This is a genomic window from Bradyrhizobium sp. LA2.1, from assembly GCF_040547725.1.
In the GTDB taxonomy this organism is placed as follows: Bacteria; Pseudomonadota; Alphaproteobacteria; order Rhizobiales; family Xanthobacteraceae; genus Bradyrhizobium; species Bradyrhizobium barranii.
This window is the reverse complement of sequence record NZ_JBEPQI010000016.1, coordinates 1-57,671: the sequence shown is the minus strand read 5'-3', so window position 1 is coordinate 57,671 and position 57,671 is coordinate 1. Positions and strand designations below refer to the sequence as shown.

Annotated in this window: 46 protein-coding genes and 7 pseudogenes (1 of these 53 running past the window's edge); 30 read left to right on the top strand and 23 right to left on the bottom strand. The window is 60.1% G+C overall.

Features of this window, described 5'->3' with window-relative positions:
* The 4 genes and pseudogenes from hemA (ABIB95_RS28155) to ABIB95_RS28140 form a co-directional block, all read right to left on the bottom strand.
* A protein-coding gene (gene hemA / locus ABIB95_RS28155; RefSeq protein WP_354244081.1) for a 5-aminolevulinate synthase crosses the window boundary here: on the bottom strand, positions 1–1,110 show its 5' portion. It extends 249 nt beyond the left edge of the window; 1,110 of the gene's 1,359 nt are visible here — the first part of the coding sequence; its start codon is at positions 1,108–1,110; the stop codon falls past the left edge of the window.
* Between the two features lie 414 nt (positions 1,111–1,524).
* Positions 1,525–2,085, bottom strand: a pseudogene (locus ABIB95_RS28150) (HAD family hydrolase); the annotation flags it as partial.
* Entirely contained in the window at positions 2,076–2,963 is an 888-nt protein-coding gene (gene hemF / locus ABIB95_RS28145; RefSeq protein ID WP_354244249.1) for an oxygen-dependent coproporphyrinogen oxidase, read from the bottom strand. The gene hemF and the pseudogene ABIB95_RS28150, both read right to left, overlap by 10 nt.
* A 25-nt stretch (positions 2,964–2,988) precedes the next feature.
* Complete coding sequence (locus tag ABIB95_RS28140; RefSeq protein WP_376707200.1) at positions 2,989–3,222, bottom strand: 6-carboxytetrahydropterin synthase; 234 nt, start codon at positions 3,220–3,222, stop codon at positions 2,989–2,991.
* 564 nt (positions 3,223–3,786) lie between these two features.
* On the opposite strand from ABIB95_RS28140, the gene ABIB95_RS28135 reads away from it, so the two are divergent.
* From ABIB95_RS28135 to ABIB95_RS28125, 3 genes are all read left to right on the top strand, one after another.
* Positions 3,787–4,425, top strand: coding sequence for a cytochrome P460 family protein (locus tag ABIB95_RS28135; protein WP_212102326.1), 639 nt, complete (start codon positions 3,787–3,789; stop codon positions 4,423–4,425).
* An 11-nt stretch (positions 4,426–4,436) separates the two neighbouring features.
* Positions 4,437–5,006: a cytochrome P460 family protein gene (locus ABIB95_RS28130; RefSeq protein WP_354244077.1), complete on the top strand. Its 570-nt coding sequence runs from the start codon at positions 4,437–4,439 to the stop codon at positions 5,004–5,006.
* A 124-nt stretch (positions 5,007–5,130) separates the two neighbouring features.
* Entirely contained in the window at positions 5,131–6,225 is a 1,095-nt protein-coding gene (locus ABIB95_RS28125) for a DUF7482 domain-containing protein (protein ID WP_354244074.1), read from the top strand.
* Between the two features lie 630 nt (positions 6,226–6,855).
* Here ABIB95_RS28125 and bfr read toward each other — a convergent pair.
* The 5 genes and pseudogenes from bfr to ABIB95_RS28100 form a co-directional block, all read right to left on the bottom strand.
* Positions 6,856–7,291, bottom strand: a pseudogene (gene bfr / locus ABIB95_RS28120) (bacterioferritin); the annotation flags it as partial.
* 54 nt (positions 7,292–7,345) lie between these two features.
* Entirely contained in the window at positions 7,346–7,609 is a 264-nt protein-coding gene (locus ABIB95_RS28115; protein ID WP_212102324.1) for a (2Fe-2S)-binding protein, read from the bottom strand.
* A gap of 138 nt (positions 7,610–7,747) precedes the next feature.
* Positions 7,748–8,635 (bottom strand): caspase family protein, encoded by an 888-nt coding sequence (locus tag ABIB95_RS28110; protein WP_354244070.1) that lies wholly within the window; start codon positions 8,633–8,635, stop codon positions 7,748–7,750.
* Between the two features lie 626 nt (positions 8,636–9,261).
* A complete protein-coding gene (locus ABIB95_RS28105; protein WP_354244067.1) occupies positions 9,262–9,573 on the bottom strand; it encodes a hypothetical protein in 312 nt (103 codons plus the stop codon).
* A 415-nt stretch (positions 9,574–9,988) separates the two neighbouring features.
* Positions 9,989–10,519 (bottom strand): DoxX family protein, encoded by a 531-nt coding sequence (locus ABIB95_RS28100; protein ID WP_354244064.1) that lies wholly within the window; start codon positions 10,517–10,519, stop codon positions 9,989–9,991.
* 378 nt (positions 10,520–10,897) lie between these two features.
* On the opposite strand from ABIB95_RS28100, the gene ABIB95_RS28095 reads away from it, so the two are divergent.
* The 8 genes and pseudogenes from ABIB95_RS28095 to ABIB95_RS28060 all read left to right on the top strand — a co-directional run bounded on the left by ABIB95_RS28095 (position 10,898) and on the right by ABIB95_RS28060 (position 16,204).
* A complete protein-coding gene (locus tag ABIB95_RS28095; protein WP_354244061.1) occupies positions 10,898–11,152 on the top strand; it encodes a hypothetical protein in 255 nt (84 codons plus the stop codon).
* A 25-nt stretch (positions 11,153–11,177) separates the two neighbouring features.
* Positions 11,178–11,407: pseudogene (locus tag ABIB95_RS28090) on the top strand (hypothetical protein).
* Positions 11,408–11,480: 73 nt separating this feature from the next.
* The gene (locus ABIB95_RS28085; RefSeq protein ID WP_354244058.1) at positions 11,481–11,663 is read left to right on the top strand and encodes a hypothetical protein; all 183 of its coding nucleotides are present in this window, start codon (positions 11,481–11,483) and stop codon (positions 11,661–11,663) included.
* 408 nt (positions 11,664–12,071) lie between these two features.
* Complete coding sequence (locus ABIB95_RS28080) at positions 12,072–12,932, top strand: SDR family oxidoreductase (RefSeq protein WP_354244055.1); 861 nt, start codon at positions 12,072–12,074, stop codon at positions 12,930–12,932.
* Between the two features lie 365 nt (positions 12,933–13,297).
* A complete protein-coding gene (locus ABIB95_RS28075) occupies positions 13,298–13,684 on the top strand; it encodes a cupin domain-containing protein (protein ID WP_354244246.1) in 387 nt (128 codons plus the stop codon).
* A 137-nt stretch (positions 13,685–13,821) separates the two neighbouring features.
* On the top strand, positions 13,822–15,102 hold the full coding sequence (locus ABIB95_RS28070; protein ID WP_354244052.1) for a lactonase family protein: 1,281 nt from the start codon (positions 13,822–13,824) through the stop codon (positions 15,100–15,102).
* Between the two features lie 329 nt (positions 15,103–15,431).
* Positions 15,432–16,026: pseudogene (locus ABIB95_RS28065) on the top strand (hypothetical protein).
* Between the two features lie 49 nt (positions 16,027–16,075).
* Positions 16,076–16,204: a hypothetical protein gene (locus ABIB95_RS28060; protein ID WP_502917879.1), complete on the top strand. Its 129-nt coding sequence runs from the start codon at positions 16,076–16,078 to the stop codon at positions 16,202–16,204.
* 118 nt (positions 16,205–16,322) lie between these two features.
* Here the strand turns inward: ABIB95_RS28060 and ccoS are convergent, their stop codons facing one another.
* From ccoS to ABIB95_RS28015, 9 genes are all read right to left on the bottom strand, one after another.
* Positions 16,323–16,478, bottom strand: a complete 156-nt coding sequence (ccoS, locus tag ABIB95_RS28055; RefSeq protein ID WP_354244049.1) for a cbb3-type cytochrome oxidase assembly protein CcoS — start codon at positions 16,476–16,478, stop codon at positions 16,323–16,325.
* A complete protein-coding gene (locus tag ABIB95_RS28050) occupies positions 16,475–18,754 on the bottom strand; it encodes a cation-translocating P-type ATPase (protein ID WP_354244243.1) in 2,280 nt (759 codons plus the stop codon). The genes ccoS and ABIB95_RS28050 overlap by 4 nt, the downstream gene beginning before the upstream one ends.
* A 48-nt stretch (positions 18,755–18,802) precedes the next feature.
* Positions 18,803–19,600: a DUF2189 domain-containing protein gene (locus ABIB95_RS28045; protein WP_354244046.1), complete on the bottom strand. Its 798-nt coding sequence runs from the start codon at positions 19,598–19,600 to the stop codon at positions 18,803–18,805.
* Between the two features lie 10 nt (positions 19,601–19,610).
* Positions 19,611–19,850, bottom strand: coding sequence for a hypothetical protein (locus ABIB95_RS28040; protein WP_354244044.1), 240 nt, complete (start codon positions 19,848–19,850; stop codon positions 19,611–19,613).
* Entirely contained in the window at positions 19,847–20,728 is an 882-nt protein-coding gene (ccoP, locus tag ABIB95_RS28035; RefSeq protein ID WP_354244041.1) for a cytochrome-c oxidase, cbb3-type subunit III, read from the bottom strand. The genes ABIB95_RS28040 and ccoP overlap by 4 nt, the downstream gene beginning before the upstream one ends.
* Positions 20,725–20,889, bottom strand: a complete 165-nt coding sequence (locus ABIB95_RS28030) for a cbb3-type cytochrome oxidase subunit 3 (protein WP_354244039.1) — start codon at positions 20,887–20,889, stop codon at positions 20,725–20,727. The genes ccoP and ABIB95_RS28030 overlap by 4 nt, the downstream gene beginning before the upstream one ends.
* Positions 20,890–20,891: 2 nt before the next feature.
* Entirely contained in the window at positions 20,892–21,623 is a 732-nt protein-coding gene (gene ccoO / locus ABIB95_RS28025; protein ID WP_354244036.1) for a cytochrome-c oxidase, cbb3-type subunit II, read from the bottom strand.
* Between the two features lie 5 nt (positions 21,624–21,628).
* Positions 21,629–23,287 carry a cytochrome-c oxidase, cbb3-type subunit I gene (gene ccoN / locus ABIB95_RS28020; protein WP_354244034.1) on the bottom strand — a complete coding sequence of 553 codons (1,659 nt, stop codon included), beginning with the start codon at positions 23,285–23,287 and terminating at the stop codon, positions 21,629–21,631.
* A gap of 371 nt (positions 23,288–23,658) precedes the next feature.
* Positions 23,659–24,036, bottom strand: coding sequence for a c-type cytochrome (locus ABIB95_RS28015; protein WP_354244031.1), 378 nt, complete (start codon positions 24,034–24,036; stop codon positions 23,659–23,661).
* 988 nt (positions 24,037–25,024) lie between these two features.
* On the opposite strand from ABIB95_RS28015, the gene ABIB95_RS28010 reads away from it, so the two are divergent.
* The 6 genes and pseudogenes from ABIB95_RS28010 (at position 25,025) to hemA (ABIB95_RS27985) (ending at position 31,540) form a co-directional block, all read left to right on the top strand.
* Entirely contained in the window at positions 25,025–26,092 is a 1,068-nt protein-coding gene (locus tag ABIB95_RS28010) for an ATP-binding protein (RefSeq protein ID WP_354244028.1), read from the top strand.
* A 31-nt stretch (positions 26,093–26,123) separates the two neighbouring features.
* Positions 26,124–27,992 carry a Na+/H+ antiporter NhaA gene (gene nhaA, locus ABIB95_RS28005; protein WP_354244026.1) on the top strand — a complete coding sequence of 623 codons (1,869 nt, stop codon included), beginning with the start codon at positions 26,124–26,126 and terminating at the stop codon, positions 27,990–27,992.
* Positions 27,993–28,480: 488 nt separating this feature from the next.
* Entirely contained in the window at positions 28,481–28,723 is a 243-nt protein-coding gene (locus ABIB95_RS28000; protein ID WP_354244023.1) for a redoxin domain-containing protein, read from the top strand.
* Between the two features lie 334 nt (positions 28,724–29,057).
* Entirely contained in the window at positions 29,058–29,291 is a 234-nt protein-coding gene (locus ABIB95_RS27995) for a DUF6894 family protein (protein ID WP_354244021.1), read from the top strand.
* Positions 29,292–29,298: 7 nt separating this feature from the next.
* Entirely contained in the window at positions 29,299–29,769 is a 471-nt protein-coding gene (locus ABIB95_RS47415) for a hypothetical protein (protein ID WP_502917878.1), read from the top strand.
* Between the two features lie 540 nt (positions 29,770–30,309).
* Positions 30,310–31,540, top strand: a pseudogene (gene hemA / locus ABIB95_RS27985) (5-aminolevulinate synthase).
* Positions 31,541–32,805: 1,265 nt separating this feature from the next.
* Here hemA (ABIB95_RS27985) and hemC read toward each other — a convergent pair.
* The gene (hemC, locus tag ABIB95_RS27980; protein ID WP_354244238.1) at positions 32,806–33,741 is read right to left on the bottom strand and encodes a hydroxymethylbilane synthase; all 936 of its coding nucleotides are present in this window, start codon (positions 33,739–33,741) and stop codon (positions 32,806–32,808) included.
* Positions 33,742–35,779: 2,038 nt separating this feature from the next.
* Here hemC and ABIB95_RS27975 point away from each other — a divergent pair.
* Together ABIB95_RS27975 and ABIB95_RS27970 are read left to right on the top strand one after the other, a co-directional pair.
* Positions 35,780–35,893: pseudogene (locus tag ABIB95_RS27975) on the top strand (IS110 family transposase); the annotation flags it as partial.
* Positions 35,894–37,467: 1,574 nt separating this feature from the next.
* Entirely contained in the window at positions 37,468–37,824 is a 357-nt protein-coding gene (locus ABIB95_RS27970; protein ID WP_502917877.1) for a hypothetical protein, read from the top strand.
* A 299-nt stretch (positions 37,825–38,123) separates the two neighbouring features.
* On the opposite strand, the gene ABIB95_RS27965 is transcribed toward ABIB95_RS27970, so the two are convergent.
* Both ABIB95_RS27965 and ABIB95_RS27960 read right to left on the bottom strand, forming a co-directional pair.
* On the bottom strand, positions 38,124–38,366 hold the full coding sequence (locus ABIB95_RS27965; protein WP_354244018.1) for a hypothetical protein: 243 nt from the start codon (positions 38,364–38,366) through the stop codon (positions 38,124–38,126).
* 110 nt (positions 38,367–38,476) lie between these two features.
* The gene (locus tag ABIB95_RS27960) at positions 38,477–38,770 is read right to left on the bottom strand and encodes a hypothetical protein (RefSeq protein WP_354244015.1); all 294 of its coding nucleotides are present in this window, start codon (positions 38,768–38,770) and stop codon (positions 38,477–38,479) included.
* A gap of 649 nt (positions 38,771–39,419) precedes the next feature.
* On the opposite strand from ABIB95_RS27960, the gene dinB reads away from it, so the two are divergent.
* The 3 genes from dinB to ABIB95_RS27945 all read left to right on the top strand — a co-directional run bounded on the left by dinB (position 39,420) and on the right by ABIB95_RS27945 (position 45,886).
* Entirely contained in the window at positions 39,420–40,667 is a 1,248-nt protein-coding gene (gene dinB / locus ABIB95_RS27955; RefSeq protein ID WP_354244232.1) for a DNA polymerase IV, read from the top strand.
* A 793-nt stretch (positions 40,668–41,460) separates the two neighbouring features.
* Positions 41,461–42,075 (top strand): tetratricopeptide repeat protein, encoded by a 615-nt coding sequence (locus ABIB95_RS27950; RefSeq protein WP_354244012.1) that lies wholly within the window; start codon positions 41,461–41,463, stop codon positions 42,073–42,075.
* A 595-nt stretch (positions 42,076–42,670) separates the two neighbouring features.
* Positions 42,671–45,886 carry an ATP-binding protein gene (locus ABIB95_RS27945; RefSeq protein ID WP_354244009.1) on the top strand — a complete coding sequence of 1,072 codons (3,216 nt, stop codon included), beginning with the start codon at positions 42,671–42,673 and terminating at the stop codon, positions 45,884–45,886.
* A 411-nt stretch (positions 45,887–46,297) separates the two neighbouring features.
* On the opposite strand, the gene ABIB95_RS27940 is transcribed toward ABIB95_RS27945, so the two are convergent.
* Positions 46,298–46,498 (bottom strand): DUF6494 family protein, encoded by a 201-nt coding sequence (locus tag ABIB95_RS27940; protein WP_354244006.1) that lies wholly within the window; start codon positions 46,496–46,498, stop codon positions 46,298–46,300.
* A 748-nt stretch (positions 46,499–47,246) separates the two neighbouring features.
* Positions 47,247–48,569, bottom strand: a complete 1,323-nt coding sequence (locus ABIB95_RS27935; protein WP_354244003.1) for an epoxide hydrolase family protein — start codon at positions 48,567–48,569, stop codon at positions 47,247–47,249.
* A 666-nt stretch (positions 48,570–49,235) separates the two neighbouring features.
* Between ABIB95_RS27935 and ABIB95_RS27930 the strand changes: the two are divergent.
* The 8 genes and pseudogenes from ABIB95_RS27930 to ABIB95_RS27890 form a co-directional block, all read left to right on the top strand.
* Positions 49,236–49,459 (top strand): annotated as a pseudogene (locus ABIB95_RS27930) (cupin domain-containing protein); the annotation flags it as partial.
* 696 nt (positions 49,460–50,155) lie between these two features.
* A complete protein-coding gene (locus tag ABIB95_RS27920; protein ID WP_354244000.1) occupies positions 50,156–50,875 on the top strand; it encodes a hypothetical protein in 720 nt (239 codons plus the stop codon).
* A 625-nt stretch (positions 50,876–51,500) separates the two neighbouring features.
* Entirely contained in the window at positions 51,501–52,253 is a 753-nt protein-coding gene (locus tag ABIB95_RS27915; RefSeq protein WP_208084732.1) for an SDR family oxidoreductase, read from the top strand.
* A gap of 66 nt (positions 52,254–52,319) precedes the next feature.
* Positions 52,320–52,709 carry a cupin domain-containing protein gene (locus tag ABIB95_RS27910; protein WP_208084733.1) on the top strand — a complete coding sequence of 130 codons (390 nt, stop codon included), beginning with the start codon at positions 52,320–52,322 and terminating at the stop codon, positions 52,707–52,709.
* A gap of 53 nt (positions 52,710–52,762) precedes the next feature.
* Positions 52,763–53,737: an MBL fold metallo-hydrolase gene (locus ABIB95_RS27905; RefSeq protein ID WP_208084734.1), complete on the top strand. Its 975-nt coding sequence runs from the start codon at positions 52,763–52,765 to the stop codon at positions 53,735–53,737.
* A gap of 81 nt (positions 53,738–53,818) precedes the next feature.
* A complete protein-coding gene (locus tag ABIB95_RS27900) occupies positions 53,819–54,484 on the top strand; it encodes a nitroreductase (RefSeq protein WP_208084735.1) in 666 nt (221 codons plus the stop codon).
* Positions 54,485–55,505: 1,021 nt separating this feature from the next.
* Positions 55,506–55,670: a hypothetical protein gene (locus ABIB95_RS27895; RefSeq protein ID WP_208084736.1), complete on the top strand. Its 165-nt coding sequence runs from the start codon at positions 55,506–55,508 to the stop codon at positions 55,668–55,670.
* A gap of 412 nt (positions 55,671–56,082) precedes the next feature.
* On the top strand, positions 56,083–56,640 hold the full coding sequence (locus ABIB95_RS27890) for a cytochrome P460 family protein (protein WP_208084737.1): 558 nt from the start codon (positions 56,083–56,085) through the stop codon (positions 56,638–56,640).
* The last annotated feature ends 1,031 nt before the right edge of the window (positions 56,641–57,671 follow it).

Below are 57,671 nucleotides of genomic sequence, written 5' to 3'. Positions count from 1 at the left end.
GGCGGCTTGGAGCGCTCGTTTCGTTGCAGCGGCTTGGCGTTGGTGTGCTTCGCGCTCTGCAGACGAGTGCTTCAGGTAACGAACGGACGCACGGGCCGCGGCAGCAATTGGTGGAGGGAGTGCCGTCGTGAAGATGAATCCGGGTGCAAAGCTGCGCACCGCGTCGCAGATCGATCTTGACGCCGCGATATAGCCGCCAACGCAGCCGAATCCCTTGGCAAGGGTCCCCTCGATTACGGTCACGCGATGCATTACGCCATCGCGCTCGCTAATCCCGCCCCCGTGAGCGCCGTAGAGACCGACGGCGTGAACCTCGTCGAGGTAGGTCATCGCGCGATACCTGTCCGCAAGGTCGCAGATGGCGCCGATCGGCGCCACATCGCCATCCATCGAGTAAACGGACTCGAACACGATAAGCTTGGGGCGGTCTCCCGCCTCGCGCAGCAAGGCCTCAAGGTGACCGAGATCGTTGTGGCGGAAAATCCTCCTTTCGCAATTTGACTGGCGGATGCCTTCGATAATCGAATTGTGGTTGGATGCATCAGATAAGACGACGCAGCCCGGGATCAGCTTGCCGATCGTCGAAATGCTGGCCTGGTTCGATACGTAGCCGGACGTGAAGACGAGGCTCGCTTCTTTGCCATGCAGATCAGCAAGCTCGTCCTCTAAATCAACCAAGGGCGAATTATTTCCGGCGATGTTGCGCGTTCCACCCGCTCCTGCGCCGCACCGGTGTGCCGTCACGGTCAGCGCGCTTACGACCTCCGGATGCTGCCCCATGCCGAGATAGTCATTCGAGCACCAAACCGTGATCTCGGTGACGGTTCCGTCAGACCGGCGCCATTTGGCGGCTGGGAAACGGCCGGAGATGCGTTCGATGTCGGTGAAGACGCGATAACGCTGCTCCTTGTGCAGGTGCTTAAGAGAATCGTGGAAATGACGTTCGTACGCTTCGGCCGCACAACTGTTGTCGTCCGTAGCAATCGTCCCGTTGGCCGATGTCGACTCTCTTTGCCCCGGCACTATGTCCGTACAAAAATGTCTACTACCGACGCTTCCGTGCGTCGGATGCCTTGCTTGCCACTTTGTCGATACGTCCAGATCGTCCATCTCAATCTTCCCTGACCGTCGCTCGACTATAGCTCCTCACGCAGAGCACTTCGCGCCTCTCTCAGTTATAATTTGCAAAACCCTCGGTTATGGTCGGGCGCCGCCGCCTGAGGCAGCTCACATATGGCCTACGTCTGGGTCCGCTTCCGGAAACCTACGCCCGTTTCGGTGAAACTATTAGTAATCAGATCCTAAGGAACGGGGGCGAACTGTCACTTGAGATTGGCGGGAGCGAGCGGGTCGCTTGAAAACTCGTTGCGAGCGAATCGCTTTTGTGTCACGGCCTCGGCTTCAAAGGCTTGAATGGTGCACACGGCGTGGCCAGTCACAAACGTCATCGCGAGATTGCACCGGCCGGATCAGCAAGATTGGCGATGGTTCGTCGCCGAGGCGACGCGGCGTCACGACTTCCTATTCCAGATTATAGTCGACTATCCTGGCGGTGACGCCGAGCGCGTCGTTCGCGTGCAGATAAGCGCACTCCCCGCGCTTGCCGAAATCGTGCTCGCCCTCGATCTGGATGTGGTCGAGCGGTGGGTCAACTCGAAACGCTCGATCTTGGCGCGCTGCATGTCGGCCGCGCCGTTGGTGACCAGCGCGAGCTTGACACCGAGCGCCTTCAGCCGGTCGACCTTCTCATGCGCGCCGGGGAAGCCAACATCTCCTCCTCGCGGTAGGTGGTGAAGCGGCGGCGAGATCGTCGGGCAGGGCGCGGTGCCCGCTTGCGGCGAGCGCTGTGAAGCCGCCTTTCACCGTCAGCCGCCGCGCCTCGCCGAGCTTGAGTCGCCAGGCGGCCGCCGCATTGGCCTAGTAGTTTCGCGCAAACGCCAGCTTCGGTGGCAGCGGTGCAAGCTCGGATGCGAACTCGGTTGCGATTGTGCTCCGGGTGATCTCGGGACGGCCATAGCGCGACAGGATGGTGTTATCCACGTCGATTAGCATGGCGCGGGGGAGGTGCTTTGCGGTCATGGCCATTTCACTTCCGGCGGCAACGACGACAGGATCGAATCCACATTGCCGCCGGTCTTCAGCCCGAAGATGGTGCCGCGGTCGTAGAACAGGTTGAACTCGACATAGCGCCCGCGCCGGATCAATTGCTCCTCGCGATCCTGTGCGGTCCAGGCATCAGCGAAATTGCGCCGTACCAGTGTCAGATAGACCTTCAGGAGGGCGCGGCCGACGTCCTTGGTGAAAGCGAGGTCGGCGTCCCAGTCCCCGCTGTCATGCCAGTCATAGAAGATGCCGCCGATGCCACGGGCCTCTTTGCGGTGCGGTAGATAGAAATACTCGTCGCACCATTTCTTGTACTTGTCGTAGTCGGCGACGCCGTTCGGACCGTTGCAGACCTCCCGCATCGCGGCGTGGAAGGCGATCGTGTCCGCGTCCTCCTGCGTGCGCCGCCGGTCGAGCACGGGCGTAAGGTCGGCGCCGCCGCCGAACCAGGTTTTCGTCGTGACGACGAAGCGCGTGTTCATATGCACCGCGGGTACGTTCGGATTGCGCATATGCGCGATCAGCGAGATGCCCGACGCCCAGAATCGCGGATCGTCCACCGCGCCCGGGATCTGCGCGCGAAACTCGGGGGCGAACTCGCCATAAACGGTCGAGCAGTGCACGCCGACCTTCTCGAACAGGCGGCCGCACATCATCGACATCACGCCGCCGCCGCCCGCCGCGCCTGAGTGGTCAGTGCGCTGCCAGGGCGTGCCGACGAAGCGGCCGGCCGCACCCGAATAGAGCTCTCGCGGCGCGTCATCCTCGAGCCGCTCGAAGCTTGCGCAGATGTCGTCGCGCAGCGATTCAAACCAGCTCCGCGCGCGTGCCTTGCGCTCCTCGATCAGCGTCACATCCATGGTCGACATTCCAGTAGTCTCGCCATTAGCCGTGCGGACCGCAATAGGTGCAGCTCGCGTTGCAACTGTCGTGATGGATGCTGGCGCGGGTCAGCCGGCCGAGATGCGCAGGGCGTTCCCAGACGAAACGCGAGAGGTCTTTTAGCGTCGGGGTGCCCAGCGCCTCGATCTTGTTGAGGTCGAGCGTCAGCCGCACGTCTTCGATCGCATGCTGGAGGAGGCCGAAATCGGCCACCATGCCGGTCAAGGGATCCGGCATGCCGCGGAAACTCGCCTCGGATTGGAAGAAATGGCAGTGGATCTCTCCTTGCCGCGCCAAAGGCCGTTCCCGACAGCGTATGGGCCGCCTTGAAGCAGAATGATTTCGTCAATTCCCACATTTTGTGAATGTCAGCCCTATCTAATGCCGCGCGTCTTGTTGTTCGTAACATTGGTGTTGCCTCTTCGTGAGGACGCGGCCGGAAAACTGGTTTGGTCGTTTTCGAAGGATCGGTTGCCAATCTGCAACTAAGAAAGTCAATGGCCCCATCCGCAGATCACAAGGATACTAGCGCATCAGTGAATACTGGAAATGGCATTCACGCCGGCAATCCCTAAGTCACTGCGGCATGCGCTGCGAGGGGCCAGAGGCTTCCCATGATCAAACATCGATAGTTAGAGAGAACGTCATTCCCGGCGGGCATTAATTTCATGATCCTTCGTTGCTTTTGCATCAAGGCACCCACGTCTAATCTAACCTGTGCGCAGTTAGCGAGACCACCTGCTGCACGAATGCCGTCGTTGCCTTGTTCGGCGACACACAGCTGGTCAGAGGAGAGAGATCATGAGACGTACAGTACTCGCACTTTCCGCCGTCCTCGGCGCTAGCGCTTTGGCAACTGCAGTCTTCGCGCAGCAACCGCAGCTTCCACCACCCGACGATTGGCATGCTACCGGTCGCTATCTTCCTGAATACACAAAAGATGGAGACCTCATTCTGCCGAAGAACTTTCACGAATGGGTCTATGTTGGTTCGCCGCTAACGCCCAATTTTCTAAACCCTCCCCAAGCAAACTTCCCTGAATTTCATAACGTATATATCGAACCTGGCTCCTACGAAATCTACAAGAAAACGGGAGAATTTCCCGAAGGAACGATCTTCGTGAAGGAGCTGCAGCTCATGTTGCCCGCGACTGAAAAGGACGGTTCGAGAGCCGAGCCATCGGGGCACGGATTCTTCCCCGGTCCCTTCAACGGGGCGGATGTGACTGTCAAAGACTCCAAGAGATATCAGGCCACCAATGGCTGGGGCTACTACAACTTCAACCACCATGAGCCCAAGGCGGCGACTGCCAAAGTCCGCCCGATCGAGGAATGCGCCTACTGCCACATCGCGAGCGCGAAACGAGATGACGTATGGACGCAGTTCTACGTGTTGCTCGACCAGGTACCGGTACCGCCAGGTCCGTCTAAGAAAAAATGAGGAAACCTGCGATGAAATTCTTCGGAAGTGCGGCCGTAGCGTCTGCATCGTTCATCGTCGTGATCGTCGGGTGTCTTGTCTCGCAGTCCGCAAATAGCCAGCCCGCTGCTGCGCAAGAACAACTCGTTGATGCGACGGGCAACATGCATATCCCGAAGAACTATCGAGCCACTTACGAATTCCTCGGGAGCTGGTCTGTTGCAGGTGACAAGGGAGCCAAAGAGATGCACGTCGTCTACGCGTCGCCAGGATCTGTCGCTGCCTATCGCACCACCGGCAAGTTCTCCGATGGTTCGATACTCGTGAAGGAAGTCTACGACGCGGCCACTTCGGATATGACGACTGGAACGGTCAGCCATCAAGACCTTCTCAAAGGCTGGTTCATGATGGTGAAGGACAGTAAGAACAGCCACCCCGATAATAAGCTATGGGGTAACGGTTGGGCTTGGTCGTGGTTCGACGCGAATAACCCGGTGAAAACGACCTCAACGGACTTTCGATCAAATTGTCTAGGCTGCCACATCCCTGCCAAGGAGACAGACTGGATCTATGTGCAAGGCTATCCCGTACTGAAGAAGTAACGGGCAGTGCGTTGCGGCTAGGGACGCGCCCGACGACCAGGCGTGTCCCTAGTGATCGGTAGCCAACTTCGTTTGAATGTTACCGGTCGCGGGTAAGGCTGGATGCGGAAGAAAGGGTAGAGTCATGAAGTCTGGCAGAAAGCTCGACAGACGTGTTTGTGGTTCGATGATGATCCTTGTGGCGTCGTTTTTGGCACCACAAGGAAGCCTGGCGGCCGATCCAGCTGCCGGAAAAAAAATCACAAAACTATTTCTTGAGTCGGGCCAAGTGGACCTCGAACGAGAAGTGGTGACGCTGCCGCTCCGTCGTGGGCGTCTTTCTTCGGGAGAAGCCGTTTGGTTCGTGCTTACCGACGTAAGTAATTTTGATACGTCGAAAAAGATGGGGCTCACATGGGCGCCTAGTCTCACGAACGCCAAAGACCTGACGAGCACACGGGTTGCGGAAATGGACGACTCGGGTAATTTCACGTTCAAATCGGGCCGGGTTGATTTCTCGCCGTCCCAAAGCTTGGTAGGCGGAGAAGCGCCCAAATTGTTTCCTCCTAAAACGGCCCGAGCCGGGTCTGTTGGGGATGCGCACTACAGCCCATTGGTTCGTGTGACGAACAAGGAGGACATTGTCTTCAATGCTCCGGTCATCGCGTTCAATGTCGGGCCCGAGAAAATCTCATTCTGCAACGGCAGTCCTGATTACTCTGTCGTGACCGACTCCGTGGCAAGCATCTGTCCTGATAAGGGTACCGTTGACTTGAAACTTCGGTTTGGCTTCGCGGACGGTAAACACCTGCGTTATCTTAGTTTTGACGCCAACTCCGAGGAGTCAGCGACGCTGGAGTCGTCCACTTTTGCGCCAGCGGAAAGCGACATTCTTCAGAGCGGCGCGACTGAGGTGATCTATACGATTGTGAACGGCAAGATGGGTGTGAAAGATCCGGACCGCCAGGGGATCGAGAGCGCCCTCAACGGAGAGGGCCCCTCACTCGACATCCTCGCGCACTTCACGGAGATCAGCGCCGGATACTCTCCGATGTGGGATGTGCGATTGGCCGAGTGGACCAAGGAGGCTATCTCTAAGGATCAACGGAAACTGATTACTGACGGTGACGATCTCGAAGCCAAAAGCGCGTCAGGCTTACTGGTGAGCCCTGCGGGGGGGCCAGTGAAGACGACGGGGAACCTGGTGAATTGTCCGGTCGTAGGATTCACCAATGAATGATCTCCTGGCCACACAATTGCGCTTCCCTTGTCCATTGGGGCGCAATCGGTGTCTCGGCCACTGACGCTCCGCTCCCAAGTTGATGCGAATTTGATGAGCACCCGCTCGGGCCCGACGCCTCTCAGTCCGTAAGCGTCGATGATCTGGTCGGCCCTGGCGATCGATGCTGCGACATTGAAGGACAGGTTGGGGTACTACAAGGCCGAGCGACTGGGCCGCAGGGGCGCATCGTGTCTGTAGTGTTGAAGAGCGCTTCGAAGCTATCTGCAGAGCCCTCGATGATTGAGAACTTTGAGGTTCGCGCGTCGTCCTGCGAGCGCTGTTGGTCTCTGTGCGACGACCTCGCATATTGGCGGCCCACGTGCCAATGCTAGAACTTTGAAGTTCGCGCGTCGGTGTCAAGTGCAGACCGTGCTTCGTTCGTCGGTCCAGTATGTCTGCCGTGGTTCTCGCCCACGCGGCTTCGCGGAGATAGGACGCTTCACCGTTGATAGAGATCGCCACCGAAATGCTGCTGGAGATCGGTGCGGCCGCTTACAGGCACGCGTCCTATAGAGCCGGGCGTAGTGAACCCGCAGCGAGTTCGGAAGCTCAGCATGGTCGCGCTGCAAACGCGCTACGTAATCGGCGAACGTGCCGCAGATCTCCGCCGGGTAGCGGTGTGCCCAGGTTGCGGCTGACATAATCCTTCACGGAATGACAATGCGTCGCCGCGTCTTGGTACAGCGCACGCGCGCTTCTCTCGGCGGCGAGGTCGCAATCGATAACTTCCTGACGTTATGACCGATCTGCAAGGGGTCGAGCATCTGCATTTGGGAAGGCCTTCGAGGAAGATTACTCGGTCGGTGATGCGGTCAGCGTACTGCATCTCCTCGATCGGCTCTTTGCGCCAGACCTTGGCCATGTCCGAGAGGCCCCAATTGGCGAGCAGCCGGTAGTGCAGCCAGTACTGGTTGATGGCAGTGAGCTCGTGACGCAGTCCCTTGTTAAGGTGCTTGATGACTTTGGGGCGCCTTGCGGATGAACTCCAACGCTTGAGGGACGCTGCTGAGGAAGAAACAAGCAATCCGGCATCCCGGGCACGAAACCGAGAGGCACCAATCCAGCAAATCCAGGAAAACTAGGGCGCCGCGGGCGCGACGTTGAGCTCATCCAGCGCGTCATCCAAGATCCCGCGATGCGGGCAGCCAGCCTGACAGTCTAATGCACATTCCCTGCACGCCTCGTCGATAATCGTCTTGATGGTGCGCGCGCAGCGGCCGCATTCGGCGCTGCAGCCCAGGCAATCATAGATCTGTTTGGCGTTGCGCAGCGTGTCATCGGCCATGTTCACGGCATGGCGAACATCGTGGTCGCTGAGGACATTGCAGGAACAGACGATCATGAAACGCGAAAAAGAGCTTCAGTGATGCGGTGTCATCGATATGGGACAGCGCCGGGCACGTTGGAGGTTCCGAACAAGGCGGAGATGATTGAGTGGGGCACTACATGGGAAGTCAGCGTTGACTTTGATTCATGGAGATCAACAGAAATATGTATGATCACTCGCGACGACCGCTAGCCGCAGAGCCGACGGAGGACAGGGAACGCCGTTCCGTGCCGGCCAAAGATTGACGCTCTCGGTTAGCGTAGATGACACATCTGGAATCTGTCGGCCTCGAGTAGCAGCCACCACTGCGTTCCGGGTATTATCGAAGACCTCCTCGATCCCCTTCGAAGAATCGATCTGCGTAAGAAGAGCGGTCATCAGCTGACTATGCTTTTCATCCGGGTCTTCGACAACTTGGCCAGGCGCTGCTGAGCTGATGATCAGCGCGTTCTGACTCGTTTGAATGGCTGCAAGTCCGTGTGAATAAGTCCTGAAGCGTCGCTCGTAAGGATTGCGGCGCGAGGCCTCAATGACTGCGGCCCTGACGCGTACGCCGGAGGTCTTGAGTTGTGAAAGGAGACGGTCAATGCTTACGCCTTGGCGACGGACATCTTTTTCACTCCAGATCTTCGCATCGACTGGGATTAAATAATTTTGTCCGTCAGATTGGATGCCGAAACCTCCAAAATAGACTAATGCAATTGAGTGCAAATGTGCTCGTGCCCTTAGTTGATCGATTGCGCGGGTCATGTCGAGGCGCGTCGCATTGTCAATGGCGTCGACGAGAAAGCCGCCCTTGCGAAGAGCATTTGTCAAACTTTCCGCATCGCGTGCCACTTGGGCAAGAGGGGAGCCGGCATCGGGATAGGTTGAATTGCCAATTACCAGAGCTAGCCGATTAGTATCGAGTGGTGCGGATTCACCCGGCCAGATGGGCGCGCTTATGGGTCGAGGCTTCTCCAACCGCATTGTCTTGTCGAGACCGGGCGAGAACAAGCCGAGCAGGACTGCAACGCCGAGTAGCATTTTGGAAACGGTCATTTCATTATAGCCTCCAGTGCACCGAGGAAATGCTCCTCTCCGTAGGATGGCTTGGCGCCGCCAGCATCCGCGCCACGGTCGCACCGACGTGCCGCCGTTGCGTCCTTCAATTGCGTCGCGCCGTCCAGTAGCCTGAGCATCGCGCCGGTCCCGAGTGGCCGCTCCAGGTCCCCTGACCGGATGTCGCGAACAATTTGCCCGCGCCAGTGGCATATTTGTCTTGGACTGTCACGGAAGCGCGAACCGCGCCGGATTTTGCGACGTGACCTCGAAATCTCACGAGATTGGGATGCGTGACAATTCCGTTGGTCACATCGACAGTAAAGCTATAACTGGAATCGCAGGTTCCTCTTTGCGTCACGAAGACGAGGTCCCAAGAGCCGTCGTAGGCCGAGCGTCCGTATGCTGCTGGCCCAAAGACAATGAAGCAGCTCGACGCTGCAATAAGAAGGGAACGCTTTGTCACGACAGTTCTCCTAACTAGTTGAAGCGCACATCCAGCGGGCGATGCCTGCTGCCGAATCCGTCGAAAATGACATGCGTATGACCGAGGAACGCGAAAATCTCTCAAGTACATGTTGGCTAGCGGCGGCTTGAGGGAGCCGCACGCCGCCATGCTTTTGGCGTCACCACCAGCCGTAAGAGAAGCCGGGATGGTAATAGGTGGGATAGCTCGAATATGAATTATGGATCGGATAGCCCAAGTACGAATTATGGGTGGGATAGCCCCGGTACGTATTATAGGTGGGATAGTCCCAGTACGAAGGGTACGGATAATGCCGTCGCACCCGATAGCGCACGTCCGTCGTCACGGCTGGTATTGCTGCCATGATCGACGTGCCATTGATCGGCTTGGCAGACGATGTGGCCGTAGCGGCCCCTGCGCTAGGAACAGCAATTGCGAGCGCAATCGCCAGGCTGCGGACTTTAACCTTCATGGTAGCTCCGTTCGTGTTAAACCACCCGACGATGATGCCCTTGCAGCGCCGGCCAGGGAAATCACCTCTCGCCATAGAGTCGATAGACGATCATTATTGCCGCCGCGCCGCGTGATGCTGCAGTGAGAAATGCCAGCGGCGGCATCCGCAGAGACTGGTTGGAATCTGGAAATTGTGATGCGCGTCGCCGCCGCTCGGCTGCCTGCGCTGGAGATCGCCGCCAGGTCGGCGGCGTGTCCGAGGTCTCCGGCAATCTCATGCCCGGCATCAAAGCGGCTTGTTCGATTTCGGCGACGTTTCTTCGTCTCGCGGTTGAGCTGCGATATCGGGAAACAAGCCGGGGTTAGCTTTGCCGTGGGTCGGTGACGCGTAACTGCCGAAAGCAAAAGTGGAAGAGCGCTTTGCCATTGGAGCATCATAGTAAAGAGTCGACGGTCCATCGAGTTGAGCCGGCGAATCCCAGAAATAGGGCGCAGCACATCGCGGCGAACACGGAGTAATCGAATGGCGACTTGATCCCAAACGAAATCGCCATGGCTGAACCAAACAGGAGGAGCAGGCCTGCGCTGCCGAAAGCCGCCCATCGCACCGCGAGTCCGAGTACCAGCGTAACGCCAAATAGAAATTCCAGAACCGTTGCGGTCGCGCCGAGAAAGGGGATCATCCATGCCGGTGCGAACGAATTTACCTTGGCCGCGTAGCCCAAAAACCGTTCGAATGTTCCCCAGGAAACTCCGCGCTCGCCCGGATTGCCGTAGAGCCCGAGCCGGTCGCTGACCGACAATAGGAACGAGATCCCGAGCGCCGCGCGGCTTCCCAGCGAAAGAAGATCGAGGGCAAGAGGTGCTCGTTGCTCGGCGGATCGCAGCATGAGGATGGATTGGCCAGTGCGCACGACGCTGTGAAGCGGTCCGGACGACATCTTTCTAAGCGTGCGCCATGCCATCGGTGTTACTCGACGAAATCTGCGACAGTGGTACCAATTGATCGCAGCACGGGACGAAAGTTTCCAATAGCCGGCGCGTATAGTTTCCATAGCGGCGCGGAATAGCGCGCTGACCGTTCTCACTGTTATTCGTAGAGCAACGCAAGTTGCGCCGGCCGCGACGGCATCCCCCGCGCTGCGAGCGAACAATAACGATCGTCTGGCGATTCCATGGCGCGAGGGGATATCCGGAAGAGCGTCGCTCGCATCTTGCGTCGGAGTACATGCCGGCGCGAACGGTTGATGAAGGGGAAGTGAGTTAGCGTCGATCATGTTTTGATTGTACGGTTCCGCCGAAACGCGGATTGTTGAATGGCAAGTAAGTCAACGAACGGATTGATGAGGTCGGACAGCTTGAAGAAGATCGAAACCAACAAGCGCGAGGGGATCGCCGCCGCCAAGCATGCTCATCCCCTCGCGAGCATCGAGGCACGCGCCAAGGCGCCCGCTCCACCGCGCGGCTTCGTCCGCGCGATCAAGGCAAGGCATGCCGGCGGCCACTATGCGTTGATTGCTGAGATCAAGCAGGCCTCACCATCGAAGGGCCGCATCCCGCGCCGATTTCGATCCGCCTGCCCTACCAAAGGCCTATGAGGCCGGGGGCGCGGCCTGCCTCTCGGTGCTGACCGATACGCCCTCGTTCAGGGGCATCTCGATTTCATGTTCGCGGCGCGCGCGGTGACCAATCTGCCGGTGCTGCGCAAGGATTTCATGTTCGACACCTATCAGGTGGTCGAAGCCGGCGCTGACGGCGCCCTGATCTCTACCGACTACAAGACGGACGAGGCGGGACTTCGCTGTGGCTTCGCGGATTATCTCGAACACAACTACGGGGCGGGCGGCATTTGACTTGGGGTTGTATCCCAATCTCATTATTTGCCGAAACAACGGCCTGCCCAAGATGACCGTCTAGTCCTACATCTTGGCCCTTGAAGACGGGCGGTGGTTCGCGGCCGGGTCCCATAGCGAGGATCCGATCCGCATCCTCCTTGAGCTGAGTTGGACGCGTCTGCGCAACCAGTTTCAGCAATACATCCCTATGGGCGACACGTTGCAGCTGGAACGCCTGGCCTATTTCTTTCTGGCGCGGATTGTTCACGTCTGACATGGGGCAGTCGACGAGAGTCCTCCATCGATGTTCTCGCGGACTTGACCCAGAACGCCTACGAAGCTTTGGCGTGGAAAGGCCCAAGGTTCTTGGGATCGTTTCTCCAGAGGTGGGCGCATCGAAGAGTCTCGGCGATGCGGCGGATAACGTCCTCTTCTACCGGCGTGTACCGACGATGCGGCGGGAAGTAACCGGGATGTGTGAGGACCGGTGCAGCCGTATGCCTCAGTGCTATGGAAACTATACATGCCAGCTATTGGAAAAGCGCGTCCCGTGGAGCGACAACCGATAGTGTCAACGGACGCCACGGCGGTTTCGCTAACGCAATGAGCATCGCGATGAGAATCGGCATTGTCTTGGGCGTTGCCTCGGCCAACCCACAGCGATCGCCAGAAGGAATTATTTATGTCTAAGACGATTCTAATCACTGGTGCCAGCACCGGCTTTGGCCGCGACACGGCAGAAACCTTGGCTCGCGCAGGCCATACCGTGTTCGCGTCAATGCGCGATCCGCAAGGGAAGAACCGGCCTCATGCGGAAGCTCTCCGCAAACAGAGCATCGGCGTCGTCGAGCTCGATGTCAGCAATGATACCTCGGTCGACCAGGGCGTGCAGGAGGTGCTCAAGCGCACGAAGTGTATCGATGTGCTAGTTAACAATGCCGGCATTGGATCGGCCGGGGTCACCGAGGCCTTCACGCCGGACCAGGCGAAGATCGTATTCGATACCAACGTCGTGGGCGTTCTGCGCACCGCCCGCGCGGTGCTACCAACGATGCGTGACCAGCACGCGGGATTGATCGTCAACGTTGGCTCGGTCCTGGGCCGCGTGACGTTCCCCTTCTTCGGCATCTACGGCGCGAGCAAGTTCGCGGTTGAGGCACTTACCGACAGCTTCCGCTATGAGGTCTCGCAATTCGGCATCGATGTCGTCCTGGTGCAGCCAAGCGCCTATCCCACACCGTTTTACGAGAACGTTCAGCAGCCCGCCGATGCTGATCGGATCGCGGCCTACGGGACAGTCGGAGACATTCCAAGCGCTATTTTCAAGTTCTTCATAACAAAGTTTCAAGCCCCCGATGCTCCAAATCGCCACGACGTCGCCGAGGCAATTGCCAAACTCGTGGCGCTGCCTAGGGGCGGCCGACCTCCGCGCACCGTCGTTGGCGCGGCGTTCGGTTCTGATACCGTGAACGCGCAGACGGCGCCCGTGCAGGCAAATGTCGTCGAGATGCTCGGCTTAGGTCATCTAACCAAAGTCACCTGAGCAAGGCATGCCGGATCGCCACGACGAAACTGTCGCTCGCTTTGAGGGCTATCGGCGACCGCGGAAGGTCGTGAGAGATCCCGCGGCCCGAGATTTCGGCGGGCGCCTCGAGGAAAAGTCGCTCGCACCATTAAGTCAGGCGTGCCTTGGCCGCATCAATTTCGATGAGTGGCCACGATGCTCGCGAGAAGTCCTGTGTTCAGGCGGTTGGGGGCTACGTCTAGGCCGCTCGATAGGGCCACCGGCAATCGACAGGCCTATGCGATGACCCGTTAAGTGTCGCCCACAGCCTACCACCAGGACAGCTTCAAAGTTGATGAGGGAGTAAGCCTGTAAATGCCCGAACCACCATCGCCGCTACGTCCATCGCCTTTGCTTTGTCGATAGCCGGCGCCATCTTTGCCCGAGATAGCAAAGCGGAAACCGTCATGAAGAACTTCGAAGCGCCCATCCCTAATATCCCCGGCAAGTCGCTGATTGCCCTGGAAGTCAATTACGGGCCGGGTGAGGCCTCGCCCTCACATACCCACGCGAAGTCGGCTTTCATCTACGCCTATGTGGTTTCAGGTGCGGTCGAGTCGATGGTGAATGACGGTGACCCGCGTATCTATCGGACGGGCGAGAGCTGGTCCGAAGCGCCGGGTGCGACGCATTGGATCAGCCGCAACGCGAGCAAGACAGAGTCGGCAAAGCTGCTTGCGGTGTTCGTGGTTGACACCGATGACAAGGCGCTGACGACGCCCGTCAAATAAGCACAAGGTGAGAGGCGAATTAGCAGACGTCGCAACGCTTCGAAGACGCAACGGGTCAGCCGCGATCCTTACCTCTGCCCGGACAGCTTTTGCCGCATCCGGGCGCGCTATCGGCGTGAGCAACATGGGAGAGTTACATGAATCGTCCGGTATCGTCGAATCTCATCTCTATCGCGCTCGTGCTGTGTCTCTTCGGGGCTTTCCGAGTAGACGCACGAGCGTCGGACCCCGTAGGTCATGTCTACATGCAGACTAATGAGACCAAGAACCGTATCATGCACTTCGGCCGCGACGCGGACGGGCAACTCGAACTACGCGAGAGTATCCCCACCGGGGGCGCTGGCTCGGGCATCTTCAAGCCGATCAGCGGTCAGGAGAGCGCGCCCAACGCATTCGAGGGCGCTGGCAGTGTGATCCTGGCCGAATCCAACACCCTGCTGTTCGCGACGAACGGCGGTGACAACAGCGTGACGAGCTTTCGAGTGAGCCCGGACGGCGAGCTGTCGATGATAGATCGGCAATCGACTGGCGAGCCCGTAATCGGGCGCACCGGAACGGCGAAATCGCTCGCGTATCGCTCCCAAAGCCGAACACTATATGTACTTCATGCCTTCGGCCCCAACCACCTACGCTCCTACACGGTCGCTAAGGACGGCAAGCTGAAGCCGCGCCCGGAGCGTCATTCGGTGAACACCGCGAAAAAGACCGATCGGGTGTCATCACAAGTGGTTCTGTCGCCCGACGGCGGCTTTTTGCTGGTCGACATCCTCTTCGACGCTCATCCGACCGCCAATCCGGACGGGTCGCGAAATCTGGCCGTAGCGAACGCCGCCGACCGAGACGGACTCGTGATATTCCCGGTGCGCGACGACGGCACGCTCGACGAGGCTTCGTTTGCCGATGCCGGCGGCGCGGGGCCATTCTACATGGCCTTCCTCAACCGGAGTCGTGATACCTTCCTCAACGGTGTCGCGGCAGGGGACGGCGTGCTAGTAAGCCGCATCGATGGCAAGGGTCGCGTGACCAATGGTCCGTTGATTTCGATCGATACTTCGCCTGGGAGGCCGTCCGAGCTCTGCTGGCTGCAAGTGACCTCTGACAACTCGCTCGTACTTGCGACCAATTTCGGCTACGGAACGGTCTCGACCTATCGGCTGGTAGAAGGCCAATTGAGCGTTCTGAAGGACCCGGCCAACAACGCGATACCTGGCGACGGTACCTTCCGCGCCGTGAACGGGCTCGTCAGCAGCGGACCCAGCGACAGCTGGCTGACCCCCGACGACCAGTACTTTTGTCAGATCTTTGGAAATGCCTCGGTGCTTGTCAGCTACCACCTCGACAAGACGAGCGGCCGACTGACGGAGATTGGTCGAACCCCGATTCCCTACAATAGCCCTCAGGGTCTCGCGGGATTCTAGACGTCTACCAGCGGAGCGCGATCGACCAAGCAAGATTCAGCGTTTCCTACTGTGATCGCGTTCGGCGGACAGGTTACGTCTCCATCGTCGCCGCGCGAAGTAAATCAGCCGATCGCGGAGATACCGTGGTGCAACTCGACGCATACGATCGTAGGTTGGCCTCGCCCACTCTAGTGATCATCCCAGGCGGACGTCAAGCGTTGAGCCCAACCGCGCTGGACCTGCAATGTACCTCCCCGCCTCAGCGCCGGCCGCCAATCAGCGACGCTCGTTACCTGCGATTCCAGCTGATCTCTTTTCGGCTGCTATCGTTTACATTCCCACCTTTCATGCCTGAGGTGCCGGAAACGCCTACCAGGATCTTCGAGCAAGACGACGTCGGCAAGCTCCTGCCGTATGGCGGCGAAGGTGGGGCCTTCGTGGCCCAGATCCGCGAGGCGGTGCTTAACGGAAGGCTCCACGCCGCGATGCATTCGCTGAAAGACGTGCCGGACAATGAGGACGCGCCCGGACTTGTGATCGGCGCGACGCTCTCGCGCGGTCCGCCGGGCTCGACGTCCTGGCGCTGCGGCCGGGCACCCGGGTTGATGAGCTCAGACGCTTGCGTGGCGAGGGATTCTAGATTGGCACCAACTCAGTCCGTTCAGCGATGGACGACGCGACGACCACGCGCGCGCCGACGCCGAGCGCGAGGTACTGTGGATGCTCAACGGCCATTGCAACTCGCCGATCGCGGGATTTTCGGAAGTCATGGGCATGGAGATGCTGCTCGCCGCATCCGTGCTCGATCATGCGGGCGGTTGCACCATCGAAGCCGCGCGTGTTGGCCACGCAAGCTGCCCTCGCGAATTCGGCCGCGCGGTAGGAATGGAGCTGCTTGCTAAAGGCGCTGCCGAGATCATCGAGCGCGGTCGGCCGGCGTGATAGAGCATCATCGCAGGGAACGAGGCGACGAAGCAATCCAGAGTCGCTGGTGTGGCTCGAGAGTTACCGGCTGGTGGCCCATTGGGGCCTCTCGGACATGGCTAATGTCTGGCGCAAAGAGGCGATCGAGCAGCACGCCGAGCGCATCAACCCGCAGAGTTGGGCGAGCTCCCAATGAGGCGAACTGCGAAGTGTTGGACGGACACCTCCGAGCGATTCAGATATAATCCAGTCCACCTCACATCGGGACTAAACAACTAGCTGCGGTGACTCGGCTTGTCCCCGTGCGCCGACGCCTAATCGTCGGGCCCATCGCGGTTTTCGAACAGGATTCGTTCGGCCGCGCCCGCAATATCATCATATTGGCCGCTTCGCAGCGACCACATAAACGCGCCGAGTGCAACGGCGCCGAGCGCGAGCGCAACGGGAATCAGGAAGAAGTAATCCGTCATCGAGCTTTCTCCGTCGCGGGCGTCTGCGCGGAGATATCGAAAGCCGGCGGGCCCGAGCGCGGCTCCTCCCGCGAGCGCCAGCCGTGCAGCCGCAGGGCATTGGCGATCACCAGCAGTGACGAGGCTGACATCGTCACCGCCGCCACCAATGGTGTCACATGGCCGAGGATCGCGACGGGTACTGCAATGGCATTGTAGCCGACGGCGAGGATGAGATTTTGGCGCACGAGTCTCTGTGTATGGCGCGCAATGGCAATGGCTTGCGGTACCGCCAGCAGGCTCTCGCGCAGAAAGACGAGATCGGCGGCATTTCGTCCGACATCGGCGGCGGTGGCCGGAGCCATGGAGGCATGGGCAGCGACGAGGGCCGGCGTATCGTTGAGGCCGTCACCGACCATCAGCACGCGCTGTCCCGCTTCCGACAGGTCGACGATGTGTTTCGTTTTGTCAGCAGGGGAGACGCCCGCACGATAGGGAAGTCCGAGATCAGATGCGAGATGGCGCACCGGTTCGTCGCGATCGCCGGACATGATCTCGACGCGGCATCCTTGATTGGAAATGGCGAGCACGGCCTCGCGGACATCCGGGCGAAGATCGCTGTCGAACTGGAAGGCCGCTCGCAGTTGCCCGTTCTCGGAGAGTACAACGCCGGCTGTGCTTGACTGTTTGGCTCCATCCGTCAGCGCCCAGTCGGCCCGGCCGAGCCTGTAGATCGTCTTGCCGATGGTGGCCTGCATTCCGGAGCCCGGCTGCTCTGAAATATCGTTCAGTGCCACCGGCGTGATGGTGTTGTCGCGTCGTGCGGCGGCGAGCGCACGGGAGTAAGGATGGCGTGAATGGGCCGCGATGGATGCGGCGATCGCAAGCGCTGCTGGATTGATGGCTTTGCGATTGATGAGCCGCAGCCGATCCATGGTCAGCGTTCCGGTCTTGTCGAAAATCACGGTGTCGACTTCCGCGAAGCGCTCCAACGCGCCGCCGTCCTTGACCATCACACCACTTTCGAACAGACGCCGCGCGGCGACGATCTGCACCATAGGAACGGCAAGGCCGAGCGCGCAAGGGCAAGTGATGATCAGCACCGCGACGGCAATGGTGGCCGCGCGATGCAGGTCGCCTTCCACAATCATCCAGCCGATGAACGTCAGCAGCGTTGTGAGATGCACGACCGGCGCATAGAGCCGCGAGGCGCGGTCCGCGACACGCCGGTAGACCGAGCGCCCAGCTTCGGCCGCTTCCATCATTCGCACCATTTCGGCGAGGAATGAATCCTTCGAGGCAGCCGTGGCGACGATGGTAAGGGGGGCGGTTAAGTTCAGCGTTCCCGCGGACAGCATCGTGCCCGGTGAAACCGGTTGCGGCAGGCTCTCGCCGGACACCAGCGCGCAGTCGATCTCGGATTGTCCTGTTTCGACCCGGGCATCGACCGGCACGCGCTCGCCCGCCGCCAGCAGGATGTGCATATCCGGCTGGATCTCGTTCACCGGCAGATAGGTATGCGTACTGTCGTCCTGCACGACGAGTGCGCCGCGCGAGGACAGGCGGGCCAATCCTCGGACGGCGGTTCGTGCGCGCTCGCGCATCATGTGATCGAGCGTGCGGCCGATCAGCAGGAAGAACAGCAGCGAGGTTGCCGCGTCGAAATAGGCGTGTGATTCGTGATTGAACGTCTCGTAAAGGCTCATGCCAAAGGCAAGCAACACGCCGATGGAAACGGGAACGTCCATGTTGGTATGGCCATGGCGCAGAGCGCGCCAAGCGGAAGAAAAGAATACGCGGCCCGAATAGATCAGCGCGGGGAAGGCGATCAGCGCGGAGATCCAGTGGAAGAGTTCGCGGGTTGGAGCTTCCGCGCCGGACCATATCGACACCGACAGCAGCATGATGTTGCTGCCCGCGAAACCAGCCACGGCGAGCGCGCGGATCAACTCTTTCAGCGTCTCGTCCGTCTGGTCCGGGCCGGCATCCTGAAGATGTGCGTCGTAACCGATCTTGCTGAGTGTCTCGATGAATGGTGAGGGCGGCTTGTCGGACTGCCAGCGGATCGCGACGCGCTTGGTGGAGAGATTGACGCGCGCCTTTTCCACACCGGGAAGTGCGCCGAGCGCGGCTTCGACTTTCTGGATGCAGCCGCCGCAATGAATGCCCGGCACCGAGAGATCGGTCTGGCGAACGCCGTCGCCGACCAAGCGGCTCGCGAGCAGAACTTCCTCATTCGCGGTGTGAGGATCAGACGTGGCAAGAGCCAGCTCAGCGCCAGGTGTGCAACAACTCATCGGCACTCCGTTTCCGCCCGCCGCCGGCAATTCGCCGGCGGCGTGTCGCTATATCGCGGCTTCGTCCACCACCGCGCGATAGGCATGCCAGGTGCCGTGCCCGAGCACAGGAAACACGATGATCAGGCCCAGCATTCCAGTGGCGAGAGAGACCAAGAACAGTGCAAGCACAATGACGCCCCAGGTCAGCATCACGGGCAGGTTGTTCCAGACCAGCGCCATGCTCGAGCCCATGGCAGTGAAGGCGTCAACGCGCCTGACGAGCATCATGGGAATTGAGAACGCGCTGATCGCAAACGAGAACGCCGCGAACAATCCGCCGACGGCCCCGCCGACAATGAGCGTCGCCCAGCCAACCGGCGTGGCGAATAGCATCGGTGCGATGTGTTCGAGACCGGGAAACGGCACCAGGCCAAAGAACAGGGCGTAGATAATCACCGCCGCGCGTATCCATGTGATCATCAAAAGGCACAGCAGTACGCCCGCGAACAGAATCTGGCCGCCGCATTGCGGCTTGACGAAAATCATGGTCGAGAGGCTGACGGGCAAGCCTGCGGCAAGGCGGCGGCTTTTTTCATACAGGCCGATTGCGAGGATCGGGCCTACCACCATAAAACCCGCGAATGCGGGAAACAGGATGTAGTCCCAGCCTAGGCGAAACAAACCACCGACGATGGCGACGGATGTGAGAAAGATCAGCAGGCCGTAGCAGAAGCTCATCATCGGCTGCACGGTCAGGTCATACCAGCCGTTCGCAAGCCATATGAAAGCATCGGCGGGAGCAAGCGAGCGATGCCAACGGTTTTTGGTGGGAAGTGGAGGCATGACGGTCGGGATCATGGTCATGTCGATCAGTCTATCGTGCTTTGGCTGTTGTGGTCGGTGTGGATGAACACGACGAGGTCGCCGCGCTGAAGCTATTGGTGCCGTTGCCTTCGCCGTGCTGGAGATGAGCGACGCAGTCCGGTTGAGAGGACACAGCCACGTAAAGCAGATGCGCATTGGCGGCGACCAGCACAATCAGACCGAGACCGATCGACAGCAAGACGATTGATTTCGCCTTCGATCTGTCAGGCGATGCCGCCATCCCATTCATTGGTTGGGCATCCTCTGATCGACCAAGTATAGCGCGAGGATCTTGCGATCGATCGGCGTCAGGCGGCCTTCCCATGACGGCATGTGGCCCTGCCGTCCGTTCCATAGTGTGTCCGTGATCGTCTGCGCGTCGCCGCCATAGATCCAGAACTTGTCGGTCAGGTTGGGTGCGCCCGCGTCGCTGTTGCCTTTGGCGTCCTCACCATGACATGCGGTGCAATTGGCAACGAAGATCTCCTTGCCGGCGTCCACATCGCCGGGCCTTGCCGTTTTCACGGCGGATGGATCGGAGAGCGAGCGCACAAAGACCACGACCTTGTCGACGTCGGCCTGCTGAAGGATATGGTCATGACCGAAGGCAGGCATCTGCGAGGTGCGACTGTCGGGATGCGACGAGTTGATGCCGACGCGGATGGTTTCGGCGATGGCTTCCGGAGCGCCACCCCACAGCCATGAGGTCGTAGTCAGGTTCGGGAAGCCGTGGCCGCCCTTTGCGTTGCGCCCGTGGCACACGGCGCAATTGTCACCGAACAGGGTACGGCCGGTCTGGCGCACGATCTGCATCAGCGCCGGGTCAGCCTGAATATCCTGATAGCTTTTGGCCTCAATCTGCTGGGTCCATGCGCTGCGGCCCAGCGCCGCCCGTTTCAGCGAGTCCTGCACGATGTTGCGCTGGTCAAGGCCGAGCAGGCCTTTGGTGTAGCTGACGCCGAGTGGCCATGCGGGCAGCAGAACCCAGCAGCCGACGGAAAAGAGAAAAGCGATCAGCAGGAAAAAGTACACGGCGCGCGGAACGGGCGTGTTCAGTTCCTTGATGCCGTTCCACTCGTGCCCGGTGGTCAGATAACCGGTGTAGTTATCGCGTTCTTCTACCGTCATGGCCCATCCTCATTGCGCAGGACCGACTTCGCAGCCCGATCGAACACCTTTCTGTTAGACGGCCAATAGGCATAGACAACTGTGATGATTGAGAGTGCGATCAGATAGAACAATCCGAACGACTTCGAGAACCGCACCAGCGTAGCGTGTCCGAGATCCATGATCACCTCGCAGCGTTCGTGACGGATTTGTGCGCCGCGTCGGTCAGGTGGCCTAGCACCTGGAGATAGGCGATCAGCGCGTCCATCTCGGTGAGCTCGCCAGGCTTGCCGTCGAATGCGCGGACGTTTGTTGCCTTGCCATAGCGTTGCGTGACGCCATCAACGTAGGGGGAGTCTGGAGCGGCTTGGCCGTAAGCGTCTCTGCTCGCATTCGCAATCATCTCGTCGGTGTAGGGCACGCCGACGGTGCGCTGGGCCTTCAGGTGCGCGCCGAGATCATCCGTGCGCAACGTCGTTTTCAGCAACCACGAATAAGCGGGCATGACGGAAACGGAAAGAACATCGCGCGGGTTGTTAAGGTGGGCGACGTGCCAATCGTCGGAATACTTGCCGCCGATGCGAGCGAGGTCCGGTCCCGTACGCTTCGAGCCCCACAACATCGGATGGTCGTATTTCGATTCGACGGCGAGCGAGTAGGGCCCGTAGCGTTCGATTTCATCGCGCAAGGTGCGGATCATCTGCGAGTGACAGGCGTAGCAGCCTTCGCGGATGTAGATGTTGCGGCCCGCCAGTTCGAGCGGGGTGTAGACACGCATGTCGGGCGCGTCTTCCACCGTTTGGTGGATGGTGAAGAGCGGCGCGATTTCCACGAAACCGCCGATGCTCGCCACAAGAACGATGCCGAGCGTGAGTCCGATGGCTTTGCGTTCGAGCCGATAGTGCAATCCGAACATGCGGCTTACTCTCCCGATTCAAGGACGGTCGTGCCGCCGAGCATCGGTGATGGCATGTCGGTCGCCGAATCACGCACGTCGCGGATACCGGTTCTGATCGTCATCCAGATGTTGTAGGCGCCAATAATCGCGCCGATCAAGAAGAGCAGGCCCCCGATGGCGCGCGCGATGTAGTAGGGATGCATCGCAATCAGCGAGTCGACGAAGGTATACGCGAGCGTGCCGCTCTCATTGTAGGTCCGCCACATCAGCCCCTGGATGATGCCGGAATTCCACATGGCGAAGACATAAACGACAGCGCCAGCCAGCGCGAGCCAGAAATGTATCTCGACGAGTCGCGGGGAATACATGCGCTCGGTCTTCCAGAGCCACGGCACGATAGCGTAGATCGATCCGAACGTGATCATCGCCACCCATCCGAGCGCGCCGGCATGGACGTGGCCAACGGTCCAGTCGGTGTAGTGGGAGAGCGAGTTCACCGGGCGGATCGCAAGGAATGATCCTTCAAAGGTGGTGATGCCGTAGAATACCGCGGCCACCATCATGAAGCGCAGCGTCGCATCGTCTCGCACCTTGTCCCATGCGCCGTTTAGCGTCAGCAGCGCATTACCAGCTGACGCCCACGAGGGGATCAGCAGCATCAGCGAGAACGTCATGCCCAGCGTCTGCACCCATTGCGGCAACGCCGTGTAGTGCAGGTGGTGTGAGCCCGCCCACATGTAGAAGAAGGTGATGCCCCAGAAGCTGATGATTGACATTCGGTAGGAATAGATCGGCCGTCCGGCCCGTACCGGCAAGAAGTAATACATCATGCCGAGGAAGCCGGCGGTGAGGAAGAAGGCGACGGCGTTGTGACCGTACCACCATTCGGTCATCGCGTCCTGCACGCCGGAGAACAGCGAGTAGCTCTTGGCGCTGCCGAACGAGACGGGGACGGCGAGGTTATTGACGATGTGCAGGATCGCGATAACCAAGATGAAGGCCATGTAGTACCAGTTGGCCACATAGATGTGTGGTTCCTTGCGCCGCGCGAGCGTGCGCAGATAGATGGTAAAGTATACGACCCAGACCACCAACAGCCAGATATCTGCGTACCATTCCGGCTCCGCGTATTCCTTGGACTGGGTGATACCCATCATGTAGCCGGTAACGGCGAGCACGCAGAACAGATTGTAGCCGAGCAGCACGAACCACGGGCTGAGCTGATCGGCCAGGCGCGCGCGCGAGGTCCGCTGCAATACGTAGTAGGATGTAGCGATCAGTGCGTTGCCGCCGAAGCCGAAGAGTACGCTGGTGGTGTGAACAGGACGCAGCCGCCCGAAGCTGGCCCAGCCGGCATCAAGAGTGAAGTCGGGCTTCACCAGGAGCCACGCCACCCAATCGCCGATCAAGAAGCCGAACACAGCCCAGATCATTGCGAGAATGATGCCGAATTTCGTTGGATCGTCATAATAGCGGTTGAGGCGTTCATGGCCGGGTTCGGGATCGTAGTAGACCGAAATGACTTTGAAGATTCCGGCAAGTGCCGCGACTCCGATGAGCGCGCCGTGAACGCCGAGTGGATCGTGGTTACCTGCTATGCCAAGCATCAATCCGCATAATGCGAGCCCGAGCAGGATCAATAGCGCGTACTGACGTTCAGTCTTGGTCAGTTGGCCGATCATTGTCTTTCTGCCCTCCAAAACCGGAATTGGTTTCAGTCCGCGTTGGAAAATCGAAGGTCAGGAAGTGTTACAGGACAGAAAGCCGGTTCGACATCCAACGGCAGGACCCATGACTAGTTTGCTAACTGGCTCTCAGCGTTACTCGGTAAGATCTGGCACAAAGCTAATCAGTTGTCGCAGTACACGACGAACCTTTCCAATGATTGGCATGCATAGTTTCCATAGCAGCAGGTGCATTGGGGAGCGTGCCGGGATCGAGTTGATAGGTTGGCATCTCAAAAGCCAAGCCGTTCAAATGACCAACAAGCATATCCGCTATTTCTTAGAGTTGCTGGCGGAGTCGTCTCACTCACGTCTCGTTCGACGCGCCGCTACTTCAACGTAGCAAGATAAGCAACGAGGTCCGTCCGATCCGTCGCATCCTTCAGCCCTGCGTAGGGCATACTGTTTCCTGGGACGACCTTCTGCGGTGATTCCAGATACGCATCGAGAGTCTTCGTGTCCCAGACGATTGCGGAATTCTTCATGGCGTTGCTATAGCGGAAGCCCGGAACCGTACCCGCTTTCCTACCGACAACCTCTTCCAGACCCGGCCCGACACGATTGGCGTGGTCAGTTGCATGGCATGTCGCACAAGCCTTGAAGACGGCTTTGCCGTGTTGGGCGTCCTGAGCATGGCCCGGGCCAGCGACTGTGCACGTAAGCATGAGCACTGCGATAATCGCGCCGACAGTTTCCGTGTGCTTCATTGTTGAACTCCTTCTTTAAGATTTGGATCAATGCTGGCGCCGCCGCGCAAGGTAATCGTTGAGGTAGTGGTCGAGTGCAGGCGCGAGTATCTCGTCCGGAGCTCAGTGTGCCTGACGCCCGGTCGCGGTCGGACCCGCCGGAGTCGCTCCATTGACCTAAGCGACTGTCGCCACGGTGCTGGCGACCAGCGAGACGGCGACAGCCAGGCCGACGGTCTTCGGTGATTTCATCGGGGACTCCTTTGCTGCCCGTTCTCGGCAAGGCGGCTCGGCGGAATGGCTTCAATCAATCTTGAGGAAGCCGCACGTCCTCGGCCGACCCAATGCATGTTAGTATCGGGCATGGTCGACGAAATTGGAAATTCCCTTTGGATATGCATTCGATAGTCCTGAGATATTGTCGCCTAAGAACGTTGTGCCCGCCGGCGAGCGAGCCTTTGCGACTTGGCGCGAGATCTCCACGACCGCCGCTATTGCTTGATCTCGAACTTCTGGGAATCGATTTCTTTCGGCTCAGAGGTCAATCAAATGTACGAGGCCGGACCGCGAGTTCGGAGTCGACTGTCCTGCGATGCCCTGCGTCATGGCTATACTCGCAATTCTGATCGCGGCGGGGCGTTCGCCGGCGCTTCTGCCTCACGACCGCGCTAGCGGCACTAGCGGTATTGCCGCGGAAGCCGCTGGTAAAGCTCTGATCTCGATAACCGCCCCTAATGCCGCGCGGCCGGCAGGATAACCAAGGGGAGGGACGTCTTCTCGGCCGCCAAGAGTGCCGCTTCGCAAGTCCTCGCAGCGAGACGCGGCGTACCCCGGGGCAGCGTCCCAGGCACCCTCAGAAGTTCCTATAACGATCGGCTATCGACTTCATGGCGAGAGGTGATTTTCCTTTCGACCGTCAAAGACGCAATCTTCGAGCCACCGTCGCTCGTCCTCGTGTACGGGCCGGAGTCGGCATTCCGTTGAACGATCGCAGTCCAGGAGGTCCGACATGCAAATCAAAGAGGCAATCGTCGTTTCATTTCCCGGCTTTGTCGAAAGCCCACCGCTGGAGGATGTCGTCGTGCTCGCGGACGGCGCCGGCGTCGGGCTTGGAGTGCAACGTGCGTTGAGCGCAACGGTACAGGGCGTCCGCGATGGCGGTAGCGGCCTCATTGCGTCCAAGTGCGTGGAGATCCCGCTCGTCGGGTCCAACGGCGAGGTCTCGGGGGTTGTGCGTCACACCTGCGTGCGGTCCGACAGGGGTGACGCGGTCGCCCCTCGCGGACGGGAAAGAGTGAGCGCGATAGCGGACGTCGCGCCGTTCGTCGTCCATGATGTCAACAACCCTCTCGCCGTGATCGGCAGCGGCCGGCGACTGCTCGAGTGCCAGGACGATGCCGCCTACCGAAAGGCCATCGTCGGCAAAATGCAGGAGGCGATCACGCGAGCCGCGTTACTCGCCCTGCAGATCCTTGACGCTGCGCGGCCGGGCTCCAAGTCGATCGACGGACTTGTCGAAGGCAGCCGCCTCGCAGCGATGGTGGGCTCGCTTGACCGGGCGTTGCGTCCGGACATCACGGTCCACGCCGAGATCGCCCCTGACTTATGGTCTTTCAATGCCGACCCGGAGGAGTTGTGCTTCGCTTTGTTGGACCTCTGCCGCAACTCGGCCGATGCTATGCCGAACGGCGGTGCGATCACCATCGTGGCGCGGAACGTCGAGTCTCTCGCTGGCGCGGCCCGGGAGCCGATCGAGATCATCGTCGCCGACGATGGAGAGGGCCTGCTCGAGGAGGTCCTCTCGCATGCATTCACTCCGTACTCTACGACAAGGGCTCCGGATAGCGGAACCGGTCTCGGGCTCTCGCAGGTCGAGCGGCTCGCCGAAGGACGAGGCGGCGCGGTCTTTATAGAGAGCGAGCGGGGTGCCGGCACGCTCGTGCCCCTCTTGCTCCCGCGCGTGCACGCAGTTGGGCTTCCCAGCAGTATCGTCGGTACGGAGATCGCGTACACGGCGTCTTCCAACCGCGGCGAATTCCACGTTGTAAACCCAGTGGCAACTATGCCGACGTCTTAGCCAGCACGAACACGTGGAGACCGGTTCAGCGATGGAACTCATGATCCCGCCCGGCCGCCTCGACCGTCCGGTCGACCAAGAGACGGACCACGTGCTCGGCCCCGCCGATGCCGAGATCTCGCTCGTCGAGTACGGCAGCTATGCCTGCTCGCACTGCAGAGCTGCCAACGGGCGCATTGCGCAAGCACGCGACCAACTCGGCGACCGCGTCTGCTATGCCTTCCGCCACCGGCCTCTCGCGGACAACAGCGTTTCCTTTCGGGCCGCCGAACTCGCTGAGCTTGCTCGGACGCCCGAGGCGTTCTGGTCCGCGCACATCAAGCTGATGACGAGGTCGATACAGCTCACAGAGGACGACCTCGTCGCGGTGGCCGCCGACCTCGGCGTGAACGCCGACTTCGAGCACGGCGACAGCGAAGCCATGCGGCGCGCGAGGGCGAGGGTGGAGGCGGACATCGCAAGCTCACGCGCAAGCGGCGTGAGACTCACGCCAACCTTCTACATCAACCGGCGGCGCTACGACGGGCCCTGGGATGAGAGCTCTCTCGTCGATGCGATGCTGGGCACGCTCGGCCACCGTGTTCGTACGGCGGCCCTGGACTTCGCGAGCTGGGCTCCGTCGGCCGGCATTTTACTTGTCCTCGCGACCGTGGCGGCGATCGTCTTGACGAACTCGCCGATCGGGCCGGCGTTCGAGGCGCTTTGGCGCCAGGAGTTCGGCGTGAGCTTGGGCAACGCAGCCTTTCGGATGCTGATCGTTCATTGGGTCAACGATGGCCTCCTGACGGTGTTCTTCCTCGTCGTCGGCCTGGAAGTGAAGCGCGAGATGACAGTTGGCCACCTCGCGAGTGGCCGCTCCGCCGCGCTTCCGATCGCGGCCGCGCTCGGCGGCATGGTCGTGCCGGCGCTTCTGTATGCGCTGGTCATCCCTGTAGGGACGTGGTCGTACGGATGGGGCGTACCGATGGCAACGGACACTGCGTTCGCGATTGCCTTAATCGCCTTGATGGGGGACCGCGTCCCCGTCGAACTGCGTATCTTCCTCACCGCGGCGGCCATCGTTGACGACATCGGTGCGATCGTCGTCGTCGCTGTGTTCTACTCTGGCGAGATCCACCCGGCCTACCTTGCCGCGGCCGCGGCGGTTGGGGTTGCGCTGGCGCTGCTGAGCCGATCGAAGGTCTACCTTCTCTCGCCCTACATCCTGCTGGGCGTTGGGTTATGGGCTTTCGTCTACGCGAGCGGCCTTCATCCTACGCTGGCCGGCCTGGTGCTCGCGCTGTTCATTCCGACGCGACCGCCCGCCAACCTGGCTGCCCTGATGACCCAGGCCAGCACGATCATCGCCTCTGAGGCCCGGCACGACGGTGAAGTTCTCAGGCACGGCCCCTCCACCCCGGCGCTGCGCGCGCTCGACGCAATCTATGACAGACTTGAATCGCCCGCCGACCGGCTGCTGCGACACGCCGGCGCACGGTCGAGCTACGCTATTCTCCCGATCTTCGCACTGGCGAATGCGGGCGTAGCAATCAATCTGAACGTCTTTGTTGGGCATGGCTCGCTCATGGCGGCGATCGCCGCCGGCCTCGCCATAGGAAAGCCGCTCGGCGTCTTCCTCGCGGCCGCCGCGGCCGTGCGCGCAGGCATAGCTGTCAAGCCGGCGGAGTACACGTGGCGGCAGTTGGCCGGGGCAGGAGCCCTCGCAGGCATCGGCTTCACGATGTCGCTTTTCATCGCTGGGCAGGCGTTTCCAAACGCCACCGACTTCTCAGCCGCCAAGATCGCGGTGTTCGCCGCGTCGATTCTTTCCGCCTTCGTTGGGACTGGCCTGCTCTGGGGAGCTTCGCGCGAGGAGCTGATCGAAGAGACGCCGCAGAGCGCCGGCATGCAAGTATCATAGCCCGCCGATGTTTATACGAATCGTGAATGGGAGGTCTTTCGATGATTCTACCCACCGGTACGACAATAGCAGTCGCAGACGGCGACACGGTCCCCCTGTTCCACAACACAGGCGTGAACGCTGGGGTGCACTTGGTCGAGATCACGGCGGCTTCGGATGCGCGCCATCACACCGGCTCTGCTGACCCGATGGCAGGCGGCTCGTCGAGGACAACTTCGCGGCAGCGACGGCCGCGTTCCTGAACAAGCTCAGCCTGGACGGGACCACGAAACACCTGGTCGTCGTCTCCGACGCCAAGACCCTGGGGAGATGCGCAGGCACTTCGACAGCGACGCCAAGTCATAACCCGCGCAGATAACTCAAAGTTACCGACGACGATTACTGCTCTCGACAAAACTGAAGATTGGACATGAGGAAAAGCGAGAACGCGCCTGCGGTGACTTCCCGTCCGGCAGCGAAGCCAAGCAAGCGCGACGCTGCGGTTACGATTGAGAAGTGCGACCGAATACCTGATCGCGACACGATGGGCCAAGCGCGCGCTCAAGGCAGGCAATTGCGCGCCGTCCTTTCAATCGCGGGACCAGCACTGCCCCGAGGTCGCGTCGGAAACGCTGCTCAGACACAGCCCGCTGTTCCTTACCTTCTATACTGGCGCGTGGTGCCCGGCGTGCGACCGCGACTCGCAGGCGTTCGAGCCCCTCCAGCCATCGGTCGAGGCGCGTCTCTTGTGAGCGCCTCGCAGCAGACAGTCGCCGAGAACGCAACAACGCGCGCGCATTTGAAGTCGGCTTTTACGATTATCTCGGACCGAGGCGGCCGGATTGCACAGCTGTTGGCGTGCGCTGGCGCATTCCTAAGCCACGAGATGTGGGGATTGAGCCTCACTACTGCTTGGCAGCGCGCAATCTGCAAGGTGCGGAGATGACCTTATTTCCACTCATAATGACCTGGATGTGGTTTGAAATCTTCAAGACAGCACCGATGCCTTCTTTGGCACCTCGCCGTCGAGGACACCAGCAACGCTGAGGTATCGTGGCGAACCGTCGCATTTGAAGGAGGTTGAACATGACCCACGTATATTTCCACTGCTCGAACGTGAAGAACGTTTTCGTCGATCGGCGCGGCGCCGTGGTGGGCGATCTTGCTGAGGCGCGCGATCACGCGACCCGTGTCGTGCAATCACTCATCAACGAGCGCAGCTTCGAGGATTGGCGTGACTGGGTCCTGCATGTCAGCGACGACCAGGGCGATGAGCTCTTCGTGGTGCCCTTCACTTCCGTGCTCGGCAAGCCGAATTGAGGTCGCCATGCTCCTGGCGATTCTTTGGACCAAAGCGACGCACACACGCGAAGGCTCTCTTCAGCCTCGGCGCCGCAAGGTCGATGAGCGTGCGCATCTCGATCGGCAGAAACCGGTTGGTCGCATACGGGAGCGGAACGGCCAGCGGTGCAGGCTGGAATTCTTTAAGCAATCTCGGCCGACCCAGACAAAGGTCTGTCCTTCCAATATTCGGACCGTCACGCGTTCCTTGTTCCTTCGTGACCACCTACGTGGCTTCAGCGTCGGCGTCAACAATCCCACGGTAGCGATGATGGGCGAGATTATCCGACTTGTCTCAAAATCCGAGCGCGAGCATATCCTTCTCATTCTAAAAGCGCGCGCGATATGCGACAGCGTTTTCCCGCCTGCCGATCCCATCAGCGAGCAGCGGGACAAGGGGCCGCAACTCTTGGGGCCCAGTGGCGCCAATGCTCAATGTAGCGAGGCTTTCTCGTGATCAAGCTTTTTGCCGTGCTCTGCAGTCCAGTTACTCCGACGAAGTTCCACGAGCAGACCGTCGCCACCTCCGAGCCCACTGATATCTCCATGCAGTCCTGCTTGGAAGGTGTGCCGCAACTAGCGGAATGGATGAAGCAGCATCCGACGGAGCGCCTTACGAGAGGGCGCGTCATGATCGGAAATCAGGATCGCGGGGGAGCATAGATGGAGAGCGGAACACCTAACGCAGCGAACGTGCTCGATGCATTTGCGCATACACTCGCCACGATTTGCCGAGATTTGGATTACTTCACTCGCACTGTGCTCCTTGTCGCATTATCAATTTGCTTATCGGAGATAGACGACACTGCTAAGTGCCTGGCGCTCGGCGCTCGTTCGCTTCGCCGTGGCTTTCGCGGCCGGTCCTTTTCCTCCCGGGGTCAGGCCGCCCCGTTCGCAGGGCCTTATAAGCGACGGTGTTGGATCGGAAGGGCATGGGGGAAATGTGGATCGGCGAAGTCCCAATCGTTGACCACAACCGGAAAGGAGATTTTGCTCCATGATCTATGATCATTTCTTCTCCGCGGTGCTTGCTCGCCTGCACGCCGAACGGCGCTACCGCGTGTTTGCCGACCTCGAGCGCATGGCCGGGCATTTCCCCCACGCAACATGGCATTCGCCGGACGGCCCGCGCCCGGTCGTGATTTGGTGTTCGAACGATTATCTCGGCATGGGTCAGCACCCGAGGGTGATCGGCGCCATGGTAGGAACCGCCATCCGCATGGGCGCTGGCGCGGGGGGGCACTCGCAACATTTCCGGCACCAACCATCCGCTGGTTGAGTTGGAACGCGAGCTCGCCGGCCTGCACGGCAAGGAAGCGGCGCTAGTCTTCACCTCGGGGTACGTCGCTAACGAAACCGGCATTGCGACCATCGCCGGCCTGCTTCCAAACTGCGTGATCTTATCGGACGCCTTTAACCACAATTCGATGATCGAGGGCGTGCGGCGCGCCGGCGTGGAAAAGAAGATCTGGCGCCACAACGACGTTGGCCACCTCGAGGAATTACTGGCGGCGGAGGCGCAGGAGCGGCCGAAGCTGATCGTATTCGAGGCGCTCTACTCAATGGACGCCGACATCGCGCCGGTGAGCCGCATTTGCGACCTGGCGGAGCGCTACGGCGCCATGACCTATATCGACGAGGTCCATTCGGCCGGCATGTACGGACCGGCCGGCGCGGGCATTGCGGCGCGTGAGGGCGTCTTGCACCGCATCGACGTGGTCGAGGGTACCCTGGCGAAAGCGTTCGGCTGCCTCGGCGGTTACATCGCGGCGAGTGCCGATGTCATCGATGCGGTGCGCTCTTGTGCCCCAGGATTCATTTTCACGACCGCATTGCCCCCAGCAGTCTGTGCGGCTGCCACAACGGCGATCAGGCACCTGAAGGCCTCGCAATGGGAGCGCGACCGCCATCAGAACCGCGCCTCGCGGGTAAAGACCGTACTGAATGCCGCGGGCCTGCCGCTGATGACAACCGACACGCACATTGTTCCGGTAATGGTGGGAGATCCGGAGAAATGCAGGGAAGCGAGCGAGCTCCTGCTCGCCGAGCACAGCATCTATATCCAGCCGATCAACTATCCGACGGTCCCGCGCGGCACCGAGCGGCTGCGTATTACGCCGACGCCGTATCACGATGACGCGCTGATTGACGCGCTCGCTCAAGCATTGGTCAATGTGTGGAAGCGCCTCGGTTTGCCGCTACAATATCGGGAGCTTGCAGCGAAGTAGGTTGCCAGCACACGGAAGCATCGCAGAGAAGCGCTCAGGCTAGCAAGCTTTGCCGACGGTTGGTGCGCCCTCGGCGAGCAAAATTACCTTTTTGTCGCTCAAGATAGCCACCGAGTCTTCAAAGCAAGGGCGGAAAGCATCTGCCGGAAAGCGGCTCCGAGAGAGCAACCTCGCTGATGTCGACGGAGTCCATCAGCAAGTGAACGGAGATCGCGCCTACGAAGGGTTTAGTGTCGAAGCCGCGTTCACCGCCCTATCGAGCTGGCCGTCGGTGCGATATGAGGCGCGCGCATAGCATCCAATTAGATCCAGTTTCTGACAGGATTAGCAACCTCCGATTTATCCAAAAGGCCCACGAATTAAACCGAAGACACTGAGGCTTAACTGCTGACACTGCTCACAAGGGCACTGCGTCGCGGGCTTGGAACAAACCAACGTATAATCAGACCATTCCGATTGTGGGATGCGATCCTCCCTCCGTACGATAAGGCGATACAAGCGCGCCATGGCCTCGGTTGTCGTTCTGAGATAGCAATAGTTGAACGGCTGGGTGCCGAGAATCGCAGCGGAACCGCATCCGCGAACCGGAAGTTGCAAGAAGAGGCCGGAGGCGTAACGCCCGTCGATCTTTCCCCAACTCCCCTTCGGATCATTGCGCGAGCAGAAGGGTCCTATGGTTATAGGATGGGTCGAATAGCAGCGACCGGGTAAGAGGAGGGTCTCTTGAATGACAGACACTGAATAGCGCCGTTTCCCCGAGGTCGCCATGGATCAGATCTACCTCAGCATTAGTGTAATCGGTCTCACGCTGCTAGTCGGCATGTATGTGCTCGGCGTCGCGCTTGTGTAAAAAAGGCCGCGATTCGGAATTGCGGCTGGCAGGTCATATCGTCACCATGGCCTCATTCCTTAAAAGCCGACAGATCGGGCGTTTAAGGATTACGCTTTGGTTCCGGGACACACCAACCTGCCTGCATCAAGGCCAAGCCCTGCGGGCGCTGCGCGGCTTTGACCCATCCGGCTTGGCGCGGTGAGGGGTTTGCCATGCGCTTAAAGCCGAGATGCGACTTGACGCGCTCGACACGAATTGCGGATGAGCGCTCGCGCGCTGGGCGCCAAAACGCGACCGACAGCTTTGCGTTTCGGGCGGTTGGCGCAGGTTTCGCGCCTTGCAGCTGTCTCGCTGAAGCGGATGCGGCGGTCTGGCGGTCTGCCAGTTATACTGGCTTCCCAAGAACATAAGGTCGTCATGCCCGGCAGCGAATTCAGATTGGCCTTTGCTCCTCCACGGTACGAGGCGCAGCCTTCAATATCTCCTCCGCACCTTGCTGAAGAAGTTTATGCCCGAGACTTCTGCCTATTGCGTCGGCTTGATCGGCCCGACCCACGCTTTCATTGGCAATCTTCGTTTGGCCATCCGGATGAGTCACCTGTCCTCGAAGCATTAACGTGCCGGCAAGCCATGTGGCAGAGACCCCGACGGGTAGGCTGCAACCCGCATCGAGGCTTCTCATCAACGCGCGTTCTGCATCCACTTCGGTGCGCGATCGCCGGTCTTCAATTTTTTGAAGCAGTGCTATGAGTGCCGTATCCCCCACGCGAGCTTCGGCCGCGAGAGCGCCTTGGCCGACCGCATACGGGAAAACATGCGGGTCTAAAATCTGTGAGGCTTCATGTAGCAATCCTAGCCGGGACAACCCGGCCGCTGCCAATAGAGTCGCATCTATTCCCTCTCGGTTCTTTGCCTTACGCAGCCTTGGAGAAACGTTCCCACGGATGGGTCGAATATCCAGACCACTGCATAGAGCGAGAAGTTGAGCTTTGCGACGAATTGATCCAGTGCCGACGCGCAGTCCCGGTCGTAGCTGATCTAGTGTGACGCCACAAATCGCGTCGCGAGGATCCTCTCTTTTGGGAACGGCTGCCAATACCAAGCCGGGCTGCAATCTTGTCGGAAGATCTTTGAGGGAGTGAACGACCAGGTCAACTTCGTTGCGCAGAAGCGAGTCTTCGCTCGCCTTCGTGAATGCTCCGATGCCGCCAATCTGCTGAAACTCCGACCGTCGATCTTGATCGCCAACCGAACTAACGAAGACCATTCGTACCTCAGCGGTCGGCTCGACGCTACGAATAAGATCGGCGACGTGATTGGCTTGCCAGCGGGCCAAATCACTTCGCCTGGTACCCAGTCGAATTTCCACGATCAACCTCTTGCTTCTTAAGTAATTTGCCGACTTCTCAACAGCAGTAGGAGCACGCACGATTCGCAATAGGCCATAGGCGCCATGTTGGAAGGAGCGCTCCGCGCGGTGCTGGTCTGAACGCTGACGCCGACGGTGGTAAACGTCCCGAGATCGCTCCAGCGCCGTCCGAGCGCGATCGATTCATTGACCGAACCGCCGCTGGAATTGAGCACATCGTCGTACCGCAAAGTAGTCGGTCGCGCGCGAATTCATCGAAAATCCTCGGAGTATCGGCCGTCGCGATGCCGATCGCGCTGACCCAGCCTCCGCAATTCGACTGGCAAGCGACCCAGCTAAACTTCATTGGCAATTTGCGTAGTTCGAGAACGACACTGGCGCGCGCCGTACCACCGAGCAGCGCCGCCAGGCCGAGCAATGCGATGCAAAGGGCGGCAACGCCGAGCAGCATCCGAGTTGCCACCCGACGAGCGTGAGCGCAGAGGCGAGATCGCGGATGCGAGCAAATTCCGAGGATTCTGTCCTTGAAATTGTCGCCAGATTGATCGAGAGCGAGAGGGCAAACAGGAAACCCCGCAACACGCCGGAACCTTGGCCCAGCTATCGGGCCGGGTTAGCCCCGTCGCAAGGGTGTATATCCATCGGCTGCGGCTGGTGCTGAGCGGGCGGCGATACGGCTTCAGAAAGAAGTCGCAGCCAGGTCTGATGCTTGGCGCGCCGTCTAGGGCCGGGGCCACGCATGTCGTGCAGCCCGGGCCGGTAACAGTCGCGCACGTCCAGGATCAGATTGTGAACGACGCCGGCGAAGTCGGAGGCTGGCTTAGCCGTCTTGCGAGACATACCTGACAACTCGGTTGCATCTACGACTCTCATCGGTGAACTCTTGCTCTTGTCTCGCGATTAGACACATCGGCGCGATTGTACCCAAGTGTAGTCACAGAGAAGTGGCTCAAACCATTGCATAGAAGGTTGATCCGTATGGTACTTCGGCTGAGAAGAGCATACCTAGGCTTAGGATCTGCGCACCTTAAGCCTTGCGACTTATTGGAACGTCGTACCTCGACCGAGCGACATCGATCGATCAGGAAGTGGCGCGGCGCAACTTCGAAAGACACGCGCGCGGGCTCGCGGACAGGATCGATATCCTGTTGATGAAGTCGGCAGTGTTCTATCGCTAAGGCGATCAGCTCCGGGGGCAGGCGCGCTGTCAAGTGCGAGGTACTTCGCATAACGTGAAGCGTCATAAACCTTGGTATTGGTCCCGCAAACCCTTTGGATGCCTGACTTTTCCCTACGTTCAATTGAGTCGCGGATCGCGATGCTCTTATGTAGCGCATGCGGTAGCGACCCCGCCATCCTCAGGTCCCCGCCGCTATCGCTGCCCTCCTTGGGCGTTTCCTCCCTAGACTTGGGTCCGCTTGTGGCAACACGGGCGGGCCCCTTTCTTTCGGTGCAGCTTCGTGCGCCGGTATGCGGCGCATTGCAGACTGGAGAGAGCAGTCGTTCCCTATACAAGAGATCTACGTCAGCGCCGCCGTTGGCGGCACGATGCGAAAAGCAACTCTCACTATTCTCGGTGCGTTGCTGATTGCCGGATCGGCGGTCCAAATGGCTGCTGCGTCGGAGCATCGTATGCGCACCGGTCAAGGCCAACACCAGAGGGGTCGCGCTTATAGCAAATGCAACCCCACTCGCGCTCGACGCCTGTAGGCGTTGCCAGCTAGTTCAGTCAGGCACAACGCGCATCCCCGCCTTCCGGTCCCTGAAATATCCGAGTTCATGGATCGAGCCGACACCGAGATGACCCAACCTGCTGGCCTTGCGCCCATCCTTTTGGAGGCAACGCGTCCAGATGGGGTCAAGTCAACCCTAAAAGCGCAAATCTCTAGAGTGCTCGAGAAGGCGCACTCAGAAAAGCCCTCAAAGAGGAGGAACAGGTGTCTCTTGTTGATTCTCTGTTGTTGGAATTGGGAATGTTCGAAAAACACCTCTGGCAAGATGAGGACGCTATTCAGCAGCAGCGACGCTCGATGACATCTTACCGCTCTGTCCGGTCGGGATCGAGACTTGCGCCTCATCGCACTATTGGTCCAGTGAGCTGGAGACATTGGGACACTCGGTGCGGTTGATGCCTTCGGCCTATGTGAAACCATAAGTCAAGCGACAGAAGATCGACACCACGGACGCGGAAGCGATTTGCGAGGAGAAGCAGAACTTGAGCTGCGGTAAGGACGAGCTTGGCAGTATCAGCAAGCGAGGCGATCGCTATTTGCGCGGCCTGTTGAAAGCAGGCACACTCGCCGTGATCCGCTATGCCAAGATCCAGGCACGGGCATCGGCCCTGGCCTGCGAGACTGCTGACGCGCAGACTCACCAAGGTTGCTGCGGTCGCGCTCGTCAACAAGATGGCCCGGGGGGCGCGCTAAAGGGGCTCCGTCGCGCTCGATGCGTGACCTATCGCGCCGGACATCCGGTGTGACGTCACGGTTGGGTGGCGAACAGCACGTAATGCAGCGCCGGTCGATCTGGCGAACACGAGAACCCACATGGGCCATAGCACCATCAAGTGCGTGCTTTTGACCGGGATCTGATCCGCGGAGGGCATTTTAGCCAGCGGTCACGTGAACCGCGCTAACAGGCCGGACACATGGCCGCTCCGACTACCGTACGCGTAAAGTCCATATGTCAGGGTTCGTCAGTTGAAGCCGATACGATCGACAGGCCTGTACTCGTGACATGGAAGTTGATTATAACAAGGCGGCACAATCGGAGCATCCGCGGAGCGGGCGATCCGATGTCGCTCACCAAGTTCACCAAGTCGCGCCGGCGAACTGATTTCATCGAGCGACTTGAACAGCAACTGCGTGAACGCCGTGACGCTCCAAGCCAGCCGGTATCCGAGCCGCCTTACTTGAGGCGGCGCGCGAGCGTCTTTCAGGAACGAAGTCTCTTTCGCCCGCACGTTGGACCGTCCGGAACGTGAGCGAAATGGCACCACGAGCCCGTCGCCCCGCTCGCATCGCAAGGCCCGCTCGGCGGGGCGTAGCGCACCGGATTTTCTCGCGTTGACTTCTTCGCGTTTTGACCCGTTGTGAATATGGTCGGCTTTAACGGCGGGCGCCCTCTAGACCTTCGTATCGTTCCGTCGCCCCCTTTAGATGGCGAACGATTACCTACGTTCAATTGAGCTGCTGATCGTGATCATCCTAAGCTGCGTGCGTTGGAAAAGCGCACAGGCTTGAGTGCGACAGTGAAAAAAGGTCGACGAACAGCTGCGAAAAAGAAGAGGAGACTACAATGCCAAATTGCTCCGAAAGTCTTAGACCTGGCAGCGCCGCGCGATGCGCAGTTTGTAATGGCAAGTTTGGTCTCGTCCGGCACTACTCGTGGCGGACCCCGCTTTGTTCCAAGAAGTGCGTCGATCGCTTCAGAGCCGGCAGGGAAAGTGATCGCAGGTGGGTGGGATGGCTCCAGACTGCCTTCGACCAGCTTCCCAGAGAACCGCGCGAGGGCTTATGACGGTCGAGATGTCACAACGAGGCAAGGCATATTTAGAGACAGCGCGGACTTTGCTCCGCGCCGCCCAAGCCATGACCGACCGAGCGATTGCAGGTCAGCTTAAGACCCTTGCCGACGATTACCAGCGACGAGCTGAGAAAGCTTCGCATACTGATGCGGCTAGATGAATTTCCTGACTGCACAAAGATTCTCGGGATTACGTCTGAGATGACCGATCACCGTTGGCATGCGGCGCTTGTCGTATTTACTGTCATGCTGCCGATTTCTACCATCGGTCACGGACACGCCCACGATTATCAGCACCCTGAGTTGCACGGTTGGTATGAAAGCTTGCATAGTGGCAAAGGGCCCTGCTGCGACGGCAGCGATGCGAAGCACGTTGATGACGTCGATTGGGAAACTAAGGATGGTCACTATCGGGTGCGCATCGATGGCGAGTGGGTTGATGTTCCGAATGACGCTGTCGTGGACGGACCGAACCGTGCTGGCCGCACGATGGTCTGGCCCTACTACCTAAATGGTCATGCGACAGTACGCTGTTTCATGCCGGGGAGCATGGGCTGACCGCGAGCGCACGGAGTTCGAAGCGGCAGATCCTTCTTCGTCTTGGCGAGGCGACCGACGCTGTCGGGTGGGTCATACGTGGGTCGGTTCGGCGAAGGACCGGTCGAAGGAGAGACTGATGGTCACGACGCGCACAGCCGCCGGCGCCGCTATCGACGACACCCTGTCGTGCCTTCACGCTCGGACCGAAAACCGGTCGAATGCTGTCAGACCTGCAAGCGTGGCTCCACTTCCCTGAGGTAAATCTCGGTTTTGAGGAGCGCGATTTCGTCGTCCAGCTTGCTTTCGTCGACGTCGATTTACCACGACCGTGGCCTGCCGTAGCTTCCGTTGCTCCAGCGGTACCCTCGACGCTTGAGCGCGTCCTTGAGCTCAAAAGGCGACTGCTCGGCCCACACTCGCATCGTCTTTCTTCGAGCCTGCTCGAACAGGATGGCGAGCGCCAGCGCGCCGGCTGTCGGCGGTTCGAATGCCAATATCTCGAGAAGAGCATGGCGATCGTCGAACCGCTCTGTGTGCTTGATGGAAGAAAACGGCGCCATTCAGGAGGTAACCCAGGCGAGAACGTTCGAAGCCATGCTTCCTCCACTCTAGATCGGTTCAACGCCTCGGCCATGGCGGCGAGGGCTAAATCAGTTTCTAGCAATGGCAGTCAACATGTCATCTCTCGTACCGTCCGAGATAGCGCCGCCGCGCTCGGACGCTGCCGCAGAAGATCCTGGTGGTGATCGATGACATCGATCGGCTCGAGCCGGAATAGATCCGGACGGTCATCCGACACATCAAGGCGCCCGCGAGCCTTCCCGGGCTTACCTACCTGCTGCTCTACCAGCGCGACATCGTAGAACGCGCGTTCGACGGCGGGACGCCCGGCGACGGCCGCAAGTACCTCGGGAAGGTCGTGCAAACCGCTTTCGACGTGCCGGTCGTCGAGGGGGGCGCGCATCGGCAATATCGTTCTTTCCGAGGTGCTTACGGCGGCTCTGCCGACCGATCTCGCCTTCGATCAAACCCGGTGGGGCAACCTGTGGAACGGCGGGATAAAGCACTTCTTCCGCAATCTGCGCGCCGCCAAGCGGTTCATCGGCGGCGCCGAGGTACAACTGACTTTGGCACCGAGAACCTCGAGGTCTGGAGGTTAATCTCATCGATACGGTCGCACTCAAAGCACTGCGACTGTTCGAGCCGCACGTCTATGCGGCCGTCGCGCAGAGCAAGGCCTTCACAACGGGCACGCATGATCGGCGGGACACCGATAAAGAAAAGATCAAAGCCGTAGTTGCGGCCGCCTCGCCGGAGAACAAGCAGGCAGTGCGATATATCGTGTCCAAAATATTCCCGGTCATCGATTGGGCGTTCGGTGCTCCCTGGCACGGGCCGGATTGGGAGTCGCGGTTCTGCTCCACCGTGTTGCACGCGAACTCGCATTTCGCGTCATTTTCCTGCGGCCGATTGTCCGCTACGGTGGCGGGCCTAAACGTATCGGACGCCGCGTCGTACTCGAGGCGTCTGCGCGGCTTGACATCCACCGTGATTGTTCTCATTATGTTCTCATAGCTGAAACGTCCTTGAAACGTCACCGACAAGCGATCGGGATGGCAACGACAGCCACCATCCTGCATGCGGACCTGGACGCCTTCTATGCTTCGGTCGAGCAGCTGCTGGACCCGTCGTTGCGCGGCAAACCAATCGCCGTGGGCGGTGGAGTTGTGCTTGCGGCTTCTTACGAAGCCAAGGCCTTCGGAGTGCGCGGCGGCATGACGGGACGACTAGCGCGCAAGCTCTGTCCGCAAATCACTTTTGTCGGCGGGCACTTTAGGGAATACCAACGGCTAGGTGATGCCGCCATCAAGGTGATCGGCGATTTCACGCCGCTTGTGGAACGGATTTCCATCGACGAGGCCTTCGCCGAGGTTGCGGGCTGCACTCATCTCTTCGGTCCGCCCGCCGAAATTGCAAACATAATCCGCCAGCGCGTGCGGGCCGAGCTTGGTCTTCCAATCTCGGTTGGTGTGGCGCGCACCAAGCATTTGGCAAAAATTGCCTCGCAGGTGGCCAAGCCCGACGGGCTCGTGGTCGTCGATCCCGACACCGAGCTGGAATTCCTTCACCGTTTGCCCGTCGAACTGATGTGGGGCGTGGGTCCGGTCACGAAGGCGCGGCTCGCCGAGATCGGCGTGCTAACAATCGGGCAACTGGCAAAGGCGCCGGGATGGTCGCTCGAGCGGCTGCTTGGCCCCGCGGCAGGGGAGAAACTCGCCGCGCTTGCGTGGAATCGTGATCCACGGGAAATCAAGGCGCACAGCCGAGCCCGATCGGCAGGAGCGCAATCGGCAATTGGCAGGAAGCCTGCCGAAGAGCAAGTTTTCCGACCAACCCTGCTTCACCTCGCTGACCGGATCGGCACCCGGCTCCGCGCCAAATCCAGGCCTGGCCGAACCGTGACGGTTCGCGTTCGTTTCGCCAATCTGAATTCGGCCACCCGGTCAGTCACGCTCGATGCACCAGTTTCCGCGACCGTGATCCTTGCCGAGATTGCCGAGGATCTCGTGCGCGCGATCCTCGCAGAACGCGCTGATGAGAAGACTATCTCGCTGCTGGCGATCTCCGTGTCGCATCTCGAGGAGCACTGGGATCTGGAGCTTGAACTTCCGCTTGGGCTTAAAGATGAGCGCCGTCGCCCCGGCAGCAAAGTCGGCATGGCACGATGGGCGGCCGACCGTGCCGTCGACAAGATCCGCGATCGCTTCGGGTGGGACGCGATTGGATATGGCTCGGTGGCGCTCGGCATCTCTCGTTCCGTTCCCGACGAGTTTCGCGAGCTCGCCGAAAAGGACCTGTGATCACCTTGTGCGTCCGAAGCGTACGTGTCGCGCAAACCACCGACGGAGCGGCCGCCGTTCTCGGAGACATTGCCTGTCGCTGATGGATCGCTCGCGGTGCCGTTGCGGTTAGATCTTCGACCGTCTCGAATGCCCCTCTTTCACTTGGAAACAACTGCCAAGCGATTGATATTGCTGGGGCGCAATTCTGCGCATTTTTCAAATACGGCTTGAAATCGTTGAATAATCCAACAGATGTTGATTCCGCTATGCGGAGACCCTGGAGAAGGTCGGGGTAAGGCAAGGCGAGGGGCAAACTCCAATTCATGCCTCCAGGTCTTGATCAACCGAGATCTTTTAGACCAAAGGCTCTTTTGAGCGGGAAATGCACCTAAACTCGTTTCCTCCGCTGTAGCCCGTTGAAATCACAGCAAATACGGACGCCCTCCGAGCGCACCATAAATCCACGCGGCGATATGCCGTCGCAAGGGCTTACACTGGCAGGGATTGGGCTCGGAAAGATCTTTGCTACCACAGCACTTGAGACGCACGCCGCTGATGCGTCTGAGCAAAGCCAGAAAGGGATCGGCGGTTAAGCCATATGTCCGCTTATCGCGCGAGAAGAGACAGCGGACTCCTGCTCCGGCACCATCAGCTTTTGACCTGCTGCGACATTGACCGGCTCATAAGACAACATTGCTGTCACACCAAATCTCGTTCTTCTGAATATTATTCCAGAAATGTTTGAGATAAGCCGGAGTTAACATGTTCGGCTGGAGTGGGAGCTCGAAGGCGTAGCTTGTAGGAGGCTTCTATGACCAACTTGATGATCAGGATTGCGACGCTGGCAACGTGTTCGATTGCGCTGATCGTTGCGTTCTCGGTCACTTCGGCTGTTGCGGCCCCGGGCACTGGGCCAGGTGGCAGTGACGCAGACTATAGCGGGATGGGGCAACGCTCCGCTTATCCCCCTTCGTCATACCCGAAGCGGTCGGGCGCCAAGGCCACTCACGCGCCCAAGGCCAAAAAAGCCAAGCAGTCCCTGTTCGACGCCCCCGCCTTTGCTCATGGGTATCGCGCAGCTTATTCGGCGATCTACGACCGCACTGACTATGCCTCTGCGATTGAGCAATTGAAAACGCTCGGCCACGACGACAATCCAAACGTCGCCAACCTCATCGGCTACTCCTACCGCAAGCTCGGTGACTACGAGCAGTCGCAGGTCTGGTACGAGCGCGCGCTCAAGGCCGATCCGAACCACGTGCTGACGTGGCAGTATTATGGACTGTGGCAGCTCGAGCGGGGCAACCGCGAGCAAGCGCTCTATCATCTCGGCCGGATTGCATCCATTTGCGGGACTGGCTGCGAGGAGTACCGGTCGTTGGCCGCCGCGCTAGAGAAGCCGCCCGGCACTAGCCTGGTTTATTAGGACAGCAGCGGTCAGAGCTCGGCGCTAACGCGACAGGTGAGGCCATGTCTGTTCGTGGCCCTTAGCCGCACAAGACCGAGCCTATTGCGATGTCGACTATCGGCGGCGGACCGGACGCGGGGCCGCGCTTGCCTCGACCGCCGCTTGTGACCCGAAGCCGAGATCGGCGAGCACAAAGTAGTGCGCTATTTGGTCGGTCCTCCCGGTGGTCGAATGAGGACATCAGATGGTGGACGTCTGCGTTTTGGGCCCATCGAAAAGCTTTCTTCAGGAATCGCTTGTGGGGGATCCGCACCCGCGCACGCAACAAGGCGGCGATGACGTCGTGTTCGATTTCTCCAAAAGGGTACGGCACGCCGTCACGTCGGATGACGTCGGGGACGCTTCGCGGCCATGGACCCGTCCTAAAGTGCGCCCAGGAAGCACTGCCATTTCAAGAGTTTGACGCAGAATGCGCTGTACGACTGCGAGCACATGGTATTCAATCCCTGGAACTGTCTGCCTGGGCACGGGCCGCTCGGCAGCGTCAACTGGATGCGGCTCGCCGTCTATCTTGCCTCGCGGCGGGTACGGCGGAAAGTGAACTTGGTGGGTCATGAGCAGCGAGCCGAAGCCCGATCGTTTGGGCGGACTTCAGCGGACACAGGGGCCGCCGAATGTCGAGAATGAGGCTCCGCATGCCGAACGCCGCCAGCTCACCGTGACATTTATCGACATTGTCGGTTCGACACCCCTAAGCGAGCGGATCGATCCCGAGGAGTTCTTCGCGATTATCAGAACTTACCGCGATATCTGCGACGAACAGATTCGCCGCTACGGCGGTCATATCGCCAGAATGATTGGTGACGGGTTGCTCGCATTTTTTGGCGTCCCGCAAGCCCATGAAAATGATCCTGAGCGCGCGGTCCGCGCCTCTCTGGCGATTGCCGCGGCGATCAAGGAACACAAGTTTCTGCTGTCGGACGGCAACTTCGTTCGCCTCGGCGTGCGCATCGGGGTCAACACCGGGGTCGTCGTCGTCGGCAGCGTGCCCGGCGAGCCCCCCGATCGACGGGAAGTGTTCGGCAGTACGGCGCATGTCGCTGCCCGCCTGCAAGGACTCGCGAGTGAGAACGGTATCGTAGTCGGCTCGAGCACTTACGATCTGACCCGCAGAACCTTCAGCTATGCGCCGCTTGGCCGACAAGCTCTCAAGGGCGTAGAGGAGCCGGTCGAGGCTTGGCGTGCAGAGGCGCTTGGGTCAAACGAAAGCAGGTTCGACCGCGCGCGGAGGTCGCCTCTTGCCCCGATGATAAACCGAACCAGCGAAAGTGCGTTACTTGCCGAGATGTGGCAGCAGACTCTCGCCGGCTCGGGACAAGTTGGCGTCATCTCCGGCGAGCCCGGCATCGGCAAGTCACGTTTGATCCGCCAGTTCCGCAGTTCGCTCGGTGCGTCTCCGCGTGATGTTCTGTCGCTGCAATGTTCACCGTTCCACATCAACACGCCGCTTGCCCCGGAAATCGAGCGCCTCATACGCGCGACTGGCATCCACGAGACCGACAACGCGGAACTCGCGCTGGCAAAACTGCAAGCGCTGTTGGCGAGCGCCGTCACCGACCTCAAGCAGGCGCTTCGTTACTACGGGGCGGTGCTATCGATTCCCGCATGCGCGGGATACGAGCCCGCGGATTTCGGATCTCCCCTGGAGCGCGAGCGCGCGTTTCAGGTGTTCGTCGACGCTCTTGTCGCCGCCTCGCGCAAGCAGCCGATCCTCGGGATCGTCGAGGACGTCCAGTGGATGGACCCGACCACCATCGAACTGCTGGTACGCGTGATGGCTCGCTGTCCTGGCGAGCGGATCATGGTCCTGATCACGCATCGCGATGATTACAAGGCCGACTGGTTGCCAAGCACGGCAATTAGACGGATCCCCCTCCGGAAGCTTGCAGCGCATGAATGCGAGCAGATGGTCGCAGCCGTCGCGGGCAGCGATTTCGTGCCGCGCCAGATTACCAGCCAGATCGTGGAAAGGACCGACGGCGTGCCACTCTTTGTCGAGGAGTTCACGCGGGCCGTCGTCGATGCCGGTGCGGTCCCGCCGGCCGCCGAAAGCCCTGTGCCGAAGTTGCCGGAACCCCTGGTGCCGTCAAGTATTCACGATTCCCTGATGGAGCGCCTTGATCGTCTCGGTCCTGCCAAGCGCGTCGCCCAGATCGCCTCCGTTTTCGGAAGGCGTTTCGACTATGAAGGCATTTTCAACGTGTTTCCGGATAAGAGCCAAACGCTGCCACAGGCGTTGCGAGCTCTCGAGAGAGCGGGGATCGTGTATCGCAGCAAGGAACCTCAAGGCGAGGCCTTCACGTTCAAACATGCGATGATACAGGAAGTCGCCTACTCCTCGTTGCTCATGGAGGAAAGGCGTGAACTCCATGCGCGCGTGGCATCGTGGCTGCTCCAGGAAGCCTCCATTGAAGAAAGCGGCCAGCCGGCGGTATTAGGCTATCATTATGCGCGCGCAGGCAACATTCCGGAGGCGATCGAGGCCTGGCTCCAGGCTGGAAAATCCGCGCTGCGCAGATCTGCCACCAAGGAAGCCGTGGCTCACCTTCGCGAAGGCCTCTCGCTGATATCCAAGATGCCGGCGTCGCCACGGCGCTTCGAGGCTGAAATCGGACTGCAATCCAATCTGGCGATGGCGTACACGGCCAACGCCGGATGGTCCGACCCGAACGTCTATGGCCCCTACAGTCGTGCACTCGAGCTTTGCGCGAGCCATGGCACCATTCGCGAGAAGGCGACGGTGCTGTGGGGAAGTACCATAGCCAAGCTGGTCAACTGCGAGCTCACCAAGGGCCTCGAACACGCGGAAAATTTCGTCCGGCGGGCAGAAGAGTGGCGCAACGACGAGGCCGCCCTCATGGCCTACACCGCCGCCGTGATCGCCAATTTCTTCCTCGGTCGTTTGCAGCAGGCGAGTGAGCTCGCGGCTCTGGTCAGCGCTCGCTACAATCCGCGCGAGCACGGCAAGCTGGTCCAGATCTATCAGCATGATCCATTAATTGTATCGCTCGTCTATTCCGGACACATTGAATGGCTGTTGGGCCGGCCCGGCCGGGCCAGAGAGTGCTGCGTGACGGCGCGGCAGCTTGCGAACGAGATCGGACATCCGTTCATGGTGGCTTTTGCCTCCATTCTCGGCGTCGCCGATCACTGGTATGAGGGTGACCTTGCGGAGAACCTTGCCAGCGTGAAGCGTGGTCTGAAGGTCGCTGACGAGTATGGCTATCCGATGTACCGGGTCATCGGTCCATTGTGGGCAACCGCAGCCTTGGCGGCACGAGGCCCCGCGCCGGACGCGCTCGAGAAGCTATGCGGCCTGCTCGATAAGCTGCCCGCCGAGAACCGGTGCATCCAGATGCCGCTCTATCGAATTCTGCTTGCCACGGAATTCGGACGGATCGGGCAGATGGGCAGGGCTCGAAACTTCGCTGCCTCGGCTGAGGCCCTGGTGAAGCAAACCGGCGAGCGCTGGGCAGCTCCCGAGATCTACCGGATCCACGGCTCGCTGCTGTGTCGCGATCCATCGCGGGACGACCGGGCCGCCATGCGCTTGTTCAAGCGCTCGCTTGCCACTGCCAGGAAGTTCGGGGCGGTCGGTTGGGAATTGCGCACGGCGATCAGCATCGCGCGCCTGGTCAGCGCAGGCGAGAGCGCATCCGGACGCACTGAGGCACGAGACCTGCTAATATCGACCCGGGCGAAATTCGCATCCGCGGAAACTTCCCGCGATCTGCGCGAGGCTGATGATCTGGTGAGAGTGTTGAACTAGTATTGGCGCCTGAGATCGGACCGTTGGAGCCGGTGATGCGCAGAGCCTGGAGGCCAAGATTCAGCCCAATCGCAGGACATAGCCTCGAACTTGGCGCCGACGCACAAAGTTAGCCGAATGAAGCGCCGCGCAATTCGAATCGAATTGCAAGGTTCGACTACCGATGGTACTCGCGCGCGCTGACAAAGTGATCGGCTGAGTGCGTATCTTGTTGCGCTGCATGAGTCCGGATGTGACCCTTCGCGGACCTGAACCGCGGATCCGGTGATGTCCGCTCACAGTGGCGGAGCAGACCATCTACCATGGACCCGCCGACTTCCGAGCTTGACCCGAAGGCGACGTTCGGCCGGCGACCGCAATGGTAGCCTTCGTGAGGATCAGGGCCATGGCTTCCCACAGCCGGGACAATCGTCAGAGCGCGACTGTTTCCTCGACCACATGGTTCAGCGGCGTCCCCTCCGCGGACAAGGTCACTCGCAGTTTGAGCTTGCTACTCTTCACCTCTCCGCTACGCACTAGGTTCTCAATTTCACGCTGCGATGTAACTCCGACATGCTTCAGAAATTTACGGATAGCCATATTGAAGCGGTCTTCATCGAACTCGGCGGTCATGGCTGTTCTCCCTGATCGGGCAGGCAAAGTCTAGCACGAGGCGAGCAATGACGAAACATCGAGGCCTCGCTCGCGTCGCCACCGACTTCCTCCTCAACCTGATTGCCTGCAACCTCGGCCCGAAGCTGAAGACTACACCTGGAAGCGAAATCTCACTTAGTGGAGTGCTTCCGCTTCTGGCCCTTCGCGGACCTGAACCGCGGATCCGGTGATGTCCGCTCACAGTGGCAGAGCAGACCATCTACCATGGACCCGCCGACTTCGGAGCTTGACCCGAAGCTGACGACGGGCAGTGCACCGGCTGAGGGCAGCTTTTGGGTAGTGGGTCGGTTTGATTATGGCAGCCGGACGGGCTGGAAACGGGGCGACTCCAAGCGCATATTGATAGGACATGACGCGGAGCAACCCCGTGGCCTTGATCAGATGGGTGTTAGGCGCAGCCTTGGTTGGAATTACATTCGGTGGCTACCCCGCTAAATGGTGGTCCGCCTCCATTGCCGTCGCGCTCTGTGTCGCGGCTGCCTTTGCCCTTCACTTCGTCGCGCCCTAGTCCCCGCAACAAACTTGTTTCAGTTGACTTGAGCCGGACGCCCGCTGTTAGAATTTGCAAGCATGCATTCCTGCCGCCTAGCCTGGCGAACTTCCTGTGCAAGACGCTGCCGAAGGTCGCCACGGAGATGGCGCGGTGTGCGCTGACCTGCAATCTGACGCGCGTGTTCAACATCGTTGGCGTCGAGCCTCTTGTCCGCTATTTGCGCAATGATCTGAAGGCTGCGCGTACCTCATCTGAAAACAGCATCGGCTCCTCCCAGGCGGCGAAATGTCCGCCACGTTCGACCTCGCTGAAGTAGGCGAGGCCGGGGTACATAATCTCGACCCAACTTCGGGGCGCAGCAAAGATTTCGCCGGGGAACGTCGTAAATCCCACCGGAACCGCGACCGCCGGAGGAGACTTGCCGGCCGCACGGGCTGCGGCCCGTCCAGCCTCCCAGTACCACCGTGCGGCCGAGGCCCCAGCGCCCATCAGCCAGTACAGCGTGATGTTGTCGAGGATGCTGTCCCGGGTGAGACTGCCCGCGGGCTTACCCTCCACGAACGCGCGGGAAATCTTGTAGTAACTGTCCGTGTCATGGTCGAGCATCCAGCTCGCGAGCCCGAGGGGTGAATCCAGCAGGGAGTAGCCGATTGTCTGTGGCCGCGTCGACTGCTCCAGGAAGTAGCCAAAGCCACTCGCCCTAAACGTCGCGGCCGCCTTCTGCGCCGCGCGTTCCTTCTCGGATTCTGCGGGCAGCTTGTCGGACATTGCCGCCACACCCGCGAGCAAGTTGACGTGGATGCCGAGAAGTCCCTTGGGTGCCTGGCGCCCCATCGCATCCGTTACTGCCGCTCCTACGTCGCCACCCTGGGCGACGTAGCGCGTGTAGCCGAGGCGATCCATTAGCCCCGCCCACGCACGCGCGATGCGCGCGGCGTCCCATCCGAGTTCGGTGGGCTCACCCGAGAAGCCGTAGCCTGGCAAGGACGGCAGCACCAGGTGGAATGCATCGTCGGGAGTGCCACCATACTTGGTCGGGTCAGTCAGGGGACCGACGGTATCGAGGAGTTCGATGACCGAGCCAGGCCAGCCGTGCGTCATGATCAGCGGCAGCGCGTTCTCATGCCGGGACTTGACGTGGATGAAATGGATCTTCACCCCGTCGATCACGGTCGTGAACTGTGGCAACGCGTTCAGCCGTGCCTCGCACTTGCGCCAGTCGTACTCAGTCGACCAGTAGCGGGCGAGCGCCCGCAGCGTCGCCAGTTGCACACCCTGCGACCGATCCTCAACGAGCTCTTTGGTGGGCCAGCGCGTGGACGCGAGGCGCCGGCGGAGATTAGCGAGGTCTTCACCCCGGACATTGACGCGGAAGGGAAGAATTGCGTCGGCTTTGGTCGTACCAAACGGGGACCCTCCTTGCTTCGATTGCGCGCGTGCGGCGACGAAATGTATTGGAAGCAAGCTGACGGCACCAGTTGCGACTGACCCTGCGAGGAGGCTGCGCCGGGTGGGTGAAGAGGAGATTGCAGTCATGTTCGGCCTCCTTGTTTGCAAGCCCGCTCCTAGACTAGTGAACTGCGATGCGTCGCTCTGACCCACAAAAGGTTGGCCGAGACATAGGCCCGGTAGGCTCGCACATACTCGCGGAACTCTCGAACCCACTCACGCACAGGGCTCTAACGCCTGATGTTTGCCGCTCGCATTGACGATTTTACTCCACTTGCGAACGGCACGCCGCCAAATTCAGCGATCCTTGCTCGGCGCAGCTTGTTGAACCAGGGCCCCAGCGCTCGGCCATCGAAGTGATCCGCGATTAGCGCGCGACCTCCCTGTGATGCCCCAGGTTCGTCAGGGATGGTAGTCGGCGAAAGTGAACTCATGGTCGGTATTGGCCCAAATGCGAAGTGATAAACTCCTCACTGAGGTCCGCTTAGTGGGGCGGAGCGGACTGGATTTGCTCACTCTGAGTTCTTCGCTTTTTGACCCGATTCGGACATTGGTCGTGCAGCAAATGCCGCACCCGCTCCCCCTTCCGGAATGCTAGTATTTGCCAACACGATGCTTTCCAACGTGGCGCTGACATGAGGCGGGGCGAGTTCAGGTGCGTGGCGTGGCGGCGGCGTGGCCGCAAGAGAAGCAAAGGAGAACGAGTACAATGAATATCAGATTCCTTGCGCTGCTGTCGCCATAGCGACCGCAATGCCTGCTGCTGCTGAAGACGGCGAAACTGTCACGCCGTACTTCAATCTGGCGATATCCAATATTCCCGGCAAATCACTGTTCGCCCAATTCGTTGACCAGTGCCGGGGGGAGCGTCGGCTTCGCACGCCCATGCAAAATCGGCTTTCGTCTTCGCGTACGTTCTATCTGGAGAAATCGACTCACAGGTGAATGAGTTCTTCTACGGCCCCGGCACCTGGTACACGCGCGAGGGCGATATTGGTGATCAGGTGCGGCAACAGCAGGTTCCGATTATCGGTGAGGGCCAGGGCGTCTACAGCTTCGTGCATATTGACGATGCGGCTGGGGCGACCGCTGCCGCGCTGGACTGTCCGCCGGGAGCGTACAACATCGTCGACGGAAACCCGTCGCCTCAGCACTTGTGGTTGACGGCGTTCGCGCGTGCTGCAGGAGCACCTGCGCCACCTCGCGTCAGCGAAGAAGAGGCGCTTCGGGCGTCAGGCCGCGACGCAGTCTATTACGCGACGAGGCTTAGGGGCGCTTCGAACGAGAAAGCCAGGCGCGAGCTTGACTTCCGTCCGCGCCCGCTCGAGTGGATTCTAGATCAAAGATCGGACTGAATAAGTGCGCTGCGCGTCTGACATACAAAAGGTTGGCGTAATGGCCGCCCCCGCACATTGCCGTCTGTCCGCACCGGGGGAGGTACGCGCTGAATTTTCGGCGCAAGCTACGATGCCGCGATTGCGGTCGGCTCGCGCGAGGGCGGTCGAAACAGCGATGCATTTGCTGCGGTGTAGAGTCAGGCGGCGAGACTCCTTGGGCGAAACGGGGACGTCGAGGATCGTGCCCTGCGATCAGCAATGCGATCTTTGCGGCGACGGGCAAGCGGCTGCGCAAGATGCCGGTCGATCCGGCCATCCTGAAGACATGAGGTATCCATGAGCACGTTGCTTGGCCAAGTCCTCGAAGCGCACGGCGGTCTGGAACGCTGGCGGCGACACAGCAAGGTTGAGGCCACCATCGTCACCGGTGGTGGCCTCTTCCCGCTGAAAGGCCTGATGCAGGATCGCAATCCGCGGCGCATGACTGTGTGGCTGCACGAGGAGCGCTCTTCCATCACGCCTTTCGGAGCTTCCGATCAGCGCACGATGTTCACGCCGGACCGGATCGCCATCGAAAAGCTTGACGGTGCGTTGGTCGCCGAGCGCTACGCGCCCCGGGATTCCTTTGCCGGACACCAGATGCACACGCCCTGGGATCCCCTGCACCGCGCCTACTTCAACGGCGAAGCCGTGTGGACCTATCTCACGACGCCATTCCTGCTGGCGATGGACGGGGTCCGTGTCGAAGAGACCGATGCCTGGCGGGACGGGGCAGAGCCATGGCGCGTGCTGCGCGCCTACTTCCCCGGCTGGATGGAAACCCACTGCATGGTCCAGGACTTCTTTTTCGGCGAGGACATGATGCTGCGCCGTCACGATTACAGTGTGAACATCGCGGGAGGTCTTCCGGCCGCCCAACTCACATTTGGCTATATCGAAGCGGATGGCATTCGTCTGCCGAGCATACGGCGCGCCTACGCGCGCGGTCCTGATCGCAGGCCCATCACGGACATGCTGCTGGTCTCGATCGATTTCAGCGAGGTCGCCTTCCGGTAATCATCCGCCGCTCTGGCGGGCCCCGGCGACACAACAACCGAGACATTTTCGTAATCGCGAAACTTGAGGCTGACGAGATAGGCATCCTCGGAAGGAAACGAGCCGGAAAGACCCGGCAGGGGGTTGTCATCTCGAGTTTCGGTAACCGCGAGTTCGGCGCTGCGCAGGGAGCGCGTGATCAGCGAGGGCGCGTGTCCTTCAGATGCAACGTCTGCCCGAGCTTCTGTCCGTACATACTTACTAATGTCATTGGGCCGGCCCATCCGTCGGGTTGGATCGGACAAATCACTCGTCTCGCCGCGAGGTCGCCGCCCATTATCCGGGATCGGCGAGCGGCGGTCTAGACTCGGAAGGGGATGCGCGGCTGTTGGTGAGAGCCCTGTGGTAGGATGATTTTCAGAGTGATTTCAACGCCCGGATGCGAATGTGCCAGTGCATCGTTCAGCGAGCCTGACCAAAAAATCCGGCACAGAATAAAATATTGCATTCGGAAGCTTGCAGCAGGATCAGGCAAAGCACAGCTGCTTCGGGAAAGAACCCGTAATTCTGGGCACCTAGAATGCGGACCGAAAACTCGCGGCACTCTCACTTTCCGCCTTCCAGTCGTTAACAAGGGAGGGTGATCATGAAGATCGTCGTCATCGGCGGCACCGGCCTGATCGGCTCGAAGACCGTCGCGATTCTGCGTCAGGGTGGCCACGAAGTCCTCGCCGCCTCGCCCAACAGCGGTATCAACACCATCACCGGCGAGGGTCTCAAGGAGTCAACGGCCGGCGCGGAGGTGGTGGTCGACCTCGCCAATTCGCCCTCATTTGAAGACAAGGCGGTGCTGGAATTCTTCGAGACGTCTGGCCGTAACCTTCTCGCGGCGGAGGCGGCAGCGAACGTCCGGCACCATGTCGCACTATCAATCGTCGCAATCGACCGGACAGACAATGGCTATTTCCGCGCCAAGGTCGCCCAGGAGAAATTGATCAAGTCCTCCGGTATCCCATACACCATCGTCCGTTCGACCCAGTTCCTGGAATTCCTTCGCGGCATTGCCGATCTAAGCGCAGTTGGAAACAGAGTCAGGCTCCCGCCGGTCCTGTTCCAACCCATCGCGGCGGACGACGTTGCTGCCAACGTCGCCGAAGTGGCGCTCGCGGCGCCGCGAAATGGCATCGTCGAGATCGCCGGCCCGGAACGAGCACCGTTCAACGAAATCGTCGCCCGCTATCTGAAGGCGATCGGCGACCCGCGCGAGGTCGTGAGCGACCCCGAGGCGCGGTATGGCGGCGGTCGGGTCGAGGAGAAATCGCTGGTGCCACTCGGCGAGGCGCGCCTCGGGCGCATCGGTCTGGACGAATGGCTTCGCCGCTCGCAAGCAAAAGCCTGATCCCACATCGGAGGCAAGCCCAGTCTGTCGCGAGCGGATCCCCGGCAACGAAGAAAAGAGGCGACCATGACGATCAAACTCGTTGCGTTGGTTCTTCTGTGCCTCATGATCGGCACGGCCGTGGCTCAGGAGCCCAAGGTCACGTCACTCATGTCTAAGGATCTTCCGGAGAATCCTGGAAGGGAAGCTCTGATGATCATTGTCGAGCATGCGCCCGGCGGGTCGAGCACTATCCACCGACACAATGCACATGCGTTTGTATACGTGCTGGAGGGCTCCGTCGTGATGCAGCTGAAGGGTGGACAACCGGTGACACTGACACCGGGACAGTCCTTCTATGAAGGCCCTGCTGATGTTCATGTCGTCGACCGGAACGCGAGCAGCACCCAGCCGGCGAAATTCCTGGTGCTCATGATCAAGGACAAAGGTGCCCCGGCGGTCGTGCCCGCGCAGTGATTGTTACGGCAACGCAAGTCCACGAAAGGTAAGGCGAACAACAGGAGACAAATATGAGCCTGGACACAAACACGAGCTTGGGCAACACCCCACATCCCTCGGTCAAATCCTGCGCCGACAAGGTAAGCGAGAAGTACATCCACGGTCGACCGGAGCCCGAGTTGGTTCCGTCGCGCTACGCGCTGAAGGTCGGTAACATTGACGTGCTGGTGGTCAGCGATGGGGTGCTATCGCTGCCAGGCGCGATGTTGGGCCACAACGTTGATCCGGCCGTCCGGGCGGCCTGGCTGGAGGACATGTTTCTGCCGGTGGATGTGCTCGAGTGGGCGCTGAACGTGGTCGTGGTGCGTAGCGGCGACCGGACCATACTCGTCGACGCGGGGATGGGAGCGGAGTTTCCGGACTTGCCACGGGCCGGGCACACGGTCCAACGATTGGAGGCCGCCGGCATCGATCTCGCATCCGTGACCGACGTGGTGCTCACCCACCTGCACATGGACCACGTTGGCGGGTTGCTCATCGACGGAGTGAGGGAGCGGCTGCGTCCGGAACTGCGGGTCCACGTGGCGGCCGCCGAAACCAAGTTCTGGGAGTCGCCCGATTTCTCCCACGTCTCCATGCCGCCGGGGTTCCCGGACGCGCTTCGGCGGACGGCCAAGCGGTTCTTGAAAGAGTACGAGAGTCAGTTGCGGACGTTCGAGGAACAGCACGAAGTGGTGCCGGGGGTGCTCGTCACACGCACCGGCGGCCACACCCCCGGGCACAGCGTGGTCCGTCTGGCATCCGGCAGCGACCGGCTGACGTTCGCCGGCGACGCCGTGTTCCAGGTCGGGTTCGAGCATCCCGACTGGTACAACGGCTTCGAACACGATCCGGAGGAGGCGGCCCGCGTCCGGGTCCGTCTTTTGCGGGAGCTGGCGGCGAACCGCGAGTCGCTGGTGGCCACTCACCTTTCGTTCCCATCCGTCTGCCATGTGGCAGTCGACGGCGACGTCTTTCGTTGGGTACCGGGCCCCTGGGAGTACTGACCGCTTATTGGGTTAGGGCCGAACCAGACGACCGCATGCGTTTGAACGAAACGGATGCCCAACGGCAGGGAGGCGAACATCATGGATGTATATGAGGCAGTCACAAGCCGACGGGCGGTACGCGGATTCAAAGACGAGCCTGTGTCGAGGGAGGTGCTTGAGCGCGTGCTGTCCGCCGCGGCTTGGTCGCCGTCCGGATCGAACATCCAGCCGTGGAACATCTACGTGTTGACCGGCGCGCCGCTGTCCGAGCTCAAGACGCGCGCCGTCGAGCGCGTGTGCCACGGCGACCCCTGGGACGAGCGGCAGTACGAGATGTACCCGCCCGCGCTGAAGTCCCCGTACGGGGAGCGCCGATCCGCCTTTGGCAAGGAGCGCTACAGCGCGCTCGGCATTGCGCGCGAGGACTGGGAGGCGCGCCAGCGGGCGGCCATCGGCAACTGGAACTGTTTCGGCGCGGCCGCCGCCCTGTTCTGCTACATCGACCGCGACCTGGGCCGGCCCCAATGGGCCGACGTCGGCATGTATCTGCAGACCGTCATGCTGCTGCTCCGCGCCGAAGGGCTGCACAGCTGCCCACAGATGGCGTGGTCGCAAGTTCGCGAGACGGTCGCGGAGGTCCTGTCACCCTCGGACGGGCTCATCCTCTTCTGCGGCATGTCGATCGGGTACGTGGACCCCACGGTGAGTTACGCCCGTACGGGCCGCGCCCCGCTCGACGAGACGGTCACGTTCGTCGGCGGTTAGTTACTTGCGCTCGGAGACGAGAGGTCCCTTCCATGGAGGTGTAGGGGCTCTGCTTCGGATCGATCCGACATCTCAAGCGGCGCGTTATCGGCGGCATGTAGGGCGTCCCAACGTCGTGCTTCTTTTCGGCCGCAACCCTCCAATCAACCATTGTCCGGTCTCATAAGATAGTTCGCCGCATCTGCTCGCGGCAGCAAGTGGCCCATCTCATCCCGTCAGTCAGCGCTGTGGAGCGTCAGGTCTGAAATCAAAGGCAGACCGGAAGTAGCTGACCGATTGAAAAAGCGACGCGATTAACCCTCAACGGACGTTCGGTTCGCATCATTCCTTCCACTGTCCCGGTACGGGGCGGATTGTACCGACTGGATTTGGCGCGAAAACTGTCATTTTTGAAACTTTGCCCGATATTGCAATCCCTCTCAAATGCCCGCGATGTGGTCACCCCCATGTTTGGAAACCGAAGGATGCTTGGGTCAGTCGCCCCAATGAACCGCCATAAGGACAAATCAAAAGACGACATTCTATGGGCGCGATGCCGTCATAAATCCGCAATCTATGGCAATGAACCTTTCCGCGATTCCAGATTTCTGTAATTTGTGGCGTTAGTTCGGGAGCAAGTGATGACGCAGCATAACCAACAAGGAATGACGCCGCGAGACCATCTCTTGGAGGAAGTTCGGAAGGAGCTAATTAAATTCGAGCGGCGAGAAGTGGAGTTCCGCAAGAAGGACCGAGAGGAGCGCGCTGTGGAGTTGCGGCTTCCCTTGGAGGAAATTAAGATTCACTAATTCCAGAGGCCGCCTAGATGGCGGTCTCTGTCGTTTCGAATGTCACCTATTGGCCCAAGGCCAACATGCAGTCATGTCGGCTTCAACGTCGCCTCTGTGAGCAAAGCGGACGTGAGACTTGCAAGGGTTCCTTCACCTTGATCTAGGGATACATCCGAAGGGGCAATAGCCGGAGATCGCTTCGTGCTGAAGAGTGAGACCAGCTGCTGCTGGGGGCCAACCGGAGATGTCCGATGGGTGCGGCAGGCTCGCGCTTTGCGCATATGAAGAGAACTCTCCGCGTCCGGGCGGTCGTTATTGGCGTGCTGGAAGAGCTGCCGTTTATCTGCCCGTTGGCGGTCGCAGTCGGCTCACTGATCATGCTCGGCATCACGCTCTACAAGGATTGGCCGCAGTGAGGCGCGCCTCCCTCCTGCGAACAGGCTTTTCTATCCGCGTCCCGCGTACCCCGTCAGTGCTGCTGTTCGGATGTCTGTCTGCTCGGCCCGCATTGCGCGCTCGATTCGCTCCGCCAAATCCCGCGAGGTCCGCGGCGACAGGAAGTGCAAGTTGTTGGTCTCCTTTCACTCCTCAACGATCTTGAGAAGGCGAGGGGCGTGCGCTCATAACGCCAGCTTCCGAGGGTAAAACACAAATCGCCCGGCATAGTCGGCATCGACTGCTTTTGACCCACAGCGGCCATGCACCGTTGCATCGGACCCATTTCGCAACGCGCAAATCCATGCTCTAATCATGCTCTTCGTGAGCAACGGTCGGCGCAGTCCTTGTCGATCGTCATCTGCCGCTAAACCGTGTGAGGGAGAAGCGACAATGAAAAGAGCCACGCTGATCAGTCTAAGTATTTCGCTGTCGATCGCGGTCTTGGCGGCTGGTGTCGCGATTTCCGCACAGGACAAGTACACTGTGCAGGTACCGAATGGGCTCGCCTTCTCTGAGTTTAGGGGATACGAGGACTGGCCGGTGATCGCGATCAGTGAGAACGGAGGCAAGGTCGCGGTGATCGTGGGGAATGCGGCAATGATCGACGCCTACAAGCAAGGCGTGCCTGACAACGGCAAGCCTTTCCCAGACGGCGCCAAGATGGCGAAAATTCATTGGAACCCGAAGAAGCAAGAAGCCTACCCCGGTCAGCCAACCGTGCCAGGTACTCAGCATGATGTTGATTTCATGGTGAAGGACAGCAAGAGGTTCGCGGACAGCGGCGGATGGGGATGGGGCGCGTTCGAGTATGACGCGGCGTCCGACGCGTTCAGGCCCGCCACCTTAGCGGATAGTCCGCCGCAGGAAAACGACGCAAAGTGCGGGTTCGCATGCCACACGGTGGTGCAGAACCGCGACTACGTTTTCACCGAGTACGGAAAGAGGTGAGTTTCGGGTAGCGCGAGCTCTCCGCTCTCCTGGAAGATAAATTCGAGCCTGCGAAATCCGGCTCCGCATCCCGGACAAATTGCATCGTCCCTTTTTCATTCGCCCGTTCCGCTGCTCTGAGTCTGGACTGAACTAAGCGGAACTAGGAGGGCATATGTCTTAGGCCGGGCCGCAGGGCCGAGGAAGGGAGGAAGTGACGCAACTCCAAAGAGAGGCGCAAGTGCGTTATCGATGTAGGGAGATAATTCAACCGGACGAAGCCCTGCGGAGGGCATACGGCAGCATTGAGTTAGGAGGCCTCGCGGGCCGTGGACTTCAAAGAGACCCCGTCAGCGCTCGAAAGAAAGGCCGCCTGCGTTGCCACAAGCGGCCCAAGTCTAGGGAGGAAACGCCCAAGGAGGGCAGCGATAGCGGGAGCGCTACCGCATGCCCTAGCCAAGACGATTGCGATCAGCGGTTCAACTGAACGTTGGTAAACGTCGGGCATCTAAAGGGGGCACGGACCGATACAAAGGTTTATGGCGCTCGCCCTGGTCGGTTCGCAGCCGCTGCGAGCCATGCGGTTAGGAGCGGCGGTTCGCGAAGTTAAAAGCGCGGGGTGAGAGAGGTCGAACCGACTAGCCACTTCGAAGCACGTCACGGCCCGTTGACTGATCAGCGTCCCACCGAACGAGCTCGTTCGTGGCGAACATTTTTGGAAGCTATCCGGCTTGTATATTCTCCATCTTGTTTGGACACGGAGCGGGAGTGGACCGCCATTCAGGGCATGCGGATCCTCGCGGGCACGGCGACCTGGATCGAACGGCATACCCTGCCTGACAGGCTTAGAACGTGGATGAGCTACCATCGGATGGGCCATTGGCTGGTAGCCAAGACCGTAGGTTCCCACATGCTAGAATGAAAAACAGTTTATATATCAATGGGGATTGACTGACAGTAAGCGCGATTTTCTCCGCACGGTGACGCCCGCGCTTTTGACGGATGGCCTTCGTATCGAGGGCGGCATCTGACCCGTTCAGGCAGCGGCGGTT

Coding starts and splice junctions, on each gene's coding strand:
- hemF (WP_354244249.1), bottom strand. CDS start 2,963: ATGGATGTGACGCTGATCGAGGAGCGCAAGGCACGCGCGCGGAGCTGG.
- ABIB95_RS28140 (WP_376707200.1), bottom strand. CDS start 3,222: ATGCCGGATCCCTTGACCGGCATGGTGGCCGATTTCGGCCTCCTCCAG.
- ABIB95_RS28135 (WP_212102326.1), top strand. CDS start 3,787: ATGAGACGTACAGTACTCGCACTTTCCGCCGTCCTCGGCGCTAGCGCT.
- ABIB95_RS28130 (WP_354244077.1), top strand. CDS start 4,437: ATGAAATTCTTCGGAAGTGCGGCCGTAGCGTCTGCATCGTTCATCGTC.
- ABIB95_RS28125 (WP_354244074.1), top strand. CDS start 5,131: ATGAAGTCTGGCAGAAAGCTCGACAGACGTGTTTGTGGTTCGATGATG.
- ABIB95_RS28115 (WP_212102324.1), bottom strand. CDS start 7,609: ATGATCGTCTGTTCCTGCAATGTCCTCAGCGACCACGATGTTCGCCAT.
- ABIB95_RS28110 (WP_354244070.1), bottom strand. CDS start 8,635: ATGACCGTTTCCAAAATGCTACTCGGCGTTGCAGTCCTGCTCGGCTTG.
- ABIB95_RS28105 (WP_354244067.1), bottom strand. CDS start 9,573: ATGAAGGTTAAAGTCCGCAGCCTGGCGATTGCGCTCGCAATTGCTGTT.
- ABIB95_RS28100 (WP_354244064.1), bottom strand. CDS start 10,519: ATGGCATGGCGCACGCTTAGAAAGATGTCGTCCGGACCGCTTCACAGC.
- ABIB95_RS28095 (WP_354244061.1), top strand. CDS start 10,898: ATGAGGTCGGACAGCTTGAAGAAGATCGAAACCAACAAGCGCGAGGGG.
- ABIB95_RS28080 (WP_354244055.1), top strand. CDS start 12,072: ATGTCTAAGACGATTCTAATCACTGGTGCCAGCACCGGCTTTGGCCGC.
- ABIB95_RS28070 (WP_354244052.1), top strand. CDS start 13,822: ATGAATCGTCCGGTATCGTCGAATCTCATCTCTATCGCGCTCGTGCTG.
- ccoS (WP_354244049.1), bottom strand. CDS start 16,478: ATGACGGATTACTTCTTCCTGATTCCCGTTGCGCTCGCGCTCGGCGCC.
- ABIB95_RS28050 (WP_354244243.1), bottom strand. CDS start 18,754: ATGAGTTGTTGCACACCTGGCGCTGAGCTGGCTCTTGCCACGTCTGAT.
- ABIB95_RS28045 (WP_354244046.1), bottom strand. CDS start 19,600: ATGACCATGATCCCGACCGTCATGCCTCCACTTCCCACCAAAAACCGT.
- ABIB95_RS28040 (WP_354244044.1), bottom strand. CDS start 19,850: ATGAATGGGATGGCGGCATCGCCTGACAGATCGAAGGCGAAATCAATC.
- ccoP (WP_354244041.1), bottom strand. CDS start 20,728: ATGACGGTAGAAGAACGCGATAACTACACCGGTTATCTGACCACCGGG.
- ABIB95_RS28030 (WP_354244039.1), bottom strand. CDS start 20,889: ATGGATCTCGGACACGCTACGCTGGTGCGGTTCTCGAAGTCGTTCGGA.
- ccoO (WP_354244036.1), bottom strand. CDS start 21,623: ATGTTCGGATTGCACTATCGGCTCGAACGCAAAGCCATCGGACTCACG.
- ccoN (WP_354244034.1), bottom strand. CDS start 23,287: ATGATCGGCCAACTGACCAAGACTGAACGTCAGTACGCGCTATTGATC.
- ABIB95_RS28015 (WP_354244031.1), bottom strand. CDS start 24,036: ATGAAGCACACGGAAACTGTCGGCGCGATTATCGCAGTGCTCATGCTT.
- ABIB95_RS28010 (WP_354244028.1), top strand. CDS start 25,025: ATGCAAATCAAAGAGGCAATCGTCGTTTCATTTCCCGGCTTTGTCGAA.
- nhaA (WP_354244026.1), top strand. CDS start 26,124: ATGGAACTCATGATCCCGCCCGGCCGCCTCGACCGTCCGGTCGACCAA.
- ABIB95_RS27995 (WP_354244021.1), top strand. CDS start 29,058: ATGACCCACGTATATTTCCACTGCTCGAACGTGAAGAACGTTTTCGTC.
- ABIB95_RS47415 (WP_502917878.1), top strand. CDS start 29,299: ATGCTCCTGGCGATTCTTTGGACCAAAGCGACGCACACACGCGAAGGC.
- ABIB95_RS27970 (WP_502917877.1), top strand. CDS start 37,468: ATGACCGATCACCGTTGGCATGCGGCGCTTGTCGTATTTACTGTCATG.
- ABIB95_RS27965 (WP_354244018.1), bottom strand. CDS start 38,366: ATGGCGCCGTTTTCTTCCATCAAGCACACAGAGCGGTTCGACGATCGC.
- ABIB95_RS27960 (WP_354244015.1), bottom strand. CDS start 38,770: ATGCGCGCCCCCCTCGACGACCGGCACGTCGAAAGCGGTTTGCACGAC.
- dinB (WP_354244232.1), top strand. CDS start 39,420: ATGGCAACGACAGCCACCATCCTGCATGCGGACCTGGACGCCTTCTAT.
- ABIB95_RS27950 (WP_354244012.1), top strand. CDS start 41,461: ATGACCAACTTGATGATCAGGATTGCGACGCTGGCAACGTGTTCGATT.
- ABIB95_RS27945 (WP_354244009.1), top strand. CDS start 42,671: ATGAGCAGCGAGCCGAAGCCCGATCGTTTGGGCGGACTTCAGCGGACA.
- ABIB95_RS27940 (WP_354244006.1), bottom strand. CDS start 46,498: ATGACCGCCGAGTTCGATGAAGACCGCTTCAATATGGCTATCCGTAAA.
- ABIB95_RS27935 (WP_354244003.1), bottom strand. CDS start 48,569: ATGACTGCAATCTCCTCTTCACCCACCCGGCGCAGCCTCCTCGCAGGG.
- ABIB95_RS27920 (WP_354244000.1), top strand. CDS start 50,156: ATGAGCACGTTGCTTGGCCAAGTCCTCGAAGCGCACGGCGGTCTGGAA.
- ABIB95_RS27915 (WP_208084732.1), top strand. CDS start 51,501: ATGAAGATCGTCGTCATCGGCGGCACCGGCCTGATCGGCTCGAAGACC.
- ABIB95_RS27910 (WP_208084733.1), top strand. CDS start 52,320: ATGACGATCAAACTCGTTGCGTTGGTTCTTCTGTGCCTCATGATCGGC.
- ABIB95_RS27905 (WP_208084734.1), top strand. CDS start 52,763: ATGAGCCTGGACACAAACACGAGCTTGGGCAACACCCCACATCCCTCG.
- ABIB95_RS27900 (WP_208084735.1), top strand. CDS start 53,819: ATGGATGTATATGAGGCAGTCACAAGCCGACGGGCGGTACGCGGATTC.
- ABIB95_RS27895 (WP_208084736.1), top strand. CDS start 55,506: ATGGGTGCGGCAGGCTCGCGCTTTGCGCATATGAAGAGAACTCTCCGC.
- ABIB95_RS27890 (WP_208084737.1), top strand. CDS start 56,083: ATGAAAAGAGCCACGCTGATCAGTCTAAGTATTTCGCTGTCGATCGCG.